Origin of the sequence: Aeromonas sp. 600948 (assembly GCF_049174875.1) — a bacterium.
In the GTDB taxonomy this organism is placed as follows: Bacteria; Pseudomonadota; Gammaproteobacteria; order Enterobacterales; family Aeromonadaceae; genus Aeromonas; species Aeromonas veronii_A.
Genome location: NZ_JAAKTY010000008.1, coordinates 56,382 through 112,646, shown reverse-complemented (window position 1 = coordinate 112,646; position 56,265 = coordinate 56,382). Strand labels below are relative to the sequence as shown.

The following is a 56,265-nucleotide window of genomic DNA, read 5'->3' as shown; positions in this document are numbered from 1 at the left end:
TTGGCAGAAAGCAATGCAGTTTAGATTCAATAAGAACTTTTACTATACAGGTGTTATCGAATTGACTGATCTAGAATCAAACACCAAGTATGAGTATCAAATGGCTTACGCTTCCGATTACTCAGAAGACGAAATAGGAGACCTAGATAATTGGGAAGAAGTTAAAACTCATAGCTTTCGCACCCAAAAATCTGAACAATTTAGATTTTGTTTCGGATCTTGTTTAAGAAACAATGATGATAGTCGTGTTGGAAAGGTTTTAAAAGCTGCTCACAAAATACACCAAGAAAATCCATTGGACATGATGCTTTGGCTGGGAGATCAAGTTTATAACGATAAGTTATTATGGGCCACACCAAACAACTCATCAAAAGACGACTTCACTAAACTATACGAAGATTTTTTTTGCAATGAGCATGTTAAAAATCTATTGCCCGTGGTACCAAACTACATGGTTATGGATGACCATGAAATAGAAGATGGCTTTAAACACGGAGCTGATGATTATGACGACTCAAGATTGCATTGGCTAAACAAAAATAAGGACCGACTTATAAACGGAATTAACGCTTTTTACTCTTATCAAGCATCTCATGGCCCCATATATGATACAGTGCCTAGTGATCAGGTAGGTGTTTCATTCGTAAAGGGACAGTCTAACAACCAAGTTCCCGTAAGGCATTATGCTAGCGTAGAGTTTGACGATGTAGGGCTATTTCTTATGGATACCAGAAAAGAGAGAGGGCATATAGGGTTAATTTCTTCAGAGCAAGAAGAAGAACTAAAAAGGTTTTTAGCTTCTGATTATCGAGTGAAATTGGTGGCAAGTTCTGTAACATTTTTGGCTGATAATCATTCAGAGTCAAGCAAGGCTGACAACTGGAAAAAAGCCCCCAACCAACGAGAGCGAATATTGAATTACATTATAAGCAAAGACATTAAAAACGTCATTTTCTTGTCAGGGGATATTCATTCGCATTTTTCAGCAAGTCTAAAATATCAAGATCAAAGCACAACGATACATCAACTTGTGTCTGGGTCTTTATTCTGGCCGACAAGCTTTTTAATGAATAGTATTAGATGGTTCGAGAGCGATGTAAGATTTGATAAATCCATACATGGTGCATCTGGCTTTTCACTTACCAAACCAATTTCAGAAACCGATTGTAAGTTCTATGCAAATAATGCAGTTGGGTATGTTGAAATTCTCGAAAAATCATTAATTTTTAAAGTGTTTAGGGAAAATGGAGATGTGGTAATTGAGACACAATTGCCTCTACAATAAGAGGCTAAGAATATAACAAGTCAAAGTAAGAAAAATAGGAAACCCACCTTTCTGAGCGCCGCGTAGCAGCCAATAGCGTGGCCATCGCGCAGGGAGTATGCCCCTCGCCATAGGCACGGGGCCGATCTCCACCGAAGGGCTGAGCCCCTCCCTTTTCGCTGACCATAAAAAATCCGAACCCCGGTAACAGGGGTCGGATTTTTTTCATCTCAGGAGTATCGGGCACTGGTGAAGATAACCCGAGGCATCAGCCCGTTACAGCCTAGCCCCAAGTCGCCGGCCACAGGCCATTGCCGAAGGGCTTATCCCTTGGCCTTATCGCGCGCTTTTTTGCTCGGTCGTCTGTTGCTCGGTTTGGCGCGGCCACCCTTGTCGGATTTGCCGTGATCCTTGCCCTCTTTACGTTTTTCGTGGCGCTGGGCGCTCTTGGCCTTCTCTTTCTTGATCTCGGCCTGCTTGCGCGCCATCTCTTTGGCGTTCTTGCCGGTGGCCTTGAGCGGCTCTTCCACCATCACGAAGTCGATCTTGCGATCGTCCAGGTTCACGCCCATCACCTTGACGCGCACCTTGTCGCCCAGACGGTAGCGACGGCGGAAGTTCTCGCCAATCAGCTGCATGTGCAGGGGATCAAACTGGTAGTAGTCGTTGGTGAGGGTGCTGACGTGCACCAGACCGTCGATATGGATCTCAGCCAAACGGACGAAGAAGCCAAAGCCGGTGACGCTGGCGATAACGCCGTCAAACTCGTCACCCACGTGATCCAGCATGTACTCGCACTTGAGCCAGTCGGCCACGTCGCGGGTCGCATCGTCGGCACGGCGCTCGGTCATGGAGCAGTGCTCGCCCATCGGGTCCACTTCTTCCAGCTGGTAGTGGTAACCACCGCTCGGGGTCCACTTGTGGCGCAGGTTGCCCTGCTGCTCCTTGGCAGTCTGGTACTTGATCGCGCGGTGCAGGATGAGGTCGGGGTAGCGACGGATCGGCGAGGTGAAGTGCGCATAGGACTTCAACGCCAGACCGAAGTGACCGATGTTGTCGGCCTGATAGATGGCCTGACGCATGGAGCGCAGCAGCATGGTGGAGAGCAGCTCCGCATCCGGGCGCCCCTCAAACTTGGCAGCCAGCTCGGCAAAGTCTTTCGGCTCGGGCTCGAGTCCGCCCTTGAGCTCCAGACCCAGTTCGGCCAGAAAATCGCGGAAACCGGTCAGACGCTCTTCGCCCGGACGGTCGTGCACCCGGAACAGGGCAAAGGCTTCGTTCTTCTCGATGTAACGGGCAGCAGCCACGTTCGCCTGGATCATGCACTCTTCGATGATCTTGTGGGCATCGTTGCGCACCAGCGGCACGATGCGGTCGATCTTGCGCTGGGCGTTGAAGATGAAGCGAGTCTCCTCGCTCTCGAACTCCACCGCACCGCGCTGATGACGGGCATGCTTGAGCGCCTTGTAGAGGTTGTTCAGCTCCTCGATATGGCCCACCAGCGGATCATACTGCTGGCGCAGCTTGGGATCGCCATCGAGGATCGCGGCAACCTTGGTGTAGGTCAGACGGGCGTGAGAATTCATTACCGCTTCGTAGAACTTGTAGCCGGACATGCGGCCAGCGGCGGAGATGGTCATCTCGCACACCATGCAGAGGCGGTCAACTTGCGGGTTCAGGGAACACAAGCCGTTGGAGAGCACCTCAGGCAACATGGGCACCACGAACTCGGGGAAGTAGACGGAGTTGCCACGCTGATACGCTTCGGCATCCAGCGCCGTGCCGGGCTTAACGTAAGCGGAGACGTCAGCAATGGCAACCCACAGACGCCAGCCACCACCGCGTTTGGCTTCACAGAAGACGGCGTCATCGAAGTCGCGGGCATCTTCGCCGTCGATGGTCACCAGCGGCAGGGCGCGCAGGTCGATGCGGCCCTCTTTGGCTTTCTCCGGCACCTGCTCGCCGAGACCGGCAACCTCTTTGGTCACCTCCTCCGGCCAGGTGTGCGGAATGCCGTGGGTACGCAGGGCAATTTCGATCTCCATGCCCGGCGCCATGTTCTCGCCCAGCACTTCCAGTACGGTGCCGACGGCATTGATACGGGAGGTGGCGCGCTGGTTGATGCGCACAACCACGACCTGGCTCTGACGAGCCCCTTTGTTTTCCCCTTCCGGGATGATGATGTCCTGGCCGATACGGCTGTCATCCGGCACCACGAAACCAACGCCATTCTCGACGAAGTAACGGCCGACAATGTCTGCCTCACGGGACTTGAGCAGGCGCACCAGACGCGCTTCCTGACGACCCTTGCGGTCGATCTCGGTCGGCTGCACCAGCACGTAATCGCCATGCATCAGGCGTTGCATCTCTCGGTTGTTCAGATACAGATCCGGACCACCACCTTCCGGACGCAGAAAACCGAAGCCATCCTTGTGGCCGATTACATAACCTTTGACCAGATTCAGGCGATCCGGCAGGGCATAACATTGGTTGCGAGTGAATACCAGTTGTCCATCACGCTCCATGGCGCGCAGACGACGACGCAAGGCTTCCAACGGCTCTTCATCTTTCAGCTTGAGGACCTTGGCCAACTCTTCACGGGACATGGGCTTTTCATGGCCCTTGATGAGTTCCAGGATCAACTCGCGACTGGCGATGGGGTTATCGTATTTTTCGGCCTCGCGTTCGAGGAAAGGATCTTTTTGAGACATAAGCAGGCCTTAGGGTAGGTGGTAACGGTGCCATTATATCGGAGGGGGGGGCGAATGGCATCCATCGGCTGCCTTTTGGCCAATCTCTCTGTCATACTATCTTCAGTTCGCTGGCATGATGAGACACAGAACTCATGAGTAAGGACACATTTGCCCAATCCGCCGCCTATCTCAAACAGGCAGTTCCCCTGATGATCAAGTACCAAATCCCCACGACGCCGGACAACTACCACCTGTGGTACAACTATGTCTCGGCCAGCATGCCCGAACTCAACCAGGCGATCGATCAAGCCATCAAACTGCAGGGAACCTGCTCGCTCACTACCTGCGAGCGCCTCTATCACCAATATCTGGCTGCGCAGGACGAACAGCAGATGGAGGCGATGAAGCTCAACCTTGCAGCCATGGCCAACGAGCTCGGCCACTCCATGCAGGATGCCATCTCCGATACCGGTATGTTTCAGGAGATGCTCGACAAGAGCTTCGACAAGTTAAGTAAGATCGACGATGAGGGGCTGAGCCTGGAAGATACCATGGGCATCTTGCGAGACTTGGTGCGCGAATCGCGGGATGTACGCATGTCCACCATGCACTTTCGCAGCCAGCTCAGCAATGCCGAGAAGGAGATCAAGGAGCTGCGTGCCGCGCTCAACGAAACCCGCAAACTGGCCAACGAGGATGCACTCACCAACCTGCTCAACCGCCGCGCCTTCGATCTGGAGCTGGAGGGGTTGATCCGCAGTCAGCACCCCTTTTCACTGATCCTCGCCGATATCGATCGGTTCAAAAATTTCAACGACGAGTACGGTCACCTGCTCGGCGATCAGGTGCTGCGTGCCTTCAGCAAACGGCTGCGCGATGCCTGCAAGGAGGGGGTCACCGCCTATCGGCTGGGTGGGGAAGAGTTTGCCATGCTGGTTCCCCATCGCTCGCTGGCACTGGCTAGGCAAATGGCAGAGAGCATGCGCCGTTCCATAGAGCGGATGTCGATTCTGGATCGCAAATCTGGCCGCCGCATCGACCACATCACCGCCTCGTTTGGCGTGGGCGAGTTCAACGGTCAGGAGAGTGCAGACTGTCTGGTCGAACGTACCGACAAGCTGCTCTACAAGGCCAAGGAGCTGGGGCGCAACCGGGTGATGCCGCTCCCTTCCTGATTTGTCCTCTGTCCGACCGCAATGCCAATGTAAAAAGCCAGTCAGCTCAACTGACTGGCTTTTTGGCCTCTCTTGCTCCAACAGGGGCTGTTAATTCCAGCCCCTGTGGAGAGCTGCTCAGTGTGAAAGATTACTCCTGCACCTCGCTGACACCTTCGACTTTCACATCAACACGGCGATCCGGAGCCAGGCAGACGATCAGCTCACGCTTGGACTTGCTGACGCAGCTGTCGCCGGTAACCGGTGAGGATTTACCACGCCCTTCCACATTGATCTTGGCGGCCGGGATCCCTTTACCAACCAGATAGTTGGCGACGGTCTGGGCACGCTGCTCAGAGAGTTTCTGGTTGTAGGCATCGGAACCGATACGGTCGGTGTGACCAATTACGGTTGCCACGCCATCTTTGGGTCGAGCCTCTTCAATCTGGCTGTAGAGGCTATCCAGAGCCTGACTGGCCTCTGGCTTGAGGGTCGCCTTGTTGAAGTCAAACAGCACATCAGAGCTCAGGGTGAACTGCTTCTCGACCATCACAGGCTCGGGAGCCGGGGCTGGTGCCGGAGCGGGTGCCACGGGGGCAACCTGACCAAAGCGATAAACCGCTGCCAACGACAGCAAGCCGTTATCCATTCTCAGGCCGGTATCATCACGGCTGCCATACGGGGTGGTGTACTGGTACTCTAGGCGAGCAGCCCAGTCGAGGTTAAACGCATACTCGGCACCCAGAGCACCGACCATGACAAAGCGGCTGTCATCCTTGTAGAGATCGCTCTTGGTATCAGCCCAGCCATAACCGCCACCGACACGACCATACAGATCCAGATTATCGGTAACCGGGAAACCCAGTTTCAGGGTCAGTTGGGCCAGCTGTGCTTTCACTTCATCACTGAAAGCGCCTGCCGCCGTAGTCGCATCGTATTTGTAATTGCCCAGGTAGTCGTAACCCAGCTCCAGCCCCAGATTTTTGTTGATCTGATAGCCGCCGAACACACCCGCACCCAGGGCATCGTTGGTCTCATTGCCAAGCGTCAGGGCATTGCTTTCATCAATGCCGTAGAAGTTGGACCAACCCAGTTTGGCACCACCATACCAGGTGTTGTCCTGACCGGCCGCCTGGGCATTGGCCGCCAGCAAGCCGGTAACCAGCAAGGTAATCAATGATTTTTTCATATCTGAGCCTCTGCAACTTTGTGTAGGAGGAGGTTGATTGATATCAACTCGTCTTCTAGGCGCAATCGCCCAAAAGCGATCACTGCAGATAAACGTTAGCCTATTTTCAAGTCACTGATATCAATTAACAAAAAACACTCTAACGCAACCACGTTACAAAAACAGCAACAAACGTTTGTTATTTGAACTGAATGTGACGCAAAAAGACGCACAGATGAGGGCTGAAAGGGAAAAAAGGCCAGCAACATGCTGGCCCGAAGCGATATCAGTGACGAACAAACTCGTAGTGCTGATCGATAAAGTCAGCAACACGCTGGCTCAGTACCTTGTGCACCGTCCTGGTCGGATGCACCTGATCCCAGAACATATGCTCATCGCAGTTTAGAGTCGCTGCTCGCCCTTTTGCCTGCCCGCTCACCACCGCCTGCGCCAGGATCGGGTTACCGGCAATAGCCACTCTTTCGGAGAAACTTAAAGCCGGGGTCGCAGCCACCTCGGCGGCGCTGCCGGAGAATGGCTTCCACATATAGCCACCACCGTAGCAGGAGTGCTCAGTGTCACTCAGACCAAACTGCTGGGGATCGCGCATCATCTCGTCAAACTGCTTGTCCACTTCGAACAACTTCACGATGCCAAGGGGAGCCAGCTCTCGAGTGAGATTCTGCAACTTCTGGTTGTGGTAGCTGGCCACATGGCGCACCTTCTCCACCACCTTCATGCTGCGGGCTGACGGGGTCTGCCCCAGATCAGGAATGTTGAACAGCAGGATCTGCTGCGCACCGTTGAGCACCAACCGGTTGGATGCCAGACGGATGGTATCGATCACCCGATCCGCATCCCGCTCGGTGTTCCAGCCATAGGCCAGATAGTCGTTGGCTCCGACCCAGATCACCACCAGATCATCGGGACGGAACTTGTCCTTTTTCAGGAACTGATCGATCTCGTAATCGAGGTTGTTGATCACCTGATATTTGGGATCCCAGGACCAGAAACCGAGCCAGCCGTTCAGGGCGCCCAGATGGTTATAGGCCACCGCCGTTGCACCGCCTTCCGCCTCGTTGGCCACGACCAGACCGGGGAAGCGCTCGTCACCCAACTGCTCCAGCCACACCGGGCCGTTGCTGAAACGCCCGTTGAAGTAAGGTGGGCTGGAGGGGAGATACCCCCGCATCTTCTTGTACATCTTGCCGGTGTCGGAGAGGCTGTCACCAAACATCACGACCCGGGAAAAAGGTTGACGTCCCTCTGCCGCTTGCGCGGTCAATGCCATTAACCCCAATAAACAAACAAGCCATTTTTTCATATTGTTATGCTCTTCGATTAAGCAGGTGAGACCTGCGGACTTCTCCTCGAGTGGCGACAGGCATGGGAAGAGTCTGCTGCCACTGACTTCTGGTGAAGGCGACAGATTACAGTTCCAGATGAAATCACACATGTTCCGCCACCGATGAAATCGCTTGCGCTCACAAAACAGACAATCACACCAGCCTATTTCTTTCACGCTTGTTTCACGCCCCCCCCGGCACAATGCCCTCATACCAACGACAGGAGTATGAAATGAACAAGGCAAGCGCAAGCGTAATCGGACTGTTGACCCTGATGTCTGTCTCCTCTTTTGCCATGGCGGCCTATACCGGCCCGCAGGAGCAGAACAAGGTTTCCGTTGCTCAACTGAAAGATCTGGCCGATGACAGCTGGGCCACCTTGGAAGGGAAACTGGTCAAGCACCTGGGCGGCGAGAACTATCTGTTCCGCGATGCCAGCGGTGAAGTGGAGGTCGAAGTGGATCAGGATGTGTGGCGTGGCACCGAAGTGGGCCCGGATGATCAGATCCGCATCCGTGGTGAAGTGGACCACAGCTGGAACAAGACCGAAGTGGAAGTGAAAACCCTGGAGAAAGTGGGCGCGGCCCCGCAGACCAAGGGCGGCTTTATCGCCAAATAAGGCCACTTCAACGACGAACTGGCCAGACGTTAAAAGGGCGCTTGATATCAAGCGCCCTTTTGCATGGTTAACCCAGCATCACCGCTTAACCGGCCCGACTGGCAAAGGCTCTCTTGAACCCCTTCTCGGCCTGATTGACCTTGTAGAGGTAACGGCGCGCCTCCTCTTTGGGATGCTGCTCGGTCAACACCTGATAGACCGCCTCGGGGGAGAGCCGGTTGATCCGACCCGGCGCCGCCTTGCGATCGCTGGAGAAGGTATTGAGTACCCCGCCAGCACCACCGTTATAGGCGGAGATCACCGCATAGCGACGGGAGCGCGGATCCTCGATATCCGCCAGATAGACGGTCTGCAACAGGTGCAGATAAGCGGTACCGACATCGATGTTGTAGGCCGGGTTGAACAGCTCCTCCCGGGTCGGCTGGCCGTTCTTGCCCTTGACCCGAACATAGACGTCACGACCGGCGGTAGCCGGGATCACCTGCATCAGGCCATAAGCGTTGGCATGGCTCACCGCATAGGGGTTGAAGCTGCTCTCGGTCTTGATCACCGCATAGATCAGGCTCTCCGGCACGCCGTATTTGCGCGACGCTTCCCGGATGATCCCCGCATACTTGTAGCCCCGTCGATCTTCATGGTTGGCCACCATGGGAATATCGACGAAGAAGATGGTGCGAATCCCCAAAGTGCGCTTCTTCATCGCAGTGTTGAGCAGGTAATCGGCATAACGCTCGGCGCGCCAGGAGGCGCGGATTGGCTGGCGCTGATTGTCCAGCACCTGACCGTAGAGGAAGGGCTCGCCACCAGTCAGAATTTCCCGGTCGGAGTAAAGATCCACTTCGGCCGGATCGTCCGGCGTCAGCAGGGTCTCGATGATGGCGCGACGCAGGTGAGCGCGGGGATCGATGCCCGAGACCGTCTCCACCATGATGTGACCGCTGGAGAAGTCGATGTGGGCCCGGCTCTTGTACTGATCCGTGTATTTGACGTAGTCAAACTTGCCCGCAAACAGCGCCTCCCGCCCCCATATCTCGTTCACGTTATGGGAGAGCGCGCTGATCATGTGTTCAAAACCGCGGATGTCCTTGCCGTTGACCAGATCGTCATCCTCACTCCCGCTGGGCTTGGGGGAGGATGAGCAGGCAGAGAGAAACAGCAGGGTGCACAGCAGCCAAAAAATTCGGCCCATAGGATCCTCAAACCGGGCAGCAGAGCTGCCCATCATTCATTTGCTGCGACTTCAGGAGCGGTCACGCCAGTGTGGCGCCATTCCCGCACCTGTTCACACGTACAACAGCCGGAGAGCTTACTGGGCAGGCGGGGTGTAACCTTCGATCTGCACTTCACCTGCATCAAACAGGTAGCTGACCATCTCTTTTTCCAGCAGTTGGCGATGCTCAAGATTCATCATGTTGAGCTTTTTCTCGTTGATCAGCATCACCTGCTTCTTCTGCCACTCGGCCCAGGCTTCCTTGCTGATGTTGTCAAAAATCCGCTTGCCGAGCTCACCGGGATAGAGTTGGAAATCCAGACCCGGGCCCTCTTTTTTCAGGCGTTGGCAAAATACAGTACGGCTCATGTTGACCTCTATGGTTGTAACTCTGGATAGGCGAGCAGGCGGGCCGTGGCGGCCGCCAGCCCCACCTCGGCAGGATGGCGTAAGTTATACCAGAGTCGGTTATCTGCTTCCATGAGCCGCAGCGGCTGCGCCTCATCAATGTCAATCAGCAGCGGCTGAATATCGAGATGGAAGTGGCTGAAGGTATGGCGAAAACCGGCCAGTTCACGATAACCGTGATGGCTCAGGCCAAGGGACGCCAGCAGACCATCCACCTCCGCCAGCGAGGCCACCTGCGGGAAGCAGTAGAGCCCGCCCCAGATCCCCTGTGGCGGCCGCTTCTCCAGCAATAACTCGTCACCATGGCGGATCAACAACATGACGCCATCGCGGGCCGGAATGCTCTTTTTCGGCTTGCTGTTGGGATAAGCGGTAGGCTTGCCTTGCGACAGCCCCTGGCAATCGGCCCGCACCGGACAGCGATCACAGGCAGGCTTGCTGCGGGTGCAGATAGTGGCCCCGATATCCATCATTGCCTGATTGTATTGCGCCACCCCCAGCTTGGGGGTCAGCCGGATGGCGATCTCCCACAGCTCGTTCTCCACCTGTTTTTGGCCGGGCCAGCCCGGCAGCGCCAGCCAGCGGGTGAGTACACGCTTCACATTGCCATCAAGGATGGCGTGGGGCTGACCCAGAGAGAGCGACAGCACGGCCCCGGCGGTTGAGCGACCAATGCCCGGCAGCGCCATCACCTCGTCAAAGCGCTCGGGAAAGAGACCATGGTGGTGATCGCGGATCTGCTGGGCCGCCTTGTGCAGGTTGCGGGCCCGGGCGTAGTAGCCAAGCCCGGTCCAGTGGTGCAGCACCTCGTCGACAGGGGCATCGGCCAGCGCCACTACATCGGGGAAGCGCGCCATAAAACGCTGGTAATAGGGGATGACTGTGGCGACCTGAGTCTGCTGCAGCATGATCTCCGAGACCCAGACCCGGTAAGGGGTCTTCTCCTGCTGCCAGGGCAGGGTTTTGCGGCCATGAAGCTCGTACCACTCCAGAACCCGGCTTGCGAAGGTTGATTGATTCACGTTGTTCTCATGTCGTTGATATATGGGGAACTCTGCGGTTCCTTCGGCTCATCTGGCCTGCGCGGGCATAAAGTCATCCCGCAGCACAGCGCCAGCTGTCTGGTGCGGCAGCGTAAGGCCTCGTCACGCCCAAGTCAAAGCCGCGCTGACTGACGCTGCGGGCAGGTGGTGGCCAGGCAGCAAAGCGGTAACAAAGACGATATACTCGGCCCCACGATTGATGACGGGAGAGATGGTTTGCAGACTTATCTGGTTGGGGGCGCAGTGAGGGATCGCCTGCTGGGATTACCGCAGGGCGACAGGGATCATCTGGTGGTCGGCGCCACCGTGGAGCAGATGCTGGCGCTGGGTTTTACCCAGGTCGGTCGCGACTTTCCGGTGTTTCTTCACCCCAAAACCCAGCAGGAATATGCCCTCGCCCGTACCGAGCGCAAACAGGGTCAGGGCTACACCGGCTTTGTCTGCCACGCCGCCCCCGATGTGACGCTCGAGCAGGATCTGCTGCGCCGGGATCTCACCATCAACGCCATCGCCGAAGATGATCAGGGCCAGCTTCACGATCCCTACGGTGGCATCGAGGATTTGGAAAAACGGCTGCTGCGCCACGTCTCCCCCGCCTTTGCCGAAGATCCGTTGCGCATCCTGCGGGTTGCCCGCTTCGCCGCCCGCTTCCACGCTCAGGGCTTTACCATAGCGCCGGAAACTCTCGCCCTGATGAGCGAGATGACGGCCGCTGGCGAGCTAACCCACCTCACGCCGGAGCGAGTCTGGAAGGAGCTAGAGAAGGTGCTGCTGGGGCCAACCCCGCAGATCTTTATCGAGGTGCTGCGCCAGTGCGGCGCCCTAAAGGCGCTCTTCCCCGAAATCGACGCTCTGTTCGGCGTCCCCGCCCCGGCCAAGTGGCATCCGGAGATCGATACCGGCATCCACACCCTGATGGTGCTGGAGCAGGCGTGCCGGATCTCCCCCGAGCTGACAGTCCGCTTTGCCGCCCTCTGCCACGACCTTGGCAAGGGAGTGACCCCCAAGGAGTTCTGGCCCAGCCATCACGGTCACGGCCAGAAAGGGCTGCCGCTTATTCGCGCCCTGTGCGAGCGGTTCCGGGTACCCAATGAGTGCCGGGATCTGGCGCTGCTGGTGAGCGATCTGCACACCCACATCCATATTGCCTTTGAGCTCAAGCCCGCCACCCTGCTCAAAGTGTTCGACAAGGCTGATGCCTGGCGTCGCCCCGAGCGCTTTGCCCAGTTGCTGGATGCCTGCCGCGCCGACTTCCACGGCCGCACCGGTTTCGAGGAGCGGGTCTACGCCGAGCCGGACTATGTGGCCGAAGCGCTGGCTGCCGCCCAGGCAGTGCCGGTGAAAGAGATAGTGGCGGCCGGTTACAAGGGAGAAGAGATCAAGGAGCAGCTCGCCAAAAAGCGCACTGATGCCATTAGCCGCATCAAGGATGAGTGGACCTTTATCGAGGAGTAACCTCGGCCCCATAACAGACGGCCGCCCTGATGATGAGCTCCGCAAGGAGAGCATCGCCAGGGCGGCCGTTTTGCATCCAAGTTTATATGTAAGGGGGCGCTAACCCCTGCTGGTGCCGTTATGCAGGACCAATTCGCTCCATCAGGCTCATATGGGATGAGCCATCGTGGCGCTTGAGATTCTGGCGATACTCGAACTGGCGCTGGCTCTCCTGCTTGAGCCCCAGCATCAGCGAATAGCACATCGCCAGCATGATCACCGAGAAGGGCAGCGCCGCTATGATGCTGGCCGCCTGCAAGGCTGCCAGGCCGCCAGAGACCAGCAGGATAGCAGCAACCAGCCCCTGCCCCAGACCCCATACGACGCGGTGCAGTACCGGCGGCTCCTGATCACCGATGGAGAGCAGAGTGGTGATGACCAGCGTGCCCGAGTCACTGGAGGTGATGAAGTAGGTGCAGATGAGCAGGGTCAGCACGGCCTTGGCGATCCAGCCGAAGGTATCCCAGTGCAGCAGTTCGACCGTCTTGTAGAGCGCCAGCGTCACATCCTGATTGACCGCAGCGACCACGCCGCCACCGCCAAACAGCTCCAGATTCATCGCCGTACCGCCAAACACGGTGAGCCAGAACATGCCGAGCAGCGAGGGTACCAGCAACACACCGAGCACAAACTCGCGGATAGTACGCCCCTTGGAAATACGGGCGATAAACATGCCGACAAACGGCGCCCAGGCAATCCACCAGCCCCAGTAAAACGCCGTCCAGCTCGACTGCCAGGCCGAGGTGCCGTTGGCCTCGGTGTTGGTCCAGAAGCTCAGTTTGACGATGTTCTGCAGGTAATCACCGATGTTCTGTACATAGGCGTTGAGGATATAGGTGGTCGGCCCCAGCACCAGAAAGAGTGCGAGTACGAAGACGCTCAGCCAGATATTGAGCTCGGAGAGGATCTTCACCCCGCGCCCGACCCCGGAAACCGCCGAGAGGGTGGCGATCAGGCTGATACCGCCAATCAGCCAAAGCTGGTTGGACTGCGACACTGCCATACCGAACATCTGGTTGAGGCCGGTATTCATCTGGGAGACCCCCAGACCGAGGGAGGTTGCCACCCCGAACACGGTGCCGAACACCGCCAGCACATCGGCCGCATGGCCCCAGAAGCCGTAGATGCGCTCACCGAGAATGGGGTAAAGCACGGAGCGAATAGCCAGCGGCAACTTGCGGCGATAACTGAAAAAAGCCAGCGACAAGCCAACGATCACATAGATGGCCCAGGGGTGCAGGCCCCAATGGAAAAAGGTGAGGCGCATGGCGATCTGGGCCGCTTCCGGGGTCATCCCTTCGGTAATGAACGGATTGCCCTGCAGATGGTTCATCGGCTCGGCGATGCTCCAGAACACCAGACCGATCCCCATGCCCGCGCTAAAGAGCATGGAGAACCAAGCGAAGTAGCCGAACTCCGGTACCTGGTCGTCGTCACCCAGCCGGATGCTGCCAAAACGGCTGAACATCAGGTAGACAGCGAAGAACAGGAACAGGGCGACCACCAGAATGTAGTACCACTTGAACCCGGCAATAATCTGATCCTTGGCACCGACAAACCAGGCGGCTGCGGTATCGGGAACAAAAACGCCAAACAGTAAAAACAGGGTGATCACGGTGAGGGCCGTCATGGCCATGGTGGGGTTGAGGCCTTTCAATAGCCCTTTGCTTGCTCGCATCCAGCCTCCTTAGTCGTTGTTGAAAAAGTCTTCGCCCACATGATCACCGGCCCCGCCGATGGCGCGATAGACCAGTTTGCCGGCTGCCTGTTTGCGGTGATCCACCAGCGAAACCGAGGGCTGGCCGTTCACGGCGTGACGCTTGCCGAGGAAGATGGCCATGGGGACACCCTGATTGGAGACACCGCTGGTGATCCAGAGGCGGTTGAAGTCGTAAGAGCCGCCGATGAACTCCAGCTGGGCCAGGCCGGTATCGAGGCCGGTCAGATAGAAGTTCATGGCGCTTTCGTCAGGAAAGAGGTGCACCAGCACATAGGCGTAGCGTAATTCATTCACCAACTCCTTTAGGTTGAAAGTACCTGTCTCACTGCAAGAGAGGGGTAACTCACCATCATAGTGGTGTACCTTGAGGTTGTTGGGGTCTTCATCATAGGCAGGCTGATAACGCACAAAAGCCGAGGTGTCCGGCAGTTCATAGCGCACTCTAACCACACGTAACTCGGCCACCAGAGACTTGATATCCAGCTCGTCATTCATCATCTCGCTCCTCAAATGTCAGGGTGAATTCCGTGAAATGCCCGACAACCTAACACAAAATTGATTAGAGCAAAAACCATTACAACAAAAACAATATTGACCTTGTAACGAATTAGGCGGAAAATTTTGCGCCTCTCCATAGCCCTCAAATGACGCACACCCCATGGAAAAACATGATGAAGTACTGGTCGCCCTGCGCCAGATTATTCGTGCCATCGACATGCACTCCAGGCGCTTGATCAAAGAAGCCGGGCTCACTTCCCCGCAACTATTGCTGCTAAAAGGGATCGACGAGCTGGGACAGATCTCCATGCGTCAGCTGGCCGATCACACCAACATGAGCCAGGCCACCGCCACTACCATCATGGACCGATTGGAGAGCCGTCAACTGGTGCAGCGCGTTCGCAGCAATACCGACAAGCGCAAGGTTCACGCGACACTGACTGACGCAGGCCGCGCCCTGCTGGCCCAGGCCCCGACCCCGCTGCAAGAGCGCTTCATCCAGCGTTTTCAGGCGCTGGAAGCGTGGGAACAGACCCTGCTGCTCTCCTCCCTGCAACGCATCTCCACCATGATGAATGCAGACGAAATCGACGCTGCCCCGGTGCTGAGCGTCAGACCCCTGACCGAAGAGCAAGCTTAAACAGCCACAGAATGACAGACATAAAAAAAGCTCCCGACCGGGAGCTTTTGTCTATCAGGCACCGGAGATAATTACTCTTCCAGGCTGATACCGATATTGGAGACGCCATCCTGAGAGGCGAATGCTCTGATAGCCAGGATACGATCGCTGTCGCGCTCATGGGCAACCCGCTTGAGCAACTCGACCTGAAACTCCAGCTCGGCCTCCATGTACTCGTGCTCGTAGAGCTCCTCTTCTGTCAGATCCCGCTCCTCCAGCAGCTCGATAAAACCGGCCACAGTGCCAACGGAGGCATGGCTGGCATCGTTGGCCTCTTCGCCAACCCGGCAGATCACCGAGTTGTAGGCGCAGCCCAGTGCCACACAGGCATCCAGCGCCGGATAGGCGCCGTAGGATTCAAACTTGCGGGGATCCGGGATATGGGCTTCTAACTCTTCGAGAATGGCTCCCAGATTGACACGTGAGCCCTTGACGGTCAGATAGTTCCACATCTGATCCAGCGCGTGCCGGAAGGCATCTGCATTGCCAAAACCGGAAGCCTGGCTGAACAGGGCATAGTTGGGGTACATGCGCTCTGCCAGCGCCAGGGTGTAGACGGTCTGTTGCCAAGGCTGTAGCTCGGCCAGTCGCTTATAAAACTTGTCACCAAACACTGGAGTCGGATCCTTTGCAAAATGTGGGGCAGATTGTAGCCCACGAGGGGCGTGGCGAAAACGAAAAAGCGCCCTGGTCGGCTATGTTGCGCTGGCAACTCGGGTAAGATGGGACGAGAGCGGCATCTTGTCGCGCCGCAAATTCTGATAAGGAACAAGAGTATGAGCCAACGTACCCTTCTTTTGCTCAGCCAGGATAATGCTCACTACGAACGTCTGCTCAAGGCGGCCAACCTCCCTCATCTGCGCATTCTGCGGGCCGACAACCCGAGCGATGCCGAACAACTTATCGGCGAGGCCCATATTCTGCTGGCAGAGCCAGCCCGCGCCAAGCCACTGCTGCCCAAAGCCAACAAGCTGAGCTGGTTCCAGTCCACCTATGCCGGGGTCGACGTGCTGCTCGATCCGGACAGTCGTCGCAACTATCAGCTCACCAACGTGCGCGGCATCTTCGGCCCGCTGATGAGCGAGTATGTCTTTGGTCATCTGCTCAGTCTGACACGCCAACTTCCTCTCTATCGGGAACAACAAAGACAACGACTCTGGCAGAGTCACCCCTATCAGGGGCTCAAAGGGAAAACCATGCTGATCCTGGGTACCGGCAGCATTGGCCAGCATATCGCCCACACCGGCAAACATTTTTGTATGAAGGTGCTGGGCATCAGCCGCAGTGGTCGGGAACGTGCCGGGTTTGACCAGGTTTATCAACTGCCTGCGCTCAACAAGATGCTGGCGCAGGCCGATGTCATCGTCAGCGTGCTGCCTGCCACCCGCGATACCCGTCATCTGTTCAATGCCGCGCGCTTCGAACACTGCAAACCGGGCGCCATCCTGTTCAACGTCGGTCGTGGCAGCGCTGTACACTCGGGTGACCTGCTCACAGCGCTGCGTACCGGCAAGCTGGCAATGGCGGTGCTGGATGTATTCGAGCAGGAGCCGCTGCCCGCCGACAGTCCACTGTGGGGACAACCCAACCTAATCGTCACCCCCCACAACAGCGCCTACAGCTTTCCAGAGGATGTGGCCCAGATATTTGTACGCAACTACATTCGCTTTATCGATGGCCAGCCACTGGATGGCAAGATTGACTTCGACAAGGGTTACTGACCAACACTGCTCATGCAAAAAAGCCCCGCCAGTCTGGCGGGGCCTTTTCATTTCAGCTAGTGGCTACAGCGATTAACCGGCGGCCAGCTCCTTGCGGTAGCTCTTCACCTTGGCCAGGAACTGGCGACGCTCCTTGCCACTGAGCGGTTCAGCCATCGGCAGCTTGGCGGTCATGGCATTAACCGGACGGTTGTTGATCCGCAGCTCGTAATGCAAGTGAGCACCAGTCGAGCGACCGGTATTGCCGGAGAGGCCGATCTTGTCGCCCATCTTCACCCGCTGACCGGTTTTGACCAGCAACTTGCTCAGGTGCAGATAACGGGTAGAGAGGGTTCGACCGTGCTTGATGACGATATAGGTACCCGCCAGCGGGTGGCTGGTCGCCTTCTGGACCACACCGTCACCCGTGGCCAGTACCGGGGTACCCACCGGAACGGCAAAGTCGGTCCCCTCGTGGGGACGGATAGCACCAGTCACAGGATGCTTGCGCGCGGGGTTGAAGTTTGAGCTGATCCGGTAACGACTGTGGGTCGGATAACGGCGGAAACCACGCTCCAGGCTGTTGCCCTGACCATCGTAATAGTTGCCATCATCGGAGAGCCAGGCCGACACCGTCTTGCCCTGACTGATCATTTCCACACCCAGCAGCTGGCTGTTACCGGTGCTCTTGCCCTCGACTGTCTCCTGGCGTACCAACACCTTGAATTTATCGCCCTTTTTCAGATCCTGGGCAAAGTTCATCCGCCACTGGAACAGGTTGGCAATCTTCTGGATATGATTGGCAGGAATGCCAGCATTGCGGGCACTGACATAGAAACTGCCGTTGATCACGCCACTGTAACGCTGCGGCTGCCACTCGACCTTCTCGTTGATCATGGAGGCAGTATAAGCATCGTCACTGCGCGCCATCACCAGCGTCTGCTTGATGTTCAAGCGGATCTTGAGTTGTTGCAGAATGTTGTCCTGATCGATCAGCAGCTCTATGGTCTGGCCCGGTTTCAATCTGGCCAGATAGTTCTTGCTGTCCGCATCAAGTACCTTGTAGAGAGTAGTGGTAGAGAGTCCCAGATTGTTAAAAATGGCGGTCAGGTTCTCACCATTACGCACTCGGTAATCCTGCCACTGCGGTGCGGTATCAACAGGGATATCGTCCTCTGCCGCACTCTGATCAACCAGTTCGTGGTCTGGGATTTCGTTAAAATCGGTGTTGTTTTCGTTGGTTGCCGTACCGGCGGTATCAATGGGCAACTCAAGGCGAAGAGGCCGCTCCAGGATATCCCCCGGCGCTGGCAGCAATGCCACTGCTGACAAGGTCATGGCCGTCAGCATCAGCATGGCGTAAAAATGTTTGCGGGGAACCGGTGGTTCCCAATTGGCAGCCTGTGCTACCAAGGGACGGAGACGTTTCATCCGCTATCCTGTATTTAGATCCAAGAGAGAGTATTGCGATGTCAGTTGTGACAAAACCGTATAAAACTGTTTTTTGGACAAAACAAATTACAAATAGTTCATCACAATCTGCATGAACCTCACATTTTATGCATAACACGCCCTGATGGGCAGAAATGATCGCCTTTTTTAACTATTTTTTCCTATTTTTAAGAGCCGGGTCGGACTCGATTCGGCATTAAAAATTCAAATGTTGCGATAATTTTTCCATGGAGTGGATATGACGTTATCAAAACTGTTGCGCTGGATAATCCTTGTACTGTTCCTGATTGGTGCAGTTATGTTGTTCGTTCTTGAAGTCTCCACAGTCCGCCAGTCAATCCTTGATCAGATGTCGGCCAATCTGGAGACCGCCATCACAGCCCTTGGACTGGTACTGCAAGGCACCCTGCTCAATGATGATCAGGTGCTGGCCGAAACCATCGTCAATGCCATGTTCGATGGCGGTTTCGTCAGCTCGGTCATGCTGGTGGATCCGGATGGTCAGGTGCTGTTTCAGAAGGTATTCCACTCTACCCAGCAGAATGTTCCCGGCTGGCTTCCCTCGGTTATCGGCATGCCCCCCGTCAAGATTGAGCAAGAGTTGACCGATGGCTGGCGCATGCTGGGCACTCTGACCCTTGAGGGACATAGCGGCTACGCCTATCAGCATCTGTGGAATGCCATCAGTCGCACCGGTCTGGCGCTGTTGGCGGGCCTCGTCGTATTTACCCTGATCATCTCCCTGGTGTGCAAACGCCTGCTGCAGCCCCTGGAGCAGATCAACCTGCAGCTGATCCGTATCCGCAAACACCAGTTCAACAGCACCCTGCCCACTCCCTGGTTGCAAGACCTTAAAGAGGTGGCACTTTCCATCAACCAATTGGTTTCCGAACGCAAACGGGATCTGCTGCAACAACGACTCAAGATCACCCAACTGGGAAAACAGCTTGCCCCAACCATGCCACAGCCACTGCAAGGGCTAAGCCCACTGCCGGAAGGCGGGCAACTGCAAAAATTTGTCTCCACACAAGGGGAGATCGCGCTCTATCAGCGTTTCTTGCCCAGTCAGCCCCTCGGTGCCGACAGCGCTCTCGCAACCATCCAGAGCGCCCTGCAACAGTGGCAGCACTCTCATATAGAGGGGATCTTGCTGCCCCTCTCCCTGCTCAATCACCCGCAATGGTCCGAGATCTCCCCCCTGCTAAGCCAGGGCCGCGGCAAAACACTGGATTGGCGCTGGGATGTGGTCACCTTTCCCGCCCACGGCCAAGCCACATTGGCTGCGTTGCAGGAACAGGGGTGTGAGCTCGCCTTCAGCGCCATTCCCCTCAATGCGGATACCTTCAATCAACTTGACCCGCTCAATCCCATTTTTATCAGCTGTCAGCTGACCGATGCGCCGCTCTACTGGAATCTGCTCTCCCAAACCATGCATGCTGCTGGCTATACCCTACTGGCAGAATCGGGAGAGTGTCGCGACATCGACAAACTGCGGACCTGGGGTATCGATGGTTATGCCAAGGAGGCGCAATCATGAAGAAGCTCGCCATGCTGTTGCCTCTGCTGTGGCAACCCGGCCTGATGGCTGAAACCGTCACTATAACCACCGGGGGTGAGCAGGGGATTTATCACCAGATAACCAAAGAGTTTTGCCGTCTGGCCCATGAGGTCGATGAGCAACTTGCGTGCACATTGCAGAGCTCATCGGGTTCAATAGAAAACCTGAAGCGGCTGAAGAGTGGCGAGACCGCCTACGCCATGGTGCAGTCAGACTGGCTATATCAGGCAAGCCAGGGCTTGGGCCCTTTTGCCACGCAGCCGCAACCTGAGCTGCGCGCCCTGTTTGCCACCCATGCCGAGCCCTTCACCATAGTGATCCGTGCCGATGGTGATATCACGTCACTGGAACAGCTCAAGCTCGCCCCCATCGATATGGGGTTGAAGAGCTCGGGAACCCGCCAGACGGCGCTGACCCTGTTCAACATCTTGGGAGCGAAAGAACAGGATCTCGATCTGAAAAGCATGGCCAACCTGCCGGATGCGCTCTGCAGCAAGCAGATCGACGCATTTGCATTGGTGATGGGGCATCCCAACCGGATTGTGCTCGACACCGCCAAACGTTGCGCGGTCACTTTCCTCCCCATCGATGGGGCCACCCGGGATCAGCTACTCAAGGGGGTCAAATATTACCAACGTAGTCAGGTGCCCGCTCGTATCTACCCCGGCAATCTGAAGGCAACGCCCACCTTTGCCATTGCCGCCACCCTGGTTACCAATGCCAGCATGCCGGAAGAGTCTGTCTATCGTCTGACCAAGGCCATGCTGACCCAGCAGACCAAGTTCAATGAGCAGACTTATGGCTACGCCAATATGTTTCACCGGGCACGCAATAAAACCGGCCCGGTGCTGAGTATTGAGCAGCATCCGGGCGCGGCGAAATATTTCGAGGAGCTGAAAGCGGCGGGCAAACTATAGCTGACGGCGGGGAGAGCGCAGTTGCTCGCTCGAGAAACGGGTCTTCATCGATGTCCACTGCGCCAACCGATCGGCGCTCCCCGCCAGCGTCCCTTCCCGCCGTGACTTCATGATCCAGATGCTTTTGGCATCGAAACTGTAAACGGGAATGAGATCGGTACGCTTGCTGCCCGGCAGGATCCGGCTGTTGATGTTGTCGAGCACCAGTGGGTCAGCCTTGGGCGTAGGGAAGTAGAGCGTCACCATGTGGAACTGGTTGTAACGCACAGCCTTGACGTAGGCCAGCCGCAGCTTCTTCTCATCCACCCCCAGCTCCATCAAGGTGTAGTACTTGGAGATGCTGTAATCCTCGCAATCCCCACCCCGGGCACCGATGAACTCCAGCGGATTGGCCCAGTAATCCTCATCCCCCCACAGCTTGGGATCCTCGCTGTAGGTCAGATTGTTGAAGTAGTTGTTCACCAGCTCGATCTTCTGCTGGTCGGTTGTACCCGCTCTGGGGGTGAGCAGGCGAGAAAATGCCTCGGCCCGCTGGATGGCCCGGCCACCATACACTTCCTGCAGCTTGGCCCGCAGGTCCGGACTGGCAATATATTCGGAAAGACGCGAAGCCTGCACGTTGGCGCAACATAGCGCCAGTGTGCAGGCCGGGATCAACAACCATTTCATACCGGACACTCCATGTCAGATGCTGGAGGTCAGTATAGTCCGTCCGGATGAGAGACTCAGCCGCTAATCAGCGACATTGGGCAAATGCGTCTGCCAGTTGTTGCATGAATTGGGGATAACCATCCGGGCCGAGCGGCACCTGTTCACCCACCTCATCAAGCAACAGCACCTTGGCGCCAGTATTGCGTGCCACCGATTCGATCACTGCCGGTGAAAATTGCGGCTCGGCATAAATGCAGCTCGCCTGCTTCTCTTCCAGTGCCTTGCGGATATCCACCAGGGTCTTGGCGCCCGGGCGACGCTCAGGGCTCACGGTAAAGTGACCTTTTGAACTCATGCCGTAATGGCGCTCCCAGTAGCCATACGCCTCGTGGAAGACAAAGTACCCCTTCTCATTCACTGCCTTCATCTGGCCGGCAATCACCTTGTCCTTGGCATCCACCTTGGTATCAAATGCCGCGAGGTTGGCGTCATAGCGAGCCTGATTGGTCGGATCCAGCTTGCCCAATTCACTTGCGATCGCCTTGGCAATTACCTTGGCCTGCGTCGGGCCAAGCCAGATGTGGGGATCGACCCCTTCGTGATGATGCCCCTCATGCCCTTCATCATGGTCACCGTGCTCGTGGGCGGCATGATCGTGATCATCATGGTCATGGGAGTCATGACTATCCTGAGTCGCGTAGTTGAACAGCGGCATTCCCTCAACCTGAGTCAGGGCCAAAGCATGGGGATGATTGGCCAGCGGCTTGGCCATAAAACCTTCCAGCTCGGGGCCAACCCACACCACCAGCCCAGCACTGTTGATGTTGCGAATATCGGAAGGGCGCAGGGAGAAATCGTGGGGAGAGGCACCGGTCGGCAGCAATACCTTGGGCTCGCTCACCCCGCCAGTGATCGCCGCGGCGATGAAGCCAAGGGGCTTGATGGTGGTCAGAACCTCAATGGCACGAACAGGCAAACTCACCGCCAGCAGGGCAGTGAAAAGCACAATAATTCTCATTGGTGAATCTCGTCAGGGGGTGAGTATGTGATAATATAACAGCCGCTTTTTGTTATATTATAACTCTCACTGGCTGTAAACCCCGGAGTTGTCATGAACCAACTGGTAGAGCTGAAAGAGGTCTCTCTCTCGTTTGATGGACGCTCTGTGCTCGACAAGGTCTCCTTTACCCTCAATAAAGGCAAAATCACCACGCTCGTCGGCCCCAACGGGGCGGGCAAGAGCACCCTGAGCAAGCTGGTGCTGGGCCTGCTCACGCCGGATTCGGGCAAGATCACCCGCAGCCGCGATCTGAGAGTCGGCTATGTACCACAGCGCCTCTATCTGGATCCCACCCTGCCGCTGACAGTGCGACGCTTCCTGCAACTGGGCAAAAATAGCCGCCTCTCCATCGAGGAGGCACTGACCCGGGTGGGCGCAGAGGGATTGCTGGAAAACCGGATGCAGAAGCTCTCCGGCGGCGAGATGCAGCGCGTGCTGCTGGCTCGCGCCCTGCTGGTCAAGCCCGAGCTGCTGGTGCTGGACGAACCGGTGCAAGGGGTTGATATCACCGGCCAGATTGAACTCTATGCCCTCATCGGTCAGCTCGCCGCCGAGTTCAATTGCGCCGTGCTGATGGTATCCCACGACCTGCATCTGGTGATGGCCAGCACCCACGAGGTGATCTGCCTTAATCGCCACGTCTGCTGCCATGGCGAGCCGGAAAGCGTGGCCCGCCATCCCGAATTTGCCCGCCTGTTCGGGCGCCCGGAGCAGGAGGTGCTGGCGGTCTATACCCACCATCACCACTGCGACGGCGAACACCATCATCATGAACCGCAGGCCCCCGTCATCCGCCTGCCTTCTCGCAACAACGCTCACAGTAAATAGCGCAAGCAACAGGACATTCAAGTGGACAGCTTTCTGTTATACGCCCTCGCGGCCGGTCTCGGCATTGCCCTGCTGGCCGGCCCCCTAGGTAGCTTCGTGGTATGGCGCAAGATGGCCTACTTTGGCGACACCCTCTCCCACGCCTGCCTGTTCGGCATCGCGCTGGGCATTCTGCTGCAGGTCGATCTCACCCTGGCGGTAGTGGTCTGCTGCCTCGCCATGGCAATGCTATTGGTGATCATGAGTCGCAACCAGCAGGTGGCGACCGATACCCTGCTCGGCATTCTGGCCCACAGCGCCCTGTCTCTCGGTCTGGTTACCTTGAGTTTTATGGATAACGTGCGGGTGGATCTGATGGCCTACCTGTTCGGCGACCTGCTCTCGGTACAACCGATGGACCTGCTCTGGATCTACGGCGGTGGCGCGCTGGTGCTGCTCACCCTGTGGCGACTTTGGGATCCCCTGCTCTCCATGACCATCTCGGAAGAGCTGGCGCGGGTCGAGGGGATCCGGGTCGACGTGTTGCGCTGCGTGCTGATGCTGCTGATCGGGCTGGTGATCGCCGTAGCGATGAAGTTTGTCGGGGCGCTGATCATCACCTCCCTGCTGATCATCCCTGCCGCTACCGCCCGCCGCTTTAGCCAGACACCGGAGCAGATGGCCGGCTTTGCCGCGCTGATTGGCTGTCTCGCCGTGCTGGGTGGATTGACCCTCTCCTGGTATCAAGATACTCCGGCAGGCCCCTCTGTCGTCGTCTGCGCCACCAGCCTGTTTGTCCTAAGCCAGTTTAAGAAAGCTTGATGCCACGCTAGAGCGGCATGCTCTGGCGTGTCTCCATCATCAGCCACTGGCGCAACCGGCTGATGGCGGGCTCATGGGCCCGCGAGCGCTTGCAGGTAAAGTAGAAGGCATCCCCCGTCTCCAGCTGGTGTACCGGCAAGGCCACCAGCTGGGGATCATCGGGCCGCAGCATGTAATCATTCACGAATGCCACCCCCTGATCCCAGGCCGCCGCCTCCATCGCCAACAGCACATGGCTGAAGTGGTGCATCCGTGCCTCGTCCGGAATAACCAGCCCGCCGGCCTTGGCCCAGCGCTGCCAATCCTCCCCCCGCGCCTTGTAGATGGACTGCACCGACAGCAGCGGCAACTGCCAGATGGCCTCAGGCCACTCCCCGCTGATCTGCTGCAACAGGCGGCGACTACAGACCGGAAAGAGCCGCTCCTGATAGATAAGATCGTGGCAGTAGCCCCGTCCGTGGGGTGAGACTGTGATAAAGCAATCCGCCACCCTATCAGATAGCTCAGGATCTTCCGCCACCATCTCCAGACTCAAATCCAGCTCGGGGTAGAGCTGGCGCAATCCAGCCAACCGCGGGATCAGCCACTTAACCGCAAACGAGCTGTAGACCGCGAGGCGCAACCGCATCTCGCCGCCACCGCGCAGCTGTTCGCTGCTCTGGGCAATCTGGCTAAGCCCGGCAGCAATCCCTTCGAAGTAGCTCTCCCCCTGGGTTGTCAGCGAGAGCAACCGCCCCTGACGCAGCAGCAAGCGCTCACCCAGAAAATCCTCCAGCAGACGGATCTGGTGGCTGACCGCACTCTGGCTGACGTTCAGTTCCAGAGCGGCGCGGGAGAAGCTGAGCAGCCGGGCCACCACCTCGAAATATTGCACCGCACGCAGGGGAGGAAGCTTCATTATCTAAATATCTCATGAATGGTCATTTTTTATCATTTTACTGGATATCAACCGGCACGCTACCCTCCCCTCATCTGAAGTGGGAGGTGGTATGAATGCAGTAGGGATCGGCATCCTTTATCTGGTGCTGGGCAATATGGTGGCGGTTTTTTCCGATGCGCTGGTCAAGGTACTGGAGCCGGATCAGCCCATCTTCCAGTTTGTCTTTTTCCGCCAGCTCTCGGCCGCCATTCTGCTGATGCCCTGGCTGCTCTGGTCATGGCGCCGCAATCCACCGGTGGCCATCAAGTGGCACCTGCTGCGGGCCCATATCTGGGCGGTCGGCGTCTGTCTGATGGTAGTGGCCCTCACCCGCTTGCCGCTCGCCACTGCCAACGCCCTCTTCTATGCCGCGCCGCTGATGATGGTACCGCTGGCGGTGTGGATGGCGGGGGAAGCGATCTCGCGCCAGAAGGTGCTGACCGCAGTCATCGGATTTATCGGGGTACTGATCGTGCTGCGCCCGACCGAAGTGAACTGGGCCGCACTGGCGGCGCTCGGGGTAGCGCTGTCGATGGCGCTCAACAATCTGCTGATCAAGCGGATCCCGCTCAAGCAGCCCATCGCCCAGACCCTGTTTTTCACCAACGTGCTGAGCATGCCCTTCATTCTGGCGCTGGCACTGTGGGAAGGGGGCGACTGGCAGTGGCAGATGTGGTGGCCCGCCTTCGGATCTTCGGCGCTGATCATGGTCTATGCGGGATTGTGCGTGGTGGCCTATCGCAAGGCGGAGGCTAGCAAGATCGCCTCGGCGGAGTACACCGGTCTGCTGATGGCGGTGGCCATCGGGGTATGGTTGTTTGACGAGCAGCCGGGCCTGCCGCTGCTGCTGGGCTGTATCTGCATCGTCCTGCCACTTATCGCCATGGCGCGCAGCAAGCCAAAACCGCTGGCCGAGCCAGCGCTCTAATACTCAGGGTCTCCCCAGAAGCGGGGCGACCCTTTGCTGCAGATGGGGGACGATCTCCTCCTCGAACCAGGAATTCCTCCTGAGCCAGAGGGTATTGCGTGGGGAGGGATGCGGCAACGGCAGCCAGCCGGGGCCATAGTCGGCCCAGCTGCGCACCGTGTCGGTGAGTGACCCTTTGGCAGCCCCCCGCAGATAGTAGGCTTGTGAATATTGGCCGATCAGCAGGGTCAGTTCGATATTGGGCAACAGCATCAATACCTTGTCGTGCCAGGTGGGTGCACATTCGGGGCGCGGCGGCAGATCGCCGGATTTTCCCCTGCCGGGATAGCAGAGCCCCATCGGCATGATGGCGATGCGGGATTCGTCGTAAAAGGTGGCCTTATCGACACCGAGCCAATGGCGCAGCCTGTCACCGGAAGGGTCATCCCACGGGATACCGCTGGCATGCACCCGGGTGCCGGGCGCCTGACCGATGATCAGCAAGCGGGCACTCTCGGCCCCGCGGATCACCGGACGAGGCCCCAGCGGCAGATGAGCCTCGCACAGACGGCAGGCCCTGATTTGCTCAAACAACTTATCGATTCGCTGCATGACGTTGATAGTACCAGCATTTCCCTGCTTTCCCTCTTGTGGAAACAGGGCACTCCCCCTACTATCGCCATGGATGTTTAATTTAATAAACGGACAATAATGAAAAACTGGCTAGGTACCGGCACCGCGACCCTCTCCTTCATCCTGTGGGGGATGCTGCCGCTCTATTATCAATTCATGCCCGAGGTCAACATGTGGGAGCTGATCTCCCACCGGGTGCTCTGGTCTGTGGTGCTGCTGGGTGCCCTGTTTTTGCTGCTTGGCCACAAGGTGCCCTGGGCACAACTGCGCAGCGAGCCGCGCCAGCTCGGCCTCATTCTGCTGGCGGGTCCAGTGATGTCGATCAGCTGGTGCATGTTCACCTGGTGCCTCACCACCGGACAGGTACTGACCACCAGCCTCGCCTTCTTTATGACCCCGCTGTTCAATATCGTATTCGCCGTCATCTTCCTCAAAGAGCGACTCACCCCGCAAAAGCATCTGGCAGTCGCCCTGGCGCTGGCGGGGCTTGCCTACATGCTGTTCTGCTACGGCCAGCTCCCCTGGTTCTCCCTCATCATGGGGGCCAACTTCGCCTGCTACGGCCTTATCAAGAAGAAGATCCACTACGACACCGGCACCAGCCTCTATCTGGAAGCCATGGTGCAACTGCCCGTCGCGCTCATCATCATCGGCACGCTGGCGTGGCACGGGGAAGGGGCATTCGTGAACGGGGATTTGGCCGACAAGCTGCTGCTGATGGGCAGTGCGCCCGCGACTCTGCTGCCGGTGGGGCTCTTCTGCTATGCGGTGGCGAGAACCCGGATGAGCACGGTGGGGCTGCTGCAATATATCGAGCCCAGCCTCGCCTTCCTGCTCGCCATCTACTGGTTTGGTGAGGCGCCGGACCCCATCAAGGCGGTCGGTTTCGCCTTCGTCTGGGCAGGTCTGCTGGTGAGCCTGTTGCCGCTGCACCGGCTCAAGCGCCGCCCTCAGGGCGTACCGCGATAGGACTCCAGCACCTTGTGCCAGCGGGGATCCTTGTCCATCTGCTCGGCGATGTCGTTGAGGGTGGCATGCAGCTCTGGGCGAGATTTGGGCAGCAGGATATGGCGGGTATAGCTGGATTGGGGGAATGGCGAGATAAACAGCTTGCCCTGATAGTGGTTTGAGTCGATGAAAAAGCCCAGCGCGGAGCCAGGCACCATGGTCACATCGATGCGGCCGCGCACCAGCAGCTCAAGATTGGTCTTCACCTTCTTGGCATCGTGACGCTCCAGCTCTCCCCTTGCTGCCGCATCGTCGATCCCCTGATAGCGGTAGCCCTCCACCCCGCCGAACACCAATCCCTTGAGGGAGTCGGGTCCGCGATAGGTGATCGGCTTGTCGATGTTCGAGATTAGCTCGTTGGTGTCGCGCATCACCGGAAAGGTCCAGAGATAACGCTCGCGATGGGGATCCCCTACCCAGGCGGGATTGACCCAGACCACCAGACCATCAAAGTCGGGATCCGCCATCTCCAGCGCCAGCCGGGCGCGATTAACCAGCCAGAGCTCGATTCTGGGTTCCCCCCCCAACTTTTCATTGAGATACTTGACCAGCTCGCGGCTCAGTCCGGCATCCACTCCGGTATTGAAGGGCGGATGCTGATGGTAATCGTAGAGACGGATCGTCTCCCCCAGAGCCGGAACCGACAACAGTAACCACAACCAGAACCAGACTCTCATCGCACCTCCTTGCACTGCTTTTGAGTTTGGCACAGAGAAGTACAAATGATAAAACCTCCTGACGGGATATCCCCGCACGCCTCTCCCCCCTCTTCTCGCTGGTTTATCTATATGGTGCGCACCGCTACCGGCCTGCTCTATACCGGGATCAGCACGGATCCGCTGCGCCGTCTTCGTCAGCACCAGAGTGGCAAGGGCGCTCGCGCCCTGCGCGGCAAGGGGCCACTGACGCTGGCGTGGCAACAGGAAGTCGGCGAGAAGGGGGCGGCTCTGCGCCTCGAATATCGCCTCAAGCAGCAGCCGAAATCCTTCAAGGAGCAGCTGATCTACAGCCCGGCACTCTGGCAGAGCTGGAGCCCCCAGTGGTTACCCGCAGCCACCCAGCCTTGAGGACGACAGGCAAAAAAAGGCCACTCGATGAGTGGCCGGAAAGGGGAAATCAGGGAGCATCACACAACGTCTTGCACAACCTCAGGCGGGTTAGAGGTAGGTATTGGAACGCTTGCTGCGGTTGCTGATCAGCCAGCAAACCGCCAGTACCAGCAGCAACCAGGGAGCCAGCTTGATGATCAGAGCAAGCATGCCGCCCAGTGCCCCAAGCAGCACGAACAGACCGCTCACCAGCAACATGGCTACCAGGGTAAAACCGGTCAGTGCCATGACCAGCAGCACCACCAGCAAGATGAAAAATTCCAGCATAACTTGCTCCTTATCAGTACCTTGTCTGCCGACTGGTCAACCCTTCGGTCAATCCAGCCAGCGCTTCAATTCATAACGGGGCGGCATCATCAGCACCGCCAGCAGATAGGCGGCCAGTGCCAGCGGCGGCATCAGGATCAGGGCGAGCAGTGCCACCACCCGCACCGTGACTCTGGAGACCCCCAACCGCCTGGCAATACCGGCGCAGACCCCGGTCAGCTTGCGATGCACCAGATCCTTGGGCCAGGGGCTCATGATTACACCTCCGCCTTCTGGCCTTTGAGGCGAGCCAGCTCACGCTCGATCTCGTCATTGAGCTCCAGCTCGCGGAACTGGGCCTCCAGCGAGGGATTCTGCCCCAGGGTGGCCGCCTCCAGCTGGGCTTCCAGCTGATCGACCCGGCCCTGAAAACCATCAAAGCGCGCCATCAGCTCATGCATGCGCTGGTTGTCCACCTGGGCGCGAGCACGAATGCGGCTGTGGGCAGTCTGCTCGCGCAGGGTCAGCAGTTTCTGCTTCTCGCGCGCCTCGGTCAGCTTGGCCGCCAGCCGTTCGCTATCGGCGGTGAGCTGGGCCAGCACCTCGGCGACCCGGGCCTTGTCCTGCTCCAGCTGTTCACATTTTTTGACCTCCGCCAGCTTCTCGGTAAGGGCGGCGCGGGCCAGATCCTCACGTCCCTTCTGGATGGCGAGCTCGGCCTTGGCCGACCACTCCAGGATCTGCGCCTGCAACGCCTGCTGGTGACGCTCCAGCTGTTTCTGTTCGGCAATCACGCGGGCGGCCTGGGTACGCATCTCGACCTGCACCTGCTCCATCTCTTCGATCATCAGGCGCAGCATCTTCTCCGGCTCTTCACTCTTGTCGAGCAGGCTGTGCAGGTTGGCATTAATCACGTCGGTCAGGCGGCTGAATACGCTCATGGTCTGGCTCCTTGTTGATGGGATGGCTATCTCTTCCCATAGCATTACAAGAGCCGTGCCAAGAAAAATTATTGTTTTTTTACATATAGATGGGAATTTACTGAGGAAATTCAAGATGGGCTTGTTGGTGAGAATAGCCAACCTGGTGGTGATTTTTACCAACAAAAAAGGGAGCCTGTGGCTCCCTTGTCGATTCGTCTGCGATATCCGTCAGGCGGCGTGGCTGTGGCCCAGCTTGCGGTCCAGTTCGGTCAGCTTGGCCTCCATCCGGGCGCGGCAGGTATCGGAGAGATCGCGAATGCCGCTGGCTCCGTGCTCCTTGCTGCAGACCGGCGCCATCACTTCCACCAGCACTTCGCCGTTGTCCCAGCGATTGAGGTCGACCTGACCAAAGTAGCTGGAGCAGACGATGGGCACCACGGGCACTTCAGCCTGTACCGCAGTGTGGAAAGCGCCCGCCTTGAATGGCAGCAGGCCACGCCCCTGGGAGCGGGTCCCTTCCGGGAACATCCAGATGGAGGTGCCGCGGTTCTTGATGCGATCCACCACCTGACCTATGGTGCCGATGGCACGGGAGCGGTTGGAGCGGTCGATCAGCACGTTGCCGGAGAGCCAGAAGATAAGGCCGAACAGCGGCAACCAGAGCAGGCTCTTTTTGCCCACTGCCACCACGCCAGGCTGCACAGCACCGGTCACGGTGAAGATGTCGAAGTTGCTCTGGTGGTTGCAGACGTAGACCGCCGGGCCGACCGATTTGACCTCGTCGGCCACCGTCACCTTGACTCGCAGCCCGATCAGCGGGCAGACCGCGTGATACATGCGGGCGAAAACATAGACGTTGTTGGGATGGCGCGGACGAACCAGACAGAGCAGCAGGCCGAACAGGAACCAGAAAATGAGCAGCAGACCAAGCAGCAGCACACGGGCAATTTTGAGCATCGAACACCTCGAGTTTTAACTCGGCGCAGTATACTGATCCCCCTTTTAGCGAACAAGCGTTCGCCAAACAGAACCGACCACCCCGTCGCGCCACACACAGTCCTGCACATCAATACGTCGCCGACTTGCCCCACCCGCCATTGGTCGTTAGGATGGCCCCATCTTGATGGACGGGGCGAACATGATTTTGCAACAACGGGTAGCGAAACATCTCCTGCTGCTGGTCTGCCTGCTGGTGCTCAATTGTGCGGCCCAGCCGCTGGCCCGGCTTGCCCTGCTCGATCACGCCCTCAGCTGTCAGGCACTGCCCGTTCCAGGCTCGGCAACGGATCAAGAGGATGCCAAACCGGCCAGCCCGCAGCCCACCAGCTGCCAGCTCAACGGCAAGTGGCTGAGCGCCGCCACCCTGCTCTGCGTCGAACAGCTCTTCTTTGCCGTGGCGGTGCTGATCGCCCTGCTGGCTCCCCTTTGGCGCTACACACCGCCACTGCCCCCTCCCAGAGTCATCTCGCCGCCCGAGCGGCGTCTGCACCTCACCCTCTGCATCTGGCGGGAATGATTCCGGCTCTTTGCCATTGGTCATGACTCATGTTTGCGAGACCATCGCCGCCTTCTTGCACCAACGGGGCACGACTGCGGCGTACTGAAAACAGATTTACGGCATGGCGTTGTTGCAGGGGAATACCTTGCTGCCCCGACGCAACCACGATGACTGCCGACTAGCTTGCACAAGGCTGGCCACTTCAGGCTGGCACTACCCGATTTTAAGGAGTATCCATGAAACCGACTCTGAGCGCCCTGCCCCTGCTGGCCTCTCTCTGCGCAACCCTGCTGGCTCCGACCCTGCACGCGGCCCCCTTCACCCCTGAACAGGAAGCACGCATCAAGGAGCTGATCCGCGAGACTCTGATCGCCAACCCCAAGATCCTCGACGAGGCGGCCGAGTCCTGGGAGAAGCAGAATGCCGCAGCCCAGGAGGCCCAGCTTGGCAACTTCATCAAGGGCAACAAGGATGTGCTGTTCAACAGCGCAACCAGCCCGCGCCTGGGTGCCAAAAACCCCAAGCTGACGCTGGTGCTGTTTACCGACTACAACTGCCCCTACTGCAAGCAGTTCGATCCCCAGCTGACCAGGCTGCTCAAGGCCTATCCGAATGATCTGGGGCTGGTGATCAAATTGCTGCCGTTCAAGGGGCAGAGCTCCGCCAAGGCAGCCCAGTACAGCCTGACCCTGTGGCAACAGGATCCCGCCCGCTTCTTCGCCCTGCACGACAAGCTGATGAGCAAGCAGGGGATGCTGACCGAGGCGGACATCAACAAGGCGCTGGCGGCCACCGGCAATGTGGCACTCAAACCGGAGGGTAAAGCCACCGAGGAGCTGCGCAACAGCCTGCGCATTGGCACCCTGCTGGGTGTACAGGGCACACCGGCGACCCTGATCGGCAACCAGCTGGTGTCGGGCGCCATCCCCTATGAGGAGCTGGAGCAGCTGGTGAAGGCCGAGCTGGCCAGGCAGAGCTAAGGTCGGGGTCGCCCGCAGGGGCTGGAGGCGCTCGCACTGCGGCAATGGTGAGCCCTCAGGTCACCCCGTCTCCATGCAAAGAGCCCGGTATCACTACCGGGCTCTTTTTTCAGGAAGGAAAGGTGACAAACCAGCTCTATTGGGCGGGCGCCATCATCCCCTGCCCGAGCCGCCCTCTGGCACTGGTACGCTCGGCTTCGTCAAGCACACCATCTCCGTTCTTGTCCATTTGGGTAAAGAGGGCCTCATGATGCGCCATGAACTGTTCCCTGGTCGTGTCCTGCATCGGCCTCATGTTGCCCATGTTCCCCATCTTGCCAGGCATGGCCTTGCCTGACTGCTGCATTGCCTCGTGCATCTTGGCCATGGCTGCCTCTCTCTCGGCAATCGAGAGGGTGCCATCCTTGTCACTGTCCTGCCGGGTGAAACGCTGCTCGGCTCTTTCCATAAACTGTGCCTTGGTAATGTCCCCCTTGATGAACATCAAGGGCTCATCGATGCTCTCATCGGCAGCGATGGCGAAACCGCCAAGCAGCACCATAGGCAGAAGATAAAATTTGAGCATGGCTGTCCATTCCTTAGTAAGGGTCTCGGTACGGCCGAGGCCAACTGACGATCGCCAAGATAATCCCCGGCGCCTCCTGTAGTGTAGTCCCTGGACTATTCCCGACAGGGAGACAGATCCCAAGGTGCCCCGTCACGCTTTTCTGCCAGTGACCTTGCGTCCTATTCATGGCGATGGCAGGAGGTTTCCGTTAAAATGACGGGTTTTTGCCGTGCCTGATTTGCCAATCCCCACCATCAGGCACTCGCAGCGTGAATCCTATGATGCCAGTGATGCAGGATCTGCCATGAACAACTACTTTCGGGTGCTGGGCGTCAAGTCCAACGCCAGCGAAAACGACATCAAGAAAGCCTATCGTCGGCTGTCGAACCAGTACCACCCCGACAAGCTGCACGGGGCCAGTGAAGAAGAGAAAGAGCAGGCAGCCATCAAGCTGCACCAGGTAAAGCAGGCCTATGAAGTGCTGTCCGATCCGAAACAGCGGGCCGCCTTTATCAAGGATTTCAACAACGTCATCGTGACCGACCCCGCCTCCGCCATGCAGGAGATGTGGGATCAGTTCTACCCCTGAAACAGCAGGCAGAAAGAGCAACTATGCAAAAGAGATGGGACCAGGCGCGGCTCAAGTCGCTGCAAAGCGATGCCAGCGAAAACATCGAATCCTACCGGGATCAGGACGACCCCAAGGGGCTGGAACAGTTCACCGACCAGATGAAGAGCCTGCTGCTGGCCGATATGAGCATGCTGGAGTTTATGCCCGAGTATCTGCCGCTGGCCCTCTATGGCCGGGTGCAGTTCCCGGCTAAGGCCAAGTCGCAGTGGAACAAGTGGCTCGCCAGCGGCGAGCAGCCGAGCTGGGACGAGTTCAAGGTGAGCGTCGGCTTCAACAACGCCGCCCTGCCGCTGGTCAAGGCGGTGCGGGCCCAGAGCGAAGATCAGCTGATGGAAGCCTGCGCCGTGCTGTTCCTGCTCGACAACCCGCTGCCGCGCGGCAGCCACCGCAGTGATGACGACTATGAACTGCGCGACGAAGAAGAGGAAGACGGGGAAGATGCCGACGCCGACTACCATGGCGGCAGTGACCGCTATGGTGATGACGACGGCGATCAGGATATGTACGACGAAGTCCGTTTCTAATTGGGGCAAGGCATGAGCAACAGTCTGATAGAAATTACCGCCATCGAGATCAAAGAGCTGGCCGTTATCGAGCCGAAGCAGGCCAGCGAGAAGTTCGAGCTGATCGCCAAGACCATGTCTGACGACCAGCTGGCAGAAGTGATTGAAAACATTGATATCGTTACCCTGACCCAGATTAACGGCCAGCACGACATCTCCTTCCCCTCCATCATCTCCGAGCTGATGACCCCGGAGCGGATCCGCGACATCGTCTGCCAGCAGCCGCTCTACTGGGAAGAGGCGATCAAGAACAACGCCGACGAGCTGCAACAGCACACCTTCGACTTCCTCAACTACCTGATCCGCACCCAGGATAGCGAAGCCAAGCAGCGCGAGATCCTCGAATGCGTAGCCGAAGATCCGGCCGGCCTCTTCTACCTCGCCATCCCCTTTATCGAGTTCTATCGCGGCGATCGCTATGAAGAGGACGAAGGCTATCGCGACGTGCTGCACGCCGAAGAGGAAGATCTCGAAGAGTCCCTGCGCTACAGCGAGCGCCAGCAGAGCGAAGATGCCCACGACTATGCGCTGGACGACCCGCGCAGCCTCCTGATGCTTATTCGCGAGCTGGCCCCCGAGGTGGAGAAAGCCATCAAGGCGCTGCTGCGCAACGAGCACTCCAGCTGGGACGGCATCATCAACAAGTTTGCCGCCGAACTGGTGATGCAGGCCAAAGAGAAGAACAAGGTCGAGGAAGACGAGTACGGCGACGTCGACGACATGTTCAGCTTTCTGGATTAAGGAGCCCATTCATGCAGTTAGTCATTCGCGATGCCAACCAGGGCCCCTTTCTGACCCAGGTGCTGCGCTTTGGCCGCGACAACGAACTCTTGAGTCAGCAACAGCTCGCCGCCATCAAGGGCAAGGCGGTGCTGATGAGCCTCAAATTCGCCGACAAGTATTACAACAAGTACAAGATGCACCTGCTGGAGCAGGCGGCCCACGACGTCATCGGCGTGGTGAGCCTCGGGTTGCAGGAGCTCTCGGCGCGGGATCTGGCCAAGGCGCTGGCGCTGCTGCAGGCACCGGAAGGCCCCATCAAGCCGTTCCAGAAGGGCTGGTCGATGCTCATCACCGTCAGCCCCAAGCAGACTGGCAACAGCCTCTACGGTGACGTGGATGCGCGGCTCTTGGACAAGATCTCGAGCCCGCCCGATGTGGAGGAGTGGCAAGGGTGGCAGGAGTACGAGAAGGCGCTGACCGAGCACAACAAGAGCCGCCTGATGGAACTCATCGACCAGCACTTCTTCGCCTGCGAGAGCGACCACCCCACCATGGAGGATAAACTGGCCGAAGCACTGCTCTACCGCATCCTCTGCGGCAAGGGCAGTGGCGCCGCCCCCCTCAAGGTGAAGCAGGATCTCAAGCGCAAGCTGGCGCGGGAGATTGAGCTCGACGAGGGCTGGTATGACACCGACTACCTCGCCGCCCAGCTCGCCCTGATGCTGAGCGCGCTGCCTGCCGACATGGCCGCCGCCCTGCGCCAGGAGCTGAGCCCGGGCTTTGTGCCCAACCTGCTCCACACCCTCGGCTTTGTGCGCCAGTACCAGCTGCTGCAAAAAGAGAACGCCTCGCCGGAGAAGCTCGACAACGTCGAGATGCGCGCCGGTCTCAAGCACCCGCTGCTCGGCTGGCCGCTCTACCACGACTTCTAAGGCCGCTTTCGCCGCCCATCAGTCGCACCACAACGCCCGGCCCGCCGGGCGTTGTTCTATCCTCCCCTCACCCTCTCCCAAACAAAGAGAGAACACGCGCAAGTCACCCTGGGGCTTCCCCTTACCTTCCCGATATTTATTCACTCAATGCCCAAGGATGAATAAACAACCTGCGATACAACCACTTGGCGCCAGCTGCGTTTCGGGACAACAAAGCGGGACGCAGATCCCGCTACAGCGCCAGAATCAGCACCAAATAGCCGACTGGATCACATCAACCGTGCCGCAATCGCGTGGTAAGCCGAGCTAAAACCGCGACCCAATAACGCATAAAAAGGCGGAATAGATCAATAAAAAGCAATTAATCGCGCCGGATTAAATTTCAGGTATGGCTATTTGTACCGCTTGGCCGCTAAATGACAGACCGGCCTTCAGACCAGCATGGAAGCGCACAAGGCTAGCCGGCAGCAGACCGGTACGCTCTCAGGACGAGTAATGATTTTCTTCTCTCACAGGAGACAGACCGTGAGCGCTTCGAATCAACACCCCACCATTCCCCCCGGCTCCGGGGCGCTGTTCTTTATCCAGACCTTCTCGACCCTGGGGTTTGCCGTGCTCTACTCCACCCTGGTGCTCTACGCCACCAAGCGGCTCGGCTTCAGTGAATCCCAGGCCAACGCCATGATGGGGGTCTTCGGGGCCTTCAACTATGGCCTGCACCTGTTTGGCGGTTATCTCGGCGGGCGCTACCTCAGTAACCGCAACCTGTTCGTGATGGGGATGGTGCTGCAGGTGATCGGCTGCTACTTCATCGCCGAGATGGGGATCACCGGCCTCTACTGGGGGCTCGCCATGTTCCTCACTGGCAGCGGCCTCAACGTCACCTGCCTCAACATGATGCTGACCCAGCGCTTCGCCCCGGATGATCACCGCCGCGAGAGCGCCTTCCTGTGGAACTACGCCGGGATGAATCTGGGCTTCTTTATCGGCTTCACGGTGGCGGGCTACTTCCAGCTCACCGAGGATTACCGCACCCTGTTCCTGTTTGCCACGCTGGGCAACATCATCGCCATCATCGCCACCTTCGCTTGCTGGCCGATTCTGGCGGATATCAGTACCCCGCTGCGCCATGTCAAAGGGAGCGGCTTCTACCGCCGCATGCTGGCCGGGATCGCCATTCTGGCCATGCTGGTGCCGGCGCTGCGGCTGCTGCTGACCCACGCCAGCTTCAGCGGCAGCTTCGTGCTGATCCTGGGGGCCGTGGTGCTGGTGCTGCTCTGCGTGATGACCGCCCGCCACCCGGACGCCGCCGAGCGCAGCCGCATGGTGGCCTACCTGATCCTTGCCCTCGGCTCCCTCATCTTCTGGTCGCTCTACCAGCTGGCGCCCATGGGGCTGATGCTCTTCTCCGAGCACAACATCAACCTCAGCGTGTTCGGGCTGCGGGTCGCGCCCCAGTGGATCCAGAACATCAACACCCTCGTCATCGTTATCGGTGGCCCGCTGATGGCGCTGCTGTTCAAGCGACTGCGCGAGAAGGGGTGGAATATCGACATCCCCTCCCAGTTTGCAGCCTCGCTGTTTTGCATGGGGCTCGGCATGCTGGTGCTGCCGATCGGCATCCATCTGGCGGGGGCCGACGGGCTGGTCGCCTTCAAGTGGATCGCCATCAGCTATGTGCTGCAGAGCTTTGGCGAGCTGCTGATCTCCCCCATCGGCTACGCCATGATTGGCAAGCTGGCCCCCGCCAGCCTGCAAGGCTTGATGATGGGCTGCTGGATGATGGTGACCGGCGTCGCCTCTGTGCTGGCTGGCTATGTCTCCGGCGCCATGCCGCAAAATATCGGCAGCACCCCGATCGCCACCAACCCGGGTTACAGCTCGGTATTCAATATGCTCGGCTGGGGCTCGCTGGCGGGCGGCGTGGTGTTGCTACTGCTGGTGCCCCGCCTGCGCCAGCTGATCGCCTCGAAAATCACCCCGCCTCCGGCGGCGACAGCTATCCCCGTCTGATCGGTTTGAACCACTTGGCGGCGTGAGCCGCAGAGAAGACCAGAGGCCCCGCCATCATGGATTGCGGGGCCTCTGCTTTTGGTGGGATGGATCGTTTAGACTTCGCTAATCAGCGCAAATCGCCTTATCCAGCAAGGCAATCCGGTTACCTTCAGAGTCCTGAAACTCGGCCACCTTGATGGCTTCCCCCACCAGGGTCACGGGATAAAGTAACTTGGCGCCCGCCGATAGAGCAGCCGCCATGACACGATCAATATTGTTCACGGTCAGATAAATACGCGTGCCATCCAGACTCGGAACATAGCTCTCCCCTTTAGCCAACGCACCGGAACAGCCCTCAGCACCATCAATAAGCGGGAATAGCGCCATCTCATTGCCATCGATATCAGCACGCTCGAACTCGATATCAAAAACAGCAGAATAAAAGGCGATTGCCCGCTGCATATCCGTCACCGGAATTTCAAAATGCATCCCAATATTTACCATCTAACCCCTTCCTTGTTAGCTAGCGATAGCACCGTGCAGACCGAATCATGCCCCCATTATTGCCATGAAGCCATCCATCAGATCCACGCAGACGGGTCAAAAGACCAGATGGTGCGCTGAGAAGCGCGATCTCGCAGGGGACAAGTGCATGCCAACCTTTGGCCCTAGTTGTCACGCCATACCAAAATGGCTGCGATCTCTGCTTCCTTCTCCCACTCTTTGCCATAGATAAGGGGAGAAAGGTCGGTGAGGAGGGAGAGCAAACCATCGACAAGCAGCAGAGCGTTAAATCAAGCAGGAGCGCGTAGGGTCGATTAGCGAAGCGTAATCGTCCGCAGTGCAATCTCGGTGGCGATGGATATAGAGAAGAGATCAGCTGGAGCACCGGTAGAATTACGGTAACCTGTTTTCGCGATCTACGGCTCTTCGGTTGCTTCATCTAGCTAGACTAGTTACTCCACCTTGAATAGAATAATAAAATTCAAACTTCAGGATTCCTAGCGTGACACATACAACGAAAATAAAATTAATTAAATCGCTATCACTTGCTTTTATTTTCTTGTGGGTGAATGCAATGATTACTGCCCCATTGATAATGACTGATTTTTCTTGGCTTGAAATACAGAAAGTCTGGGATCGCTGGCAGACATTCAACTCAGGTATGATTGCTCTTTTGGCTGCCGTACTTGCAATATACGCAGCTCAATATTCTGAAAATGCGAAGAGATACAGAGAACTAATCGCCGCAAAATCTCTCCTGCCATTAGCCTTGTCAGAGCTACACACCTACTGTACCGAATTAGCTACATACCTAAAAAATGAATTTATTTTTCTTAGTGAAAAACACCAGATAGATACATCAACAACCAAAGAAAACCATGAACCCCCCATTCCACCAAAAGAATGGGTTTTTGAAGTATTTAAAAACTGCATGATTCATGAGCATGAAACTGAAGCAAAATTCATGGCATCAATACTATCTGACATGCAAATAACACGCGCAAGAATTGAGAGCATGAAAGATAAAAACAACCTAATTACAGAATGTACATTTTCAAGCCATGCTAACGACATATGTCTATTACATGCTAAATTAGGTAGAATGTACGATTACTCGAGGAAGCACTCTTTATTATCGACAACAGAAATAACTGATGAGGAAAAAAATAATAGTATCTGTGTATTAGATATTGAATGCCTTCCAAAATATAAATAAACACATATATTTATAAATGAAGGGCGCTTTCGCACCCTTCTATATTAATTACCCTTCCTGATTTTCCCCGGCTACCGGTTCGGTTCCGGCAGCGGGTTCAATCTCGATACGATCGACCCGCTGCAAACCGCGGGGCAGCTTGGCGCCGCGGCGGCCGCGCTCGCCGCGGTAGTAGTCGAGATCAGAGGGTTTGAGGGTGAGCTTGCGCTTGCCGGCAAACAGGGTAACCGACTGGCCCTGCGGGATGACGGCGGCCATCACCACAAACTCCTCCCGCGCCTTGACGCGCGCCGACGGAATGCTGATCAGCTTGTTACCCTTGCCCTTGCCGAGCACCGGCAGGGTGTTCATCGGGAACAGCAGCATGCGCCCCTCGTTGGAGATGGCCATGCAGAGATCGGTCTCTGGCGAGCCAATCTTCTGGGGTGCCATCACCAGACCCCCTTCCGGCACGGTGAGCAGCGCCTTGCCGTTCTTGTTCTTGCCGATAAGATCGTCATAGGTGCAGACAAAACCGTAACCGGCGTCGCTCGCGATCAGATACGGCTCGCCTTCGTTGCCCATCACCAGATGACGCACCTCTTCCCCTGCCCCCAGCGCAAAGCGGCCGGTAAGCGGCTCGCCCTGACTGCGGGCGGAGGGCAAGGTGTGCGCCTCCAGCGAGTAGGTGCGGCCAAAGCTCGACAGGAACACCGCCTGCTGGTTGCTGCGGCCAAAGGCGTGGGTGAGGTAGTTGTCCCCCGCCTTGTAGGAGAGCCCCTCGACATCCACGTCGTGGCCCTTGGCGGCGCGCACCCACCCCTTGTCGGAGAGGATGACGGTGACCGGCTCGCTCGGCACCAGCTCTTTCTCGGTCAGCGCGACGGCGGTGGCCCGCTCCACCAGCGGGGTGCGGCGATCGTCGCCGTACTTCTCGGCATCGGCCAGCAGCTCTTTCTTGAGCAGGGTGTTGAGGCGACGCTCGGAGCCCAGGATCAGCTCCAGCTTGTCGCGCTCTTCGGCCAGTTCGTTCTGTTCGGCACGCAGCTTGAACTCTTCGAGCTTGGCCAGATGGCGCAGTTTCAGCTCGAGGATCGCTTCGGCCTGGGTCTCGGTAATGTTGAAGCGCTCCACCATCACCTTGCCCGGCTCATCCTCGGTACGGATGATCTCGATCACCTCGTCGATGTTGAGGTAGGCGATCAGCAAGCCTTCGAGGATGTGCAGGCGAGCCAGCACCTTGTCGAGGCGGAATTGCAGGCGGCGACGCACCGTCTCGCGGCGGAACTGGATCCACTCGCTGAGGATGGTCTTGAGGCACTTCACCTGCGGCCGGTTGTCGAGGCCGAGGATGTTGAGGTTGACCCGGTAGTTCTTCTCCAGATCCGTGGTGGCGAACAGGTGGGCCATCAGCCCCTCCACATCCACCCGGTTGGAGCGCGGCACGATCACCAGACGGGTCGGGTTCTCGTGGTCCGATTCATCGCGCAGATCGGTGACCATCGGCAGCTTTTTCGCCACCATCTGGGCGGCGATCTGCTCCATGATCTTGGCGCCGGAGGCCTGATGGGGCAGCGCCGTGATGACGATGTCGCCATCCTCCTCGCTCCAGACCGCCCGCTGCTTGATGGAGCCCTTGCCGGTCTCGTAGATTTTGCGGATATCGTCGCGCGGGGTGATGATCTCGGCGTTGGTCGGGTAGTCCGGCCCCTGAATGTGCTGCATCAACACATCGAGCCCCGCATTGGGGTTGTCGAGCAGCTCGGCACAGGCGTAGGCCACTTCCCGCGCGTTGTGGGGCGGGATATCGGTCGCCATCCCCACCGCGATACCGGTCACCCCGTTGAGCAGGATGTGCGGCAGACGGGCAGGCAGCACCACCGGCTCCTTCATGGTGCCGTCGAAGTTCGGCGTCCACTCCACCGTGCCTTGCCCCAGCTCGGAGAGCAGCAGCTCGGAGAAGCGCGACAGCCGCGCCTCGGTATAACGCATGGCGGCGAAGGATTTGGGATCGTCCGGCGCACCCCAGTTGCCCTGACCGTCCACCAGCGGGTAGCGGTAGGAGAAGGGCTGGGCCATCAGCACCATGGCTTCATAACAGGCGCTGTCACCGTGGGGGTGGTACTTACCCAGCACGTCACCCACGGTACGGGCAGACTTCTTGTGCTTGGAGAGCGCCGACAGCCCCAGCTCGCTCATGGCGTAGATGATGCGCCGCTGCACCGGTTTGAGGCCGTCGCCGATATGCGGCAAGGCCCGATCCATGATGACGTACATGGAGTAGTTCAAGTAAGCCTGTTCGGTAAAGGTGCGCATTGGCTGGCGCTCTACCCCGTCCAGACTGAGCTCGATAGCATCACTCATGTGATTTTCTCTTTCGGTTCGGGAGCCGCCACAGGGCGACTCCGGCTAAATGCTTGCCAGCCCCGAGAGGGCTGGCCGACGGCTTAGATGATGGCGAGGTTGCCCTTCTCTTCGAGCCATTCGCGACGATCGCTCGCCCGCTTCTTGGCCAGCAGCATGTCCATCAGCTGCAGGGTCTCGTCAGCCGCATCCCCTTCACTCTCCCCTGCCGGATCCATGGTGAGCTGCACCAGACGGCGGGTGTTGGGATCCATGGTGGTTTCCCGCAGCTGTTTCGGGTTCATTTCGCCCAAGCCCTTGAATCGGGTCACCATCACCTTGCCTTTCTTCTTCTCGGCTTCGACCCGCTGCAGCACCCCGTTCTTCTCGTCCTCATCGAGGGCGTAGTAGACCTCTTTACCGATATCGATCCGGTAGAGGGGCGGCATGGCCACATAGACATGGCCCTTCTCCACCAGCGCACGGAAGTGTTTTACGAACAGGGCGCAGAGCAGAGTAGCGATGTGCAGACCGTCCGAGTCCGCATCCGCGAGGATGCACACCTTGCCGTAGCGCAGGCCACTGAGGTCGTTGGAGTCGGGGTCAAGACCGATGGCGACCGAGATGTCGTGCACTTCTTGCGAGGCGAGCACCTGACCGGCCTCCACCTCCCAGGTGTTCAGGATCTTGCCGCGCAGCGGCATGATGGCCTGAAACTCGCGATCCCGCGCCTGCTTGGCACTGCCGCCCGCGGAGTCCCCCTCCACCAGGAACAGCTCCCCCTGCATGGGGTCGGCACAGCCGCAGTCGGTCAGCTTGCCGGGCAGCGCCGGGCCTTGAGTAATCTTCTTGCGCACCACCGTCTTGGCGGCACGCATCCGGCGCTGGGCGCTGGAGATGCAGATCTCGGCGATCTGCTCCGCCAGCTCGGTGTTGCTGTTCAGATAGAGGCTGAAGGCATCCTTCACCACGCCGGAGACGAACGCCGAGCTCTGGCGGGAGGAGAGGCGCTCCTTGGTCTGACCGGCAAACTGCGGATCCTGCATCTTGATGGAGAGGATGTAGGCGCAGCGATCCCAGATATCTTCCGGGGTCAGCTTGACCCCGCGCGGCAGCAGGTTGCGGAACTCGCAGAACTCGCGCATGGCGTCGAGCAGCCCCTGACGCAGACCGTTGACGTGAGTACCACCCTGCGCGGTGGGAATGAGGTTCACATAGGATTCGGCGAGACATTCGCCCCCTTCCGGCAACCAGCAGAGCGCCCAGTCCACCGCCGATTGTTCTGAGCTGAACGAACCGATAAAGGGCTGCTCCGGCAGGCAGGTGAACTGCTTGACCGCGTCGACCAGATAATCCTTGAGGCCATCTTCGTAGCACCACTCCAGCTTGATGCCGGTGTTCTTGTCGAGGAACTTGATGGTGAGGCCGGGGCAGAGCACGGCCTTGGCTTTGAGCAGGTGCTCCAGCTTGGTGACCGAGAACTTGGGCGAATCGAAGTAGCTCGCCTGCGGCCAGAAGCGCACCCGGGTGCCGGTGTTGCGACGACCGCAGGTGCCGGTGATGGTCAGCTCCTGCACCTTCTCGCCGCGCTCGAAGGCGATGTCATAGACCTGACCGTCGCGGCGCACCGTCACCTCGACCCGATCGGAAAGGGCGTTTACGACCGAAATACCCACCCCGTGCAGACCGCCGGAGAACTGGTAGTTCTTGTTGGAGAATTTGCCGCCCGCGTGCAGCTTGCAGAGGATAAGCTCCACCCCGCTGACCCCCTCTTCCGGGTGGATATCGACCGGCATGCCGCGGCCGTCGTCGATCACTTCGAGGGACTGGTCTTCATGCAGGATCACCTCCAGATTGCGGGCGTGACCTGCCAGCGCTTCATCGACGCTGTTGTCGATGACCTCCTGGCCGAGGTGGTTGGGCCGGGTGGTGTCGGTATACATGCCGGGGCGGCGACGCACCGGCTCAAGGCCATTGAGGACCTCAATGGCATCCGCATTGTATTGAGTAGACATGGAGGGCCTTGCGAATTGACGTTTGGAGGGAATCTTAACTGCTAGGCGGGGGTAGAACAAACTCCCCGCACCGAAAGCTTGATCTGAAGGGTCAAGCTTGACTCAACGGCTGACTCTCGGGTCGCCCCGTATCTTCTTATTCGCGATCCGCAGGATGGTTGATCCCGTCGCGCAGCGGTACCTCACCCAACTCAAACGGATTGACCCCCTCGAGACAGGCGAGGTTGTAGCCATACTGGGCAGGGTTGGAGCGGCGCTGATGATGGGTATAGATACCGCAGATAGCGCAGAAGTAGTGTTTCGCGGTGCGGGTGTTGAACTGGTAGCAGCGCAGCACCTCCTCCCCCTGCAAAATTCGGATGCCCGACAGCGGCACCGAGGCGACAATGGCCCCCCGCCGCCGACAGAGCGAACAGTCGCAGCGGCGCGGATCCACCACCCCATCCGGCAGGGTGAGCTCCAGCACCACGGCCCCGCAGTGACAACTGGCCTTGTGCTGCTCTTGAATGAGGGTATTACCGATACGCTTTATCATCCAGCCTCCTTGCTGGTATCAGATTGCCACTATGCCCGACACTGACTGGAGATAGTCAGCCGCCGTAACCTGGCTACAGCCCGAGGAAACGGATGATCTGGGCGGGGTAGCGCTCGAACGCCACAAAGGCGTGGTTTCCGCCGCACTCCAGCGAGAGGCGGGCAAAGCGGTATTCATCCAGCGCCTTGCGATAGTCGAGCACCTCATCCCCCTGCTGTTGCAGGATCCAGAGTCGCTCCGGCGCCGTCACCGGTACCGCCAGTGCCCGCAGCTCATCCATATGTTCAGGCAGCAGTACATACTGCTCACCCGTATAGGGATTGGTCTGGGGGCCGAGGTAGTCACAGAGCAGCTCGTGCGGGCGCACCGCCGGATTGATCAGCGCAGCGCGGCAGCCGTACCGCTCGCTCACCCGAGTCGCCATAAAGCCGCCGAGGGAACTACCCACGGCGCCGAGCTTGAATTCACTACCATAACGACCCTGCAGATCGGCAATGGTCTGCTCGATAGCCGCCCAGGCCGCCGCTGGCGTATTGGGCTGGGCTGGAATGATCACCTCAATGTCGGGCCGATTGGCGGCCACCCAGACAGCCATCTGCTGCGCCTTGGCGGAGCCCGGTGAGGAGTTGAAACCGTGCAGATAAAGGAGAACCGACTTCATGGAATGCGCTCCTCAATAACCGGTGGCGTCGGGGTCGGGCACGAACTGCCCCACCGGCAGGCGCCACACCTCGCTGGCTACCCGCCCATCCGGATAGAGGGTGAGATAGCGCCAGCCCGGGCCGGATTCATCCAGCGCGAAGCCGTCAGATAGCGGTTTGAACTGAATGCAGGTAGAGGGGCTGGCAATCAGCCGCACCCCGCGGTGCACCTCGTCAAACTCCTGATGGACGTGGCCAAACAGGATGGTCTTCTGCTGCGGATGACGGGCCAGTACGGCGAACAGGTCATCGGCATTCTTGAGATTGTGTTGATCCAGCCAGGCACAGCCCACCGGCACTGCCTGATGGTGCAGGGTGATAAGAGCGTGGCGATCAGGATATTGACGCAGGGCACGGTCGAGGGCGGCCAGCTGGTGATCGCCAATCATGCCGTGGGGTTTGCCGCGCACCTGGGTGTCGAGCAGGATCACCTGCCAGTGGTCGCCCACCAGCTGCTTGGATTCGCTGATCCCGGCGGCATGGAGATATTCGGTCATCAGCGGGCTGTCATCGTGATTGCCGGGCAGCCAGTAGATGGGGCGGCCCAGGGGCGCCATCATGGAGGCGAAACGCTGATAGGATTCCGGGCTGTGATCCTGCGACAGATCGCCGGTCGCCAGAATCACCTCGTAGGGGTGTTCATTGGCCTGCACCTGTTCCAGCACGGCGGCCAGACTCTCTGCGGTGCGCACAGCCAACAGCCGCCCTTCGGCACTCGCGAAGAGGTGGGTGTCGGTAATTTGCAACAGGCGCACACTGCCGTCCTGCGCCTGGGGGAGCTCTGTTTCCAAAATCACGCTTCTTTTTATTTGTTCAACTGGAGATATTGATCGGGCTGGTACCATGTCTGAGACAAAATTTTAGCCATTCGGCCAGAAACAGATTTACCTGCTCCTTTTCGTCCCGCTGGTGCATCTTTTTATTGGGATAATCATAACGTGGTTGCAAACGAGAAATCTGTTGCGCTGCACACACTTCCGCCATCCGCACATCATGATACAAACGAATCTCTATCTGAGCTTGTAAATATTCGGGCAATTCGGGGTTGTGCTGGCTCAGGATCACCTGATTGGTGAAGCGACTCTCGCCAATGATGGTGAGCTGGAACTGCAGATCGTTGCCGACCCGATAGCGGCGCTCGGCGCCGACTTCCCCATCAGGCGGCAGCAGTTTCATCAATGCCATGTAGTTGACCTCGCAGGTACGCTGCAAGGACATCAGATCAGGCACATAGCGCCTGCTCTGTTGCAGGGTCAGCGCCACCTCAGCGATCCGCCAGCCAGCGGGCGCGCAGCTCGCCATGGTTGAGGGCTAACCACTGCAGGGCAATGACCGAGGCCGCATTGTCGATGCGCCCCTCTTTGAGCCAGGCATAGGCCTGTTCGCGGCTCACCACGTGCACCCGGATATCCTCACCTTCATCCGCCAGACCGTGCAGCCCCTCGGCCTTGCTGGCATCCACCTCGCCCACAAAGACCTCGATCCGCTCGGTGCTGCCGCCCGGGCTCACCAGATAGCTGATGGCATGCTCGCAGCGGGCCACCTCGATCCCGGCCTCTTCCACCGCTTCGCGGCGCACCACCGCCTCGGCGGTTTCCCCTTCGTCGATGATGCCGGCCACCAGCTCCAGCAACCAGGGGGTCGGGCTGGTCTCCATGGCGCCGATACGGAACTGCTCCACCAACACGATCTGGTCGCGCACCGGATCATAGGGCAGCAGCGCGGCAGCATGGCCCCGCTCGAACAGCTCGCGCACGATGGGCTGATTCCAGCCGCCAGCAAATAACCGATGCTGCAGACGATAGACATTCACCTTGAAGAAGCCGTTATATCCAGCTGATTTTTCAATGATTTTCACATCATCGGCGGCGTAATGCCGATCTTGCGGCAAGGGTTGCTGCGACATCCGGGGCTCCCGTCAGCTTGACTTGTATCAGTTTGACCATAAAATCCGAGGAACATGAATGAACGTTCATTCACTCGGCGTGCCATGGTAATGAGGGGTGGATTTTAGCAGCCACAGACCATTTGGCTAGGCGCGCGGGGAGAAAACTGCGTCCGGTTCTTGACGTTCCCGTCACCGGACCTGAGACTCTTAGCATTAAATTTTGCTTATAGTAGAGTGATTAAGCTGCAATCAAGCTTGGTCGGTGACAATATTTGCCTCTCCAGCAACCAGTTTGGGTTACTACATAAGGTTAAAACGATCTATGAAAAGAACACTTTTGTCAGTCATGGTGTTGCTGGGCGTCAGTGCCGGTGCCCATGCCGAAAACCTGCTCGACATCTACCAGCAAGCCCAGATCAAAGACCCGCAGTTGCTGCAGTCCAAAGCCGTTCGCGACCAGGCCTTCGAGAAGATCAACGAATCCCGTGCCCCTCTGCTGCCCCAGATCGATCTGGGTGCCGGGCTCAATTATCTGCAAAACAAGAACGATACCCAGAGCAATACCAACGCCAAGGGCGAGGTGACGCTGTCGCAATCCCTCTATCGTCGCAGTAACTGGGTCAATCTGGATATCAGCGAGAAGCAGGCCACCCAGTCAGATGTCGCCTACAACCTCGAGATCCAGAACCTGATGGTGCGCACCGCCAAAGCCTACTTTGATGTGCTCAAGGCGATGGATACCCTGGAGTTCGTCCGTGCCAACAAGGTTGCGGTAGAGCGTCAGCTGGAGCAAACCCAGCAGCGTTTCGAAGTGGGCCTGACCGCCATCACCGACGTCCATGAAGCAGAAGCCTCCCGTGACCAGGCGCTGGCCGACGAGATCAATGCAGAAAACTCGCTGGACAACAGCTACGAGACCCTGCGCGAGCTGACCGGTGTTGATCACCGCAATCTGGACGTGCTGAACACCGATCGTTTCAGCCCGCAAAAGACCGCCTTCGGCTCCGACAAGTGGCTGGAGCTGGCGCTGGACAAAAACCTGCAACTGCACAGTGCCCGCATCAGCAAGGACATTGCCAAGGAGCAGATCGATCTGGCCAAAACCGGCCATGAGCCGACGCTGGATCTGGGTGCCGGACTGCAAACCAGCAATACCGATTACAAGCTGGATAGTATTCAGAGCGGCGGCAATGACAATCAGGCCAATATCGGTCTGACCTTCAAGCTGCCCATCTACAGCGGTGGCGCCACCAGCTCCAAGGTGAAACAGGCTCAATACAACTACGTGGCGGCCAGCGAACTGCTGGAGAAGAACTTCCGCTCGGTGCAGAGCACAGTGCGCTCCTCCTACAACAACGTGAACGCCAGCATCGGCTCGGTGCGCGCCTACAGCCAGTCTGTGGTCTCCGCCGACAGCGCCCTGAAGGCGACCGAAGCCGGCTACGAAGTGGGTACCCGTACCATCGTCGACGTGCTGGACTCCACTCGCAAGCTGTATGAAGCCAAGCAGAAACTCTCCGAAGCCCGTTACAACTACATCCTCAATATCCTGAGCCTGAAACAGGCTGCCGGTATTCTGGAAGCGCAGGACCTGGTGGAAGTGAACCAGGGTCTGATGCCTGCCACGGCAAAAGCCAAAGGCTGATAGCCGTTATCGGACATGAAAAAGGCGACCGCAAGGTCGCCTTTTTGTTATCCGTATTTCTGCCGGTTTGCTACCGCCGATAGTGAGCCCCGCCAGATTGCGGGGCTAGCAGAACGTTAGCCGCGCTCGCGGATCGTCTTGATGATGTCGGTGGTGGAGCAGCCATCCTCGAAGTTGAGGACGCGGACCTCACCGCCGTTGGCAGTCACTTCGGCGTAACCGGCGATATCTTCCGGCTTGTAGTCGCCGCCCTTGACCAGCAGATCCGGCAGGATCTCGGCGATCAGGCGCTGCGGGGTATCCTCGGAGAAGGGCACAACCCAGTCCACCGCGCCCAGCGCAGCCAGTACGGCCATACGGCGCTCGGTCGGGTTGACCGGACGACCCGGCCCTTTCAGACGGCGAACCGACTCGTCGGTGTTGACCGCCACGATCAGGCGATCCCCCAGCTTGCCGGCGTTGGCCAGATAGGAGACATGGCCGGCATGCAGGATGTCGAAGCAACCGTTGGTCATCACTACCTTCTCGCCGCGCAGACGGGCGGCACGAACCGCCACTTTCAGCTGGGCTTCGGACATGACGCCGAAGCCGGTCTCCTGCTCGGTGTAGAGGGCATTGGCCAACTCGACCGGGCTGACGGTAGAGGTACCCAGCTTGCCGACCACGATACCGGCTGCGGTATTGGCCAGCGCACAGGCTTCGTCCAGGCTCTTGCCTGCCGCCAGCGAGGTAGCCAGAGTGGAGATGACGGTATCACCGGCACCGGTCACATCATAAACCTCGTGAGCCTGAGCCGGCAGATGCAGCTCCGGCTGACCTTCGCGGATCAGGGTCATGCCGTTCTCGGAACGGGTGACCAGCAGAGCATCCAGCTCGAAGCGTTTGACCAGATCCAGCCCCTTGGCGACCAGCTCCTCTTCGCTCTTCACCTTGCCCACCACGGCTTCGAATTCGGACATGTTGGGGGTCAGCAGGGTGGCGCCGCGGTACTTCTCGAAGTCGGTACCCTTGGGGTCGACCAGCACCGGAATACCGGCGGCTCGGGCGCGCTGGATCATGCCGGGCACGTCGTTGAGAGCACCCTTGCCGTAGTCGGAGAGGATCATCACGTCGCTATTCGGCAGCGCCTGCTCGACCTTGCTCATCAGCAGGGTGGCATCGACGGAGTGGAAGGGCTCTTCAAAGTCCAGACGCAGCAGCTGCTGGTTGCGGGACAGCACCCGCAGCTTGGTGATAGTCGGGAAGTCGGCCAGACGAACGAAATCACAGGCCACCTTGACGCCAGCCATCTGGCCAGCCAAGGCATCGGCTGCCTCGTCCTGACCGGTCAGGCCAAGCAGCACAGCGTGAGCGCCAAGTGCGGCGGAGTTGAGGGCCACGTTGGCCGCGCCACCCGGGCGCTCCTCAATGTGTTCAACCTTGACCACGGGCACCGGCGCCTCGGGGGAGATCCGGCCGGTGGGGCCATGCCAGTAACGGTCCAACATGACATCGCCAACGACCAGAACGCGGGCTTTTTCAAACTCGGGCAGGGTGATCTTCATCTGTATCGACTCTCAAAACCTGAAAAATCAGTCGCCGATTTTATCACACTCTTTTATTTGAGGGAGAAAAAGCAAACCTGCGGTTTCCATTTAAAGGAAACCGATAGTTAGGATTCCCGTAACACCAGTGAACCACAATCAGCCCCTCTGACCAGCACATAGCCATTCGCCCCCGCCCCCCCTTTTCGGCTAGAATCCCCCGATTGTGTTTGCGAATAAGAGATTAGCCATGGCCCACGACAACGCTCCCCGCCTCGAGCCCCGCCTGTTTCATCCCCGTTACTGGGCCAGCTGGTTCGGCCTCGGCCTGCTCTGGCTGCTGACCCTGCTGCCGTGGCGCAGCCAGATGTGGCTGGGCCGTCAGCTCGGTCGCCTCGCCGCCAGGATATTGAAGTCCCGGGTGAAGATTGCCCGTCGCAATCTGGAGCTGGCGATGCCCGAGCTGACCCGGGATGAGCGGGAGAAACTGCTCAAGGCAAACTTCGAGAGCGTGGGCTGTGCCGTGTTCGAGGTGGGGATCGCCTGGTTCTGGCCAGACTGGCGGATGCGCAACCTGATGAAAGTGGAAGGGGAAGAGCACGTCATCGCCGCCATGGAAAAAGGTCAGGGCATGCTGCTGCTCTCCTGCCACTTCCTGACGCTGGAACTCAACGCCCGCTGTTTCGGGCTGGTGCGCCCAGGGGTCGGGGTCTATCGCCCCAACACCAACCCGGTGCTGGAGTATGCCCAGTACCACGGTCGCTGCGCCTCCAACAAATATCTGGTGGACCGTATGGACGTGAAGGGGATGATCAAGGCGCTGCGCAACGGCGACGCCCTCTGGTACGCGCCGGATCACGACTACGGCAGCCACGCCAGCGTGTTCGTGCCCTACTTCGCGGTAGAGCAGGCCGCCACCATCACCGGCACCGCCACCTTGGCGCGGGTGAAGAACACCGTCACCCTGCCCTGCTACAACATCCGCACCAGCGAGGGTTACACCCTGCATATCGGGGCGCCGCTCGCCGACTACCCCAGCGGGGATGACATGGTTGATGCCGCCCGCGCCAACCGCGAGATTGAAGCCGCCGTGCGCAAGGCGCCGGAGCAGTACATGTGGCTCCATCGCCGCTTCAAGACCCGCCCCTCCCCCGAGGATGCCGGTTTCTACTAAACCGCAGCCCCGACAGGGGATAGCTCGTAAAAACCGACAAACCGCCTGCTGGCGGTTTGTTTTTATCTGCTGTCTGGCCTGCGCGGCAAGCAAGCGCCCCGAACATCTGCCGCTCGATAACATCCTGCATGTTGGCGCCCATTCCCACCAACCAGCAGCAAAAGAGACCTCATCGCCGACCGTAAAAACTGAAAGCGGGTTACAAATTTATTGATTCATTGGTAAGCAATGGAGTGTTTCGATAGATCCATCGTCACTACCCGCTGATGAGTGACTGAGTGATTTGTCCCATTCGAATACAAAAATTGAATTTGTGATACAAATCACATTTGCACGAATGAACGGCAAAGCTGAATTGGTGATCTTAATCACAAAAAATGGTCATTCAAAACAGAAAAGATCGAAATGTAGCCGAATTACAGCATGGGTATGTGATGCTGATCACTGGTTATGGAGGGGGTATGGCTGGGTATCTGAGAGCTGGATCACAAGACACCCCGTTTTCAGCCTAATTTGATATCAAGCTGGTAGATTGAAGTTGCTTAGACGACCGGGATGGAGGTTCGGCAAAACCGGCCATCCCGACTACCACTTTTAATCAAACAGGCTTAAAACGGGGTCCCGACATGTTATCACCGGATACCAAAGTCAAGATACAGAATTTTGGACGCTTCCTGTCCAATATGGTCATGCCCAACATAGGCGCCTTTATCGCCTGGGGCTTTATAACCGCCCTCTTCATCCCCACCGGCTGGCTGCCCAATGAAACCTTGGCCAAGCTGGTCGGCCCCATGATCACCTACCTGCTGCCGCTGCTGATTGGCTACACCGGCGGCAAACTGATGGGCGGTGAGCGCGGCGGCGTGGTCGGTGCCATCACCACCATGGGCGTCATCGTGGGGACAGACATCCCCATGTTCATGGGCGCCATGATGGTCGGCCCGCTCGGTGGCTGGGCCATCAAGCGCTTCGACAAAGTGATGGAAGGGCGCGTCAAGAGCGGCTTCGAGATGCTGGTCAACAACTTCTCCGCTGGCCTCATCGGCATGCTGCTGGCGATCCTCGCCTTCTTCGTGATCGGCCCCTTCGTCAAGGTGCTCTCCGGCGTGCTGGCCGGTGGCGTCGGCTTCCTGGTGGAAAACCACATGCTGCCGCTCACCTCCATCTTCGTCGAACCGGCCAAGATCCTGTTCCTCAACAACGCCATCAACCACGGTATCTTCTCACCACTGGGGATCCAGCAGGCGACCGAGCACGGCAGCTCCATCTTCTTCCTGATTGAAGCGAACCCGGGCCCGGGCATGGGCGTGCTGCTGGCCTACATGGTGTTCGGTCGCGGCGCCGCCAAGCAGTCTGCGGCTGGCGCCTCCATCATTCACTTCTTCGGCGGCATCCACGAGATCTACTTCCCGTATGTGCTGATGAACCCGCGCCTCATTCTGGCTGTGATCGCCGGCGGCATGACCGGGGTCTTTACCCTGACCCTGTTCAACGCCGGTCTGGTCTCCCCCGCATCGCCGGGCTCCATCTTCGCTGTGCTGTTGATGACGCCGAAAGCCTCCCTGATCGGGGTCGCGCTCTCCATCATCAGCGCCACTCTGGTCTCCTTCCTGGTCGCCGCCGTGTTCGTTCGCGCCCAGCAGCCGGAAGCTGACGAGGCCGATGCCCTCGGTGAAGCCACTCGCAAGATGAAAGCCATGAAGGGCGGCAAGTCCGAAACCGCAGCGGCCAAGAAGCCGGGCGGCGAACTGATGGCGGTGCGCAATATCGTGGTCGCCTGCGATGCGGGCATGGGTTCCAGCGCGATGGGAGCCGGCATGCTGCGCAAGCGGGTACAGGCCGCTGGCCTCGATATCAGCGTCACCAACCGCGCCATCGATCAGCTCGACGATCAGGTGGACTGGGTCATCACCCACAAGGATTTGACCGAGCGGGCCCGTCGCCATGCGCCGAACGCTCACCATATCTCGCTCACCAACTTCCTCGACAACGGCCTCTATCAGGAGCTGGTACAGAGCCTGAGCCGCGCCGCCAACGATGACGTCGCCAACCCGCAACTGCTGGTGGCCGCCAACGACGACAGCTACGAGCCGCAGGCAGCCGAAGTCTTTACCCTGAGCCGTCATGACGTGCATCTGGGACTGAAAGCGGACAACAAGGAGGCCGCCATCCTGACCGCTGGCCGACTGCTGGCCGAGCGCGGCTACGTGGCCCCCGACTACGTCAACGCCATGCTGGAGCGCGAACAACTGGTCTCCACCTACCTCGGCGAGTCCATCGCCGTGCCCCATGGCACCATCGCCGCCAAGGAGTTTGTGAAACGTACCGGCATCGTCATCTGCCAGTACCCGGCCGGGGTCGCCTTTGGCGAGGCTGCCGATGAGGTAGCACGGCTGGTGATCGGCATCGCCGCCCGCAACGACGAACACATGCAGGTGATAACCCGCCTGACCAATGCACTGGATGAACCCGGTCTCATCGACCGGCTGGCCAGCACCACGGATCCCCAGGCCTTCCTGGATCTGCTGGGTGCCGAACAGGCTGCGTAATCATCTTTCATCGTCTTTGGTTCAAGAGGTTAATATCATGAAAACATTGCATTTTGGTGCTGGTAACATCGGTCGCGGCTTTATCGGCAAAGTGCTGGCGGATGCCAGCCATCAGGTCACCTTCGCCGACGTCAACGACACCCTGATCGACCAGCTCAACCACCGTCAGGAGTACAAGGTCCATGTAGTAGGGGCGGATCAGAAGCTGGACGTGGTGCGCAACGTGGCGGCGGTCAGTTCCGCCGGTCACGAGGTGATCGCCCGTATCATCACTGCCGATCTGGTCACCACGGCAGTAGGCCCCAACATTCTGGACAAGATTGCCAGCACCCTGGCCAAGGGGCTGCAAGCTCGCTTCGATGCCGGCAACCTGACACCACTCAACGTCATCGCCTGCGAAAACATGGTGCGCGGCACCAGCCACCTCAAGCGGGAGGTACTCAAGTACCTGCCGGTCGCGTATCATGCCACGCTCGAATCCTGCATCGGCTTCGTCGACTCGGCGGTGGATCGCATCGTGCCGCCCGCCGCGGCTGCCAACGATGACCCGCTGGAAGTGACGGTAGAGAGCTTCAGCGAGTGGATCGTCGACCAGACCCAGTTCAAGGGGGAACTGCCACAGGTGGCGGGCATGGAGCCCACCGACAACCTGATGGCCTTCGTCGAGCGCAAGCTGTTCACCCTCAACACCGGCCACATCGTCACCGCCTATCTCGGCAAGCTGCGGGGCTATCGCACAGTGCGCGAGGCGATCGAAGATCCGGTGATCCGCAGCAAGGTGCGCCGCGCCATGGAGGAGAGCGGTGCCGTGCTGGTGAAACGCTACGGCTTCGACCCGCGTCTGCACGCCGCCTACATCGAGAAGATCCTGGCCCGCTTCGCCAACCCCTATCTGGTGGACGAGATTGACCGGGTCGGTCGTCAGCCACTGCGCAAGCTGGCGGCGGGGGATCGACTGGTGAAGCCGCTGCTGGGCACCCTGGAGTACGGCCTGCCGAGCGATCAGTTGCAGGAAGGGATCGCCGCGGCGCTCCACTATCGCAATGCCGATGACCCACAGGCAGTGGAGTTGCAAGCCCTGCTGGCGGAGCTTGGCCCGGCCAAAGCGCTGGCCCGCGTTACCGGACTGGATGAAGAGAGCGAGGTGGTTCGCGCCATCGTCGCCCGTTACGAAACCCTGTAATGACCCTGCTTGCGGCGCATTCAGCCACCACTGATAGCGCGCCAAGCGCTTGAATGGCAAGGGAATGTGCCCCATATGATAAAAACCGGGAGAGAGGCTGACTCTCTCCCTGTCAGCTGGACCCAATGCACCTATGACCACACACCAGGAAGATGAAGTACTGGAACGACTGAACGAGCAGGATGGCCCCCGCGGCTTCTTTCTCGAAGCCGTGACCATCCTGGAAGAGGCGGTCGACTCCCTGATGCGACGCGCGTTCCGTCAGGAGGAGTATGCCGTCAAATACGCCATCGAACCCCTGCTCAACCAGAGCGGCCCCCTCGGCCAGCTGGAGGTGCGCCTCAAGCTCATCTTCGCCCTCGGCCTCATCTCCCTTGAGCGCTATCAGGATATCGAAGCCTATATCAAGATCCGCGACTTTCTGGTGCGCGACCCCAAGGATTACCGCTTCAGCGACAAGCCGATCCGCGATCTGCTCGACCGCCTGCACGGGGTCAATCAGGGCGGCATGATGAAGCTGGAGCCCCCCGCCAGCGAAGAGGATTGGGCCTTCTACCAGATGCAGCTCAACCGGCTCGATCAGATGGTGCGCTCCGCACTGGTACTGGCGCTGGCCGATTGTGTCGGCGAGCTCCACAAGGAGAGCCCCATCTAATCCGGCCCCAAGGCCACCCCATCACCACGGTTGGCGTCTGGCTGGCGCCCTGCACACCACCGCCAGCCACCATGACGCCGACTGTCGCACATCTCCCCATCCCGGCCATGATGCTCGCTCCTTCGGGTGTCAATCTGACCAACTTAGCCACTACACTAGCTCCATACTCACTGCCTGAATCGAGGTCTGCATGATTGCCCTCTCTCTGGCCGGGATCGCCCTGGTCTCCGTACTGGCCCAATGGCTCGCCTGGTCGCTGCGGGTGCCCGCCATCTTGTTTCTGCTGCTCACCGGCCTGACTCTGGGCCCGGTCAGCGGACTGCTCGACCCCGATGCCCTGCTCGGGGATCTGCTGTTTCCGCTGGTCTCCCTGTCGGTGGCCATCATCCTGTTCGAGGGGGCGCTGACCCTCCATCTGGCCGAGCTCAAGGGGATCGGCAAGGTGGTGCGCAATCTCTGCTCCACCGGCATGCTGGTC

56 protein-coding genes (2 of these 56 running past the window's edge) are annotated in these 56,265 nt (G+C 58.5%); 27 read left to right on the top strand and 29 right to left on the bottom strand.

The window, feature by feature from the left end:
- Nucleotides 1–1,285, top strand: the 3' portion of a protein-coding gene (locus G5182_RS09230; protein ID WP_227341425.1) for an alkaline phosphatase D family protein. The gene continues 143 nt to the left of window position 1, outside the view; the window shows 1,285 of its 1,428 coding nt (coding positions 144–1,428); the start codon falls outside the window, past its left edge; the stop codon is at nt 1,283–1,285.
- Between the two features lie 302 nt (nt 1,286–1,587).
- On the opposite strand, the gene rnr is transcribed toward G5182_RS09230, so the two are convergent.
- Nucleotides 1,588–3,975 (bottom strand): ribonuclease R, encoded by a 2,388-nt coding sequence (rnr, locus tag G5182_RS09225; RefSeq protein WP_100645064.1) that lies wholly within the window; start codon nt 3,973–3,975, stop codon nt 1,588–1,590.
- Nucleotides 3,976–4,109: 134 nt separating this feature from the next.
- Here rnr and G5182_RS09220 point away from each other — a divergent pair, with 134 nt between their 5' ends.
- Nucleotides 4,110–5,132, top strand: coding sequence for a GGDEF domain-containing protein (locus tag G5182_RS09220; RefSeq protein ID WP_005343157.1), 1,023 nt, complete (start codon nt 4,110–4,112; stop codon nt 5,130–5,132).
- Between the two features lie 130 nt (nt 5,133–5,262).
- On the opposite strand, the gene ompA is transcribed toward G5182_RS09220, so the two are convergent.
- Nucleotides 5,263–6,300 carry a porin OmpA gene (gene ompA, locus G5182_RS09215; RefSeq protein ID WP_227341426.1) on the bottom strand — a complete coding sequence of 346 codons (1,038 nt, stop codon included), beginning with the start codon at nt 6,298–6,300 and terminating at the stop codon, nt 5,263–5,265.
- 265 nt (nt 6,301–6,565) lie between these two features.
- The gene (locus G5182_RS09210; RefSeq protein WP_227341427.1) at nt 6,566–7,603 is read right to left on the bottom strand and encodes an SGNH/GDSL hydrolase family protein; all 1,038 of its coding nucleotides are present in this window, start codon (nt 7,601–7,603) and stop codon (nt 6,566–6,568) included.
- A 254-nt stretch (nt 7,604–7,857) separates the two neighbouring features.
- Here G5182_RS09210 and G5182_RS09205 point away from each other — a divergent pair, with 254 nt between their 5' ends.
- Nucleotides 7,858–8,244, top strand: a complete 387-nt coding sequence (locus G5182_RS09205) for a YgiW/YdeI family stress tolerance OB fold protein (protein WP_005335826.1) — start codon at nt 7,858–7,860, stop codon at nt 8,242–8,244.
- An 85-nt stretch (nt 8,245–8,329) separates the two neighbouring features.
- Here G5182_RS09205 and mltC read toward each other — a convergent pair whose 3' ends face one another.
- The 3 genes from mltC to mutY all read right to left on the bottom strand — a co-directional run bounded on the left by mltC (nt 8,330) and on the right by mutY (nt 10,884).
- The gene (mltC, locus tag G5182_RS09200; RefSeq protein WP_042052484.1) at nt 8,330–9,433 is read right to left on the bottom strand and encodes a membrane-bound lytic murein transglycosylase MltC; all 1,104 of its coding nucleotides are present in this window, start codon (nt 9,431–9,433) and stop codon (nt 8,330–8,332) included.
- 117 nt (nt 9,434–9,550) lie between these two features.
- Nucleotides 9,551–9,823, bottom strand: a complete 273-nt coding sequence (locus G5182_RS09195) for an oxidative damage protection protein (protein WP_005335828.1) — start codon at nt 9,821–9,823, stop codon at nt 9,551–9,553.
- Nucleotides 9,824–9,831: 8 nt separating this feature from the next.
- On the bottom strand, nt 9,832–10,884 hold the full coding sequence (mutY, locus tag G5182_RS09190) for an A/G-specific adenine glycosylase (RefSeq protein WP_100652745.1): 1,053 nt from the start codon (nt 10,882–10,884) through the stop codon (nt 9,832–9,834).
- Nucleotides 10,885–11,121: 237 nt separating this feature from the next.
- Here mutY and G5182_RS09185 point away from each other — a divergent pair, with 237 nt between their 5' ends.
- The gene (locus tag G5182_RS09185; RefSeq protein WP_216952086.1) at nt 11,122–12,360 is read left to right on the top strand and encodes a multifunctional CCA addition/repair protein; all 1,239 of its coding nucleotides are present in this window, start codon (nt 11,122–11,124) and stop codon (nt 12,358–12,360) included.
- 118 nt (nt 12,361–12,478) lie between these two features.
- Here the strand turns inward: G5182_RS09185 and G5182_RS09180 are convergent, their stop codons facing one another.
- Both G5182_RS09180 and G5182_RS09175 read right to left on the bottom strand, forming a co-directional pair.
- Entirely contained in the window at nt 12,479–14,077 is a 1,599-nt protein-coding gene (locus G5182_RS09180) for a BCCT family transporter (RefSeq protein WP_421254345.1), read from the bottom strand.
- A gap of 9 nt (nt 14,078–14,086) precedes the next feature.
- On the bottom strand, nt 14,087–14,614 hold the full coding sequence (locus G5182_RS09175) for a hypothetical protein (RefSeq protein ID WP_421254347.1): 528 nt from the start codon (nt 14,612–14,614) through the stop codon (nt 14,087–14,089).
- A 163-nt stretch (nt 14,615–14,777) separates the two neighbouring features.
- On the opposite strand from G5182_RS09175, the gene G5182_RS09170 reads away from it, so the two are divergent.
- A complete protein-coding gene (locus G5182_RS09170; RefSeq protein WP_216952087.1) occupies nt 14,778–15,257 on the top strand; it encodes a MarR family winged helix-turn-helix transcriptional regulator in 480 nt (159 codons plus the stop codon).
- A 71-nt stretch (nt 15,258–15,328) separates the two neighbouring features.
- Here G5182_RS09170 and G5182_RS09165 read toward each other — a convergent pair whose 3' ends face one another.
- Nucleotides 15,329–15,910: a YjaG family protein gene (locus G5182_RS09165; protein ID WP_216952088.1), complete on the bottom strand. Its 582-nt coding sequence runs from the start codon at nt 15,908–15,910 to the stop codon at nt 15,329–15,331.
- Between the two features lie 162 nt (nt 15,911–16,072).
- Here G5182_RS09165 and G5182_RS09160 point away from each other — a divergent pair, with 162 nt between their 5' ends.
- Nucleotides 16,073–17,017, top strand: a complete 945-nt coding sequence (locus G5182_RS09160) for a D-2-hydroxyacid dehydrogenase (protein ID WP_216952089.1) — start codon at nt 16,073–16,075, stop codon at nt 17,015–17,017.
- A gap of 72 nt (nt 17,018–17,089) precedes the next feature.
- Here G5182_RS09160 and mepM read toward each other — a convergent pair whose 3' ends face one another.
- Nucleotides 17,090–18,427, bottom strand: coding sequence for a murein DD-endopeptidase MepM (gene mepM, locus G5182_RS09155; RefSeq protein WP_216952090.1), 1,338 nt, complete (start codon nt 18,425–18,427; stop codon nt 17,090–17,092).
- Nucleotides 18,428–18,686: 259 nt separating this feature from the next.
- On the opposite strand from mepM, the gene G5182_RS09150 reads away from it, so the two are divergent.
- Both G5182_RS09150 and G5182_RS09145 read left to right on the top strand, forming a co-directional pair.
- Complete coding sequence (locus G5182_RS09150; RefSeq protein ID WP_227341428.1) at nt 18,687–19,985, top strand: LapD/MoxY N-terminal periplasmic domain-containing protein; 1,299 nt, start codon at nt 18,687–18,689, stop codon at nt 19,983–19,985.
- Nucleotides 19,982–20,923: a TAXI family TRAP transporter solute-binding subunit gene (locus G5182_RS09145; protein WP_227341429.1), complete on the top strand. Its 942-nt coding sequence runs from the start codon at nt 19,982–19,984 to the stop codon at nt 20,921–20,923. The genes G5182_RS09150 and G5182_RS09145 overlap by 4 nt, the downstream gene beginning before the upstream one ends.
- On the opposite strand, the gene G5182_RS09140 is transcribed toward G5182_RS09145, so the two are convergent.
- Nucleotides 20,918–21,592: a transglutaminase-like cysteine peptidase gene (locus tag G5182_RS09140; RefSeq protein WP_005335848.1), complete on the bottom strand. Its 675-nt coding sequence runs from the start codon at nt 21,590–21,592 to the stop codon at nt 20,918–20,920. The genes G5182_RS09145 and G5182_RS09140 overlap by 6 nt on opposite strands.
- A gap of 67 nt (nt 21,593–21,659) precedes the next feature.
- Complete coding sequence (znuA, locus tag G5182_RS09135; protein WP_421254344.1) at nt 21,660–22,592, bottom strand: zinc ABC transporter substrate-binding protein ZnuA; 933 nt, start codon at nt 22,590–22,592, stop codon at nt 21,660–21,662.
- A gap of 93 nt (nt 22,593–22,685) precedes the next feature.
- Between znuA and znuC the strand changes: the two genes are divergently transcribed.
- Together znuC and znuB are read left to right on the top strand one after the other, a co-directional pair.
- Nucleotides 22,686–23,462 carry a zinc ABC transporter ATP-binding protein ZnuC gene (znuC, locus tag G5182_RS09130; protein ID WP_421209341.1) on the top strand — a complete coding sequence of 259 codons (777 nt, stop codon included), beginning with the start codon at nt 22,686–22,688 and terminating at the stop codon, nt 23,460–23,462.
- Nucleotides 23,463–23,483: 21 nt separating this feature from the next.
- Nucleotides 23,484–24,263: a zinc ABC transporter permease subunit ZnuB gene (gene znuB / locus G5182_RS09125; protein ID WP_033115078.1), complete on the top strand. Its 780-nt coding sequence runs from the start codon at nt 23,484–23,486 to the stop codon at nt 24,261–24,263.
- 7 nt (nt 24,264–24,270) lie between these two features.
- On the opposite strand, the gene G5182_RS09120 is transcribed toward znuB, so the two are convergent.
- Nucleotides 24,271–25,161, bottom strand: coding sequence for a LysR substrate-binding domain-containing protein (locus tag G5182_RS09120; RefSeq protein ID WP_040067029.1), 891 nt, complete (start codon nt 25,159–25,161; stop codon nt 24,271–24,273).
- Nucleotides 25,162–25,252: 91 nt separating this feature from the next.
- Between G5182_RS09120 and G5182_RS09115 the strand changes: the two genes are divergently transcribed.
- On the top strand, nt 25,253–26,110 hold the full coding sequence (locus tag G5182_RS09115) for a DMT family transporter (RefSeq protein ID WP_005335858.1): 858 nt from the start codon (nt 25,253–25,255) through the stop codon (nt 26,108–26,110).
- Nucleotides 26,111–26,113: 3 nt separating this feature from the next.
- Here the strand turns inward: G5182_RS09115 and G5182_RS09110 are convergent, their stop codons facing one another.
- Nucleotides 26,114–26,701: a uracil-DNA glycosylase family protein gene (locus G5182_RS09110; protein WP_421254343.1), complete on the bottom strand. Its 588-nt coding sequence runs from the start codon at nt 26,699–26,701 to the stop codon at nt 26,114–26,116.
- A 99-nt stretch (nt 26,702–26,800) separates the two neighbouring features.
- On the opposite strand from G5182_RS09110, the gene rarD reads away from it, so the two are divergent.
- A complete protein-coding gene (gene rarD, locus G5182_RS09105; protein WP_042052465.1) occupies nt 26,801–27,691 on the top strand; it encodes an EamA family transporter RarD in 891 nt (296 codons plus the stop codon).
- Here rarD and G5182_RS09100 read toward each other — a convergent pair.
- Nucleotides 27,673–28,407, bottom strand: coding sequence for a substrate-binding periplasmic protein (locus tag G5182_RS09100; RefSeq protein WP_421172392.1), 735 nt, complete (start codon nt 28,405–28,407; stop codon nt 27,673–27,675). The genes rarD and G5182_RS09100 overlap by 19 nt on opposite strands.
- 45 nt (nt 28,408–28,452) lie before the next feature.
- Here G5182_RS09100 and G5182_RS09095 point away from each other — a divergent pair, with 45 nt between their 5' ends.
- Nucleotides 28,453–28,797 (top strand): GIY-YIG nuclease family protein, encoded by a 345-nt coding sequence (locus tag G5182_RS09095; protein ID WP_421249635.1) that lies wholly within the window; start codon nt 28,453–28,455, stop codon nt 28,795–28,797.
- Nucleotides 28,798–28,887: 90 nt separating this feature from the next.
- Here G5182_RS09095 and pspG read toward each other — a convergent pair whose 3' ends face one another.
- The 4 genes from pspG to G5182_RS09075 form a co-directional block, all read right to left on the bottom strand.
- Entirely contained in the window at nt 28,888–29,106 is a 219-nt protein-coding gene (pspG, locus tag G5182_RS09090) for an envelope stress response protein PspG (RefSeq protein ID WP_005335871.1), read from the bottom strand.
- Between the two features lie 48 nt (nt 29,107–29,154).
- The gene (locus G5182_RS09085) at nt 29,155–29,361 is read right to left on the bottom strand and encodes a PspC domain-containing protein (RefSeq protein WP_043826074.1); all 207 of its coding nucleotides are present in this window, start codon (nt 29,359–29,361) and stop codon (nt 29,155–29,157) included.
- 2 nt (nt 29,362–29,363) lie between these two features.
- Entirely contained in the window at nt 29,364–30,026 is a 663-nt protein-coding gene (pspA, locus tag G5182_RS09080) for a phage shock protein PspA (protein WP_019446683.1), read from the bottom strand.
- A 210-nt stretch (nt 30,027–30,236) separates the two neighbouring features.
- Nucleotides 30,237–30,965, bottom strand: a complete 729-nt coding sequence (locus tag G5182_RS09075) for a 1-acylglycerol-3-phosphate O-acyltransferase (protein WP_128815929.1) — start codon at nt 30,963–30,965, stop codon at nt 30,237–30,239.
- A gap of 181 nt (nt 30,966–31,146) precedes the next feature.
- Here G5182_RS09075 and G5182_RS09070 point away from each other — a divergent pair, with 181 nt between their 5' ends.
- A complete protein-coding gene (locus G5182_RS09070; RefSeq protein ID WP_421249636.1) occupies nt 31,147–31,524 on the top strand; it encodes a hypothetical protein in 378 nt (125 codons plus the stop codon).
- A gap of 218 nt (nt 31,525–31,742) precedes the next feature.
- On the top strand, nt 31,743–32,486 hold the full coding sequence (locus tag G5182_RS09065) for a DsbA family protein (RefSeq protein ID WP_216952101.1): 744 nt from the start codon (nt 31,743–31,745) through the stop codon (nt 32,484–32,486).
- Nucleotides 32,487–32,622: 136 nt separating this feature from the next.
- On the opposite strand, the gene G5182_RS09060 is transcribed toward G5182_RS09065, so the two are convergent.
- Nucleotides 32,623–33,051, bottom strand: coding sequence for an EF-hand domain-containing protein (locus G5182_RS09060; protein ID WP_216952102.1), 429 nt, complete (start codon nt 33,049–33,051; stop codon nt 32,623–32,625).
- A 286-nt stretch (nt 33,052–33,337) separates the two neighbouring features.
- Between G5182_RS09060 and G5182_RS09055 the strand changes: the two genes are divergently transcribed.
- The 5 genes from G5182_RS09055 to G5182_RS09035 all read left to right on the top strand — a co-directional run bounded on the left by G5182_RS09055 (nt 33,338) and on the right by G5182_RS09035 (nt 37,895).
- Complete coding sequence (locus G5182_RS09055; RefSeq protein WP_005343121.1) at nt 33,338–33,622, top strand: DnaJ domain-containing protein; 285 nt, start codon at nt 33,338–33,340, stop codon at nt 33,620–33,622.
- Between the two features lie 23 nt (nt 33,623–33,645).
- Nucleotides 33,646–34,188, top strand: coding sequence for a cold adaptation protein AtcA (gene atcA / locus G5182_RS09050; protein WP_421249639.1), 543 nt, complete (start codon nt 33,646–33,648; stop codon nt 34,186–34,188).
- Nucleotides 34,189–34,200: 12 nt separating this feature from the next.
- Complete coding sequence (gene atcB, locus G5182_RS09045; RefSeq protein ID WP_279488428.1) at nt 34,201–34,968, top strand: cold adaptation protein AtcB; 768 nt, start codon at nt 34,201–34,203, stop codon at nt 34,966–34,968.
- 11 nt (nt 34,969–34,979) lie between these two features.
- Nucleotides 34,980–35,882, top strand: a complete 903-nt coding sequence (gene atcC, locus G5182_RS09040; RefSeq protein ID WP_421254342.1) for a cold adaptation protein AtcC — start codon at nt 34,980–34,982, stop codon at nt 35,880–35,882.
- Nucleotides 35,883–36,407: 525 nt separating this feature from the next.
- Entirely contained in the window at nt 36,408–37,895 is a 1,488-nt protein-coding gene (locus G5182_RS09035; protein ID WP_421254341.1) for a peptide MFS transporter, read from the top strand.
- Between the two features lie 105 nt (nt 37,896–38,000).
- On the opposite strand, the gene G5182_RS09030 is transcribed toward G5182_RS09035, so the two are convergent.
- Nucleotides 38,001–38,381, bottom strand: coding sequence for a VOC family protein (locus tag G5182_RS09030; RefSeq protein ID WP_124241602.1), 381 nt, complete (start codon nt 38,379–38,381; stop codon nt 38,001–38,003).
- A gap of 502 nt (nt 38,382–38,883) precedes the next feature.
- Between G5182_RS09030 and G5182_RS09025 the strand changes: the two genes are divergently transcribed.
- Nucleotides 38,884–39,597 carry a hypothetical protein gene (locus G5182_RS09025; protein ID WP_337073636.1) on the top strand — a complete coding sequence of 238 codons (714 nt, stop codon included), beginning with the start codon at nt 38,884–38,886 and terminating at the stop codon, nt 39,595–39,597.
- Nucleotides 39,598–39,645: 48 nt separating this feature from the next.
- On the opposite strand, the gene parC is transcribed toward G5182_RS09025, so the two are convergent.
- The 7 genes from parC to nudF form a co-directional block, all read right to left on the bottom strand.
- On the bottom strand, nt 39,646–41,940 hold the full coding sequence (parC, locus tag G5182_RS09020; RefSeq protein WP_201909745.1) for a DNA topoisomerase IV subunit A: 2,295 nt from the start codon (nt 41,938–41,940) through the stop codon (nt 39,646–39,648).
- Nucleotides 41,941–42,023: 83 nt separating this feature from the next.
- The gene (parE, locus tag G5182_RS09015; RefSeq protein ID WP_139474464.1) at nt 42,024–43,934 is read right to left on the bottom strand and encodes a DNA topoisomerase IV subunit B; all 1,911 of its coding nucleotides are present in this window, start codon (nt 43,932–43,934) and stop codon (nt 42,024–42,026) included.
- 136 nt (nt 43,935–44,070) lie between these two features.
- Nucleotides 44,071–44,469, bottom strand: coding sequence for a GFA family protein (locus tag G5182_RS09010; protein WP_227341444.1), 399 nt, complete (start codon nt 44,467–44,469; stop codon nt 44,071–44,073).
- A 73-nt stretch (nt 44,470–44,542) separates the two neighbouring features.
- Nucleotides 44,543–45,130 (bottom strand): YqiA/YcfP family alpha/beta fold hydrolase, encoded by a 588-nt coding sequence (locus G5182_RS09005; RefSeq protein WP_227341445.1) that lies wholly within the window; start codon nt 45,128–45,130, stop codon nt 44,543–44,545.
- A gap of 12 nt (nt 45,131–45,142) precedes the next feature.
- Entirely contained in the window at nt 45,143–45,961 is an 819-nt protein-coding gene (gene cpdA, locus G5182_RS09000) for a 3',5'-cyclic-AMP phosphodiesterase (RefSeq protein WP_139433805.1), read from the bottom strand.
- Between the two features lie 22 nt (nt 45,962–45,983).
- Nucleotides 45,984–46,472 carry a DUF1249 domain-containing protein gene (locus G5182_RS08995; protein ID WP_196783449.1) on the bottom strand — a complete coding sequence of 163 codons (489 nt, stop codon included), beginning with the start codon at nt 46,470–46,472 and terminating at the stop codon, nt 45,984–45,986.
- On the bottom strand, nt 46,435–47,076 hold the full coding sequence (nudF, locus tag G5182_RS08990) for an ADP-ribose diphosphatase (protein ID WP_005335901.1): 642 nt from the start codon (nt 47,074–47,076) through the stop codon (nt 46,435–46,437). Before nudF ends, G5182_RS08995 begins: the two co-directional genes overlap by 38 nt.
- Nucleotides 47,077–47,380: 304 nt before the next feature.
- Between nudF and tolC the strand changes: the two genes are divergently transcribed.
- Entirely contained in the window at nt 47,381–48,703 is a 1,323-nt protein-coding gene (tolC, locus tag G5182_RS08985) for an outer membrane channel protein TolC (RefSeq protein ID WP_227341446.1), read from the top strand.
- Nucleotides 48,704–48,819: 116 nt separating this feature from the next.
- Here the strand turns inward: tolC and hldE are convergent, their stop codons facing one another.
- Nucleotides 48,820–50,247, bottom strand: coding sequence for a bifunctional D-glycero-beta-D-manno-heptose-7-phosphate kinase/D-glycero-beta-D-manno-heptose 1-phosphate adenylyltransferase HldE (gene hldE, locus G5182_RS08980; protein ID WP_043849643.1), 1,428 nt, complete (start codon nt 50,245–50,247; stop codon nt 48,820–48,822).
- A gap of 229 nt (nt 50,248–50,476) precedes the next feature.
- Between hldE and lpxL the strand changes: the two genes are divergently transcribed.
- From lpxL to G5182_RS08955, 5 genes are all read left to right on the top strand, one after another.
- The gene (gene lpxL / locus G5182_RS08975; RefSeq protein WP_021231687.1) at nt 50,477–51,400 is read left to right on the top strand and encodes an LpxL/LpxP family Kdo(2)-lipid IV(A) lauroyl/palmitoleoyl acyltransferase; all 924 of its coding nucleotides are present in this window, start codon (nt 50,477–50,479) and stop codon (nt 51,398–51,400) included.
- A gap of 626 nt (nt 51,401–52,026) precedes the next feature.
- Entirely contained in the window at nt 52,027–53,949 is a 1,923-nt protein-coding gene (locus G5182_RS08970) for a PTS mannitol transporter subunit IICBA (RefSeq protein ID WP_421230962.1), read from the top strand.
- A gap of 37 nt (nt 53,950–53,986) precedes the next feature.
- Nucleotides 53,987–55,132, top strand: coding sequence for a mannitol-1-phosphate 5-dehydrogenase (locus G5182_RS08965; RefSeq protein WP_047436917.1), 1,146 nt, complete (start codon nt 53,987–53,989; stop codon nt 55,130–55,132).
- A 133-nt stretch (nt 55,133–55,265) separates the two neighbouring features.
- Nucleotides 55,266–55,787, top strand: a complete 522-nt coding sequence (locus G5182_RS08960; RefSeq protein ID WP_005335907.1) for an MltR family transcriptional regulator — start codon at nt 55,266–55,268, stop codon at nt 55,785–55,787.
- A gap of 190 nt (nt 55,788–55,977) precedes the next feature.
- Nucleotides 55,978–56,265, top strand: the start of a protein-coding gene (locus G5182_RS08955) for a cation:proton antiporter (protein WP_204420232.1). The gene runs 1,500 nt beyond the window's last position; only the first 288 of its 1,788 coding nucleotides appear in the window; it begins with the start codon at nt 55,978–55,980; its stop codon lies off the right edge, out of view.

Bases quoted from the DNA above. Each gene is read 5' to 3' on its own strand.
- rnr (WP_100645064.1), bottom strand. From the start codon at position 3,975: ATGTCTCAAAAAGATCCTTTCCTCGAACGCGAGGCCGAAAAATACGAT.
- G5182_RS09220 (WP_005343157.1), top strand. From the start codon at position 4,110: ATGAGTAAGGACACATTTGCCCAATCCGCCGCCTATCTCAAACAGGCA.
- ompA (WP_227341426.1), bottom strand. From the start codon at position 6,300: ATGAAAAAATCATTGATTACCTTGCTGGTTACCGGCTTGCTGGCGGCC.
- G5182_RS09210 (WP_227341427.1), bottom strand. From the start codon at position 7,603: ATGAAAAAATGGCTTGTTTGTTTATTGGGGTTAATGGCATTGACCGCG.
- G5182_RS09205 (WP_005335826.1), top strand. From the start codon at position 7,858: ATGAACAAGGCAAGCGCAAGCGTAATCGGACTGTTGACCCTGATGTCT.
- mltC (WP_042052484.1), bottom strand. From the start codon at position 9,433: ATGGGCCGAATTTTTTGGCTGCTGTGCACCCTGCTGTTTCTCTCTGCC.
- G5182_RS09195 (WP_005335828.1), bottom strand. From the start codon at position 9,823: ATGAGCCGTACTGTATTTTGCCAACGCCTGAAAAAAGAGGGCCCGGGT.
- G5182_RS09180 (WP_421254345.1), bottom strand. From the start codon at position 14,077: ATGCGAGCAAGCAAAGGGCTATTGAAAGGCCTCAACCCCACCATGGCC.
- G5182_RS09175 (WP_421254347.1), bottom strand. From the start codon at position 14,614: ATGAATGACGAGCTGGATATCAAGTCTCTGGTGGCCGAGTTACGTGTG.
- G5182_RS09170 (WP_216952087.1), top strand. From the start codon at position 14,778: ATGGAAAAACATGATGAAGTACTGGTCGCCCTGCGCCAGATTATTCGT.
- G5182_RS09160 (WP_216952089.1), top strand. From the start codon at position 16,073: ATGAGCCAACGTACCCTTCTTTTGCTCAGCCAGGATAATGCTCACTAC.
- mepM (WP_216952090.1), bottom strand. From the start codon at position 18,427: ATGAAACGTCTCCGTCCCTTGGTAGCACAGGCTGCCAATTGGGAACCA.
- G5182_RS09150 (WP_227341428.1), top strand. From the start codon at position 18,687: ATGACGTTATCAAAACTGTTGCGCTGGATAATCCTTGTACTGTTCCTG.
- G5182_RS09145 (WP_227341429.1), top strand. From the start codon at position 19,982: ATGAAGAAGCTCGCCATGCTGTTGCCTCTGCTGTGGCAACCCGGCCTG.
- G5182_RS09140 (WP_005335848.1), bottom strand. From the start codon at position 21,592: ATGAAATGGTTGTTGATCCCGGCCTGCACACTGGCGCTATGTTGCGCC.
- znuA (WP_421254344.1), bottom strand. From the start codon at position 22,592: ATGAGAATTATTGTGCTTTTCACTGCCCTGCTGGCGGTGAGTTTGCCT.
- znuC (WP_421209341.1), top strand. From the start codon at position 22,686: ATGAACCAACTGGTAGAGCTGAAAGAGGTCTCTCTCTCGTTTGATGGA.
- G5182_RS09120 (WP_040067029.1), bottom strand. From the start codon at position 25,161: ATGAAGCTTCCTCCCCTGCGTGCGGTGCAATATTTCGAGGTGGTGGCC.
- G5182_RS09115 (WP_005335858.1), top strand. From the start codon at position 25,253: ATGAATGCAGTAGGGATCGGCATCCTTTATCTGGTGCTGGGCAATATG.
- G5182_RS09110 (WP_421254343.1), bottom strand. From the start codon at position 26,701: ATGCAGCGAATCGATAAGTTGTTTGAGCAAATCAGGGCCTGCCGTCTG.
- rarD (WP_042052465.1), top strand. From the start codon at position 26,801: ATGAAAAACTGGCTAGGTACCGGCACCGCGACCCTCTCCTTCATCCTG.
- G5182_RS09100 (WP_421172392.1), bottom strand. From the start codon at position 28,407: ATGAGAGTCTGGTTCTGGTTGTGGTTACTGTTGTCGGTTCCGGCTCTG.
- G5182_RS09095 (WP_421249635.1), top strand. From the start codon at position 28,453: ATGATAAAACCTCCTGACGGGATATCCCCGCACGCCTCTCCCCCCTCT.
- pspG (WP_005335871.1), bottom strand. From the start codon at position 29,106: ATGCTGGAATTTTTCATCTTGCTGGTGGTGCTGCTGGTCATGGCACTG.
- G5182_RS09085 (WP_043826074.1), bottom strand. From the start codon at position 29,361: ATGAGCCCCTGGCCCAAGGATCTGGTGCATCGCAAGCTGACCGGGGTC.
- pspA (WP_019446683.1), bottom strand. From the start codon at position 30,026: ATGAGCGTATTCAGCCGCCTGACCGACGTGATTAATGCCAACCTGCAC.
- G5182_RS09075 (WP_128815929.1), bottom strand. From the start codon at position 30,965: ATGCTCAAAATTGCCCGTGTGCTGCTGCTTGGTCTGCTGCTCATTTTC.
- G5182_RS09070 (WP_421249636.1), top strand. From the start codon at position 31,147: ATGATTTTGCAACAACGGGTAGCGAAACATCTCCTGCTGCTGGTCTGC.
- G5182_RS09065 (WP_216952101.1), top strand. From the start codon at position 31,743: ATGAAACCGACTCTGAGCGCCCTGCCCCTGCTGGCCTCTCTCTGCGCA.
- G5182_RS09060 (WP_216952102.1), bottom strand. From the start codon at position 33,051: ATGCTCAAATTTTATCTTCTGCCTATGGTGCTGCTTGGCGGTTTCGCC.
- G5182_RS09055 (WP_005343121.1), top strand. From the start codon at position 33,338: ATGAACAACTACTTTCGGGTGCTGGGCGTCAAGTCCAACGCCAGCGAA.
- atcA (WP_421249639.1), top strand. From the start codon at position 33,646: ATGCAAAAGAGATGGGACCAGGCGCGGCTCAAGTCGCTGCAAAGCGAT.
- atcB (WP_279488428.1), top strand. From the start codon at position 34,201: ATGAGCAACAGTCTGATAGAAATTACCGCCATCGAGATCAAAGAGCTG.
- atcC (WP_421254342.1), top strand. From the start codon at position 34,980: ATGCAGTTAGTCATTCGCGATGCCAACCAGGGCCCCTTTCTGACCCAG.
- G5182_RS09030 (WP_124241602.1), bottom strand. From the start codon at position 38,381: ATGGTAAATATTGGGATGCATTTTGAAATTCCGGTGACGGATATGCAG.
- parC (WP_201909745.1), bottom strand. From the start codon at position 41,940: ATGAGTGATGCTATCGAGCTCAGTCTGGACGGGGTAGAGCGCCAGCCA.
- parE (WP_139474464.1), bottom strand. From the start codon at position 43,934: ATGTCTACTCAATACAATGCGGATGCCATTGAGGTCCTCAATGGCCTT.
- G5182_RS09010 (WP_227341444.1), bottom strand. From the start codon at position 44,469: ATGATAAAGCGTATCGGTAATACCCTCATTCAAGAGCAGCACAAGGCC.
- G5182_RS09005 (WP_227341445.1), bottom strand. From the start codon at position 45,130: ATGAAGTCGGTTCTCCTTTATCTGCACGGTTTCAACTCCTCACCGGGC.
- G5182_RS08995 (WP_196783449.1), bottom strand. From the start codon at position 46,472: ATGGCGAGCTGCGCGCCCGCTGGCTGGCGGATCGCTGAGGTGGCGCTG.
- nudF (WP_005335901.1), bottom strand. From the start codon at position 47,076: ATGTCGCAGCAACCCTTGCCGCAAGATCGGCATTACGCCGCCGATGAT.
- tolC (WP_227341446.1), top strand. From the start codon at position 47,381: ATGAAAAGAACACTTTTGTCAGTCATGGTGTTGCTGGGCGTCAGTGCC.
- hldE (WP_043849643.1), bottom strand. From the start codon at position 50,247: ATGAAGATCACCCTGCCCGAGTTTGAAAAAGCCCGCGTTCTGGTCGTT.
- lpxL (WP_021231687.1), top strand. From the start codon at position 50,477: ATGGCCCACGACAACGCTCCCCGCCTCGAGCCCCGCCTGTTTCATCCC.
- G5182_RS08970 (WP_421230962.1), top strand. From the start codon at position 52,027: ATGTTATCACCGGATACCAAAGTCAAGATACAGAATTTTGGACGCTTC.
- G5182_RS08965 (WP_047436917.1), top strand. From the start codon at position 53,987: ATGAAAACATTGCATTTTGGTGCTGGTAACATCGGTCGCGGCTTTATC.
- G5182_RS08960 (WP_005335907.1), top strand. From the start codon at position 55,266: ATGACCACACACCAGGAAGATGAAGTACTGGAACGACTGAACGAGCAG.